This is a genomic window from Micromonospora sp. DT62, assembly GCF_049847285.1.
Classification (GTDB): Bacteria; Actinomycetota; Actinomycetes; order Mycobacteriales; family Micromonosporaceae; genus Micromonospora; species Micromonospora reichwaldensis.
Map to the genome: position 1 here is coordinate 168,186 of NZ_JBNCOB010000009.1, position 54,214 is coordinate 222,399.

Annotated in this window: 47 protein-coding genes, 1 tRNA gene and 3 pseudogenes (1 of these 51 running past the window's edge); 29 read left to right on the top strand and 22 right to left on the bottom strand. The window is 73.0% G+C overall.

The window, feature by feature from the left end; translation table 11 throughout:
* Positions 1 to 1,935: pseudogene (locus ACPXCB_RS15885) on the bottom strand (DEAD/DEAH box helicase) (its annotated part extends 420 nt beyond the left edge of the window); the annotation flags it as partial.
* Positions 1,936 to 2,124: 189 nt separating this feature from the next.
* Here ACPXCB_RS15885 and ACPXCB_RS15890 point away from each other — a divergent pair.
* From ACPXCB_RS15890 to ACPXCB_RS15920, 7 genes are all read left to right on the top strand, one after another.
* On the top strand, positions 2,125 to 2,481 hold the full coding sequence (locus tag ACPXCB_RS15890) for an STAS domain-containing protein (RefSeq protein WP_151453426.1): 357 nt from the start codon (positions 2,125 to 2,127) through the stop codon (positions 2,479 to 2,481).
* On the top strand, positions 2,481 to 2,915 hold the full coding sequence (locus ACPXCB_RS15895; protein WP_425876102.1) for an ATP-binding protein: 435 nt from the start codon (positions 2,481 to 2,483) through the stop codon (positions 2,913 to 2,915). The genes ACPXCB_RS15890 and ACPXCB_RS15895 overlap by 1 nt, the downstream gene beginning before the upstream one ends.
* Positions 2,916 to 3,260: 345 nt before the next feature.
* On the top strand, positions 3,261 to 5,615 hold the full coding sequence (locus tag ACPXCB_RS15900) for a sodium-translocating pyrophosphatase (protein WP_425876104.1): 2,355 nt from the start codon (positions 3,261 to 3,263) through the stop codon (positions 5,613 to 5,615).
* Positions 5,616 to 5,728: 113 nt separating this feature from the next.
* Positions 5,729 to 6,271 carry a hypothetical protein gene (locus ACPXCB_RS15905; protein ID WP_425876106.1) on the top strand — a complete coding sequence of 181 codons (543 nt, stop codon included), beginning with the start codon at positions 5,729 to 5,731 and terminating at the stop codon, positions 6,269 to 6,271.
* Positions 6,262 to 6,972: a hypothetical protein gene (locus tag ACPXCB_RS15910; RefSeq protein ID WP_425876108.1), complete on the top strand. Its 711-nt coding sequence runs from the start codon at positions 6,262 to 6,264 to the stop codon at positions 6,970 to 6,972. Before ACPXCB_RS15905 ends, ACPXCB_RS15910 begins: the two co-directional genes overlap by 10 nt.
* Positions 6,973 to 7,314: 342 nt before the next feature.
* Complete coding sequence (gene topA, locus ACPXCB_RS15915) at positions 7,315 to 10,155, top strand: type I DNA topoisomerase (protein ID WP_425876110.1); 2,841 nt, start codon at positions 7,315 to 7,317, stop codon at positions 10,153 to 10,155.
* Between the two features lie 132 nt (positions 10,156 to 10,287).
* Positions 10,288 to 11,250 carry an endonuclease domain-containing protein gene (locus ACPXCB_RS15920; protein WP_425876112.1) on the top strand — a complete coding sequence of 321 codons (963 nt, stop codon included), beginning with the start codon at positions 10,288 to 10,290 and terminating at the stop codon, positions 11,248 to 11,250.
* A 113-nt stretch (positions 11,251 to 11,363) separates the two neighbouring features.
* Here the strand turns inward: ACPXCB_RS15920 and ACPXCB_RS15925 are convergent, their stop codons facing one another.
* Positions 11,364 to 12,680, bottom strand: a complete 1,317-nt coding sequence (locus ACPXCB_RS15925) for a D-arabinono-1,4-lactone oxidase (protein ID WP_425876114.1) — start codon at positions 12,678 to 12,680, stop codon at positions 11,364 to 11,366.
* Between the two features lie 222 nt (positions 12,681 to 12,902).
* Here ACPXCB_RS15925 and ACPXCB_RS15930 point away from each other — a divergent pair, with 222 nt between their 5' ends.
* A complete protein-coding gene (locus ACPXCB_RS15930; RefSeq protein WP_425876116.1) occupies positions 12,903 to 13,475 on the top strand; it encodes a TetR/AcrR family transcriptional regulator in 573 nt (190 codons plus the stop codon).
* A 24-nt stretch (positions 13,476 to 13,499) separates the two neighbouring features.
* On the opposite strand, the gene ACPXCB_RS15935 is transcribed toward ACPXCB_RS15930, so the two are convergent.
* On the bottom strand, positions 13,500 to 14,708 hold the full coding sequence (locus tag ACPXCB_RS15935) for an amino acid deaminase/aldolase (RefSeq protein WP_425876118.1): 1,209 nt from the start codon (positions 14,706 to 14,708) through the stop codon (positions 13,500 to 13,502).
* Between the two features lie 334 nt (positions 14,709 to 15,042).
* Between ACPXCB_RS15935 and tmk the strand changes: the two genes are divergently transcribed.
* The 6 genes from tmk to ACPXCB_RS15965 all read left to right on the top strand — a co-directional run bounded on the left by tmk (position 15,043) and on the right by ACPXCB_RS15965 (position 20,798).
* Positions 15,043 to 17,106 (top strand): dTMP kinase, encoded by a 2,064-nt coding sequence (tmk, locus tag ACPXCB_RS15940; protein ID WP_425876189.1) that lies wholly within the window; start codon positions 15,043 to 15,045, stop codon positions 17,104 to 17,106.
* Positions 17,106 to 18,374, top strand: coding sequence for a DNA polymerase III subunit delta' (locus tag ACPXCB_RS15945; protein WP_425876120.1), 1,269 nt, complete (start codon positions 17,106 to 17,108; stop codon positions 18,372 to 18,374). The genes tmk and ACPXCB_RS15945 overlap by 1 nt, the downstream gene beginning before the upstream one ends.
* 181 nt (positions 18,375 to 18,555) lie before the next feature.
* A complete protein-coding gene (locus ACPXCB_RS15950; RefSeq protein WP_121397041.1) occupies positions 18,556 to 18,885 on the top strand; it encodes a YbaB/EbfC family nucleoid-associated protein in 330 nt (109 codons plus the stop codon).
* Between the two features lies 1 nt (position 18,886).
* On the top strand, positions 18,887 to 19,192 hold the full coding sequence (locus ACPXCB_RS15955; RefSeq protein ID WP_425876122.1) for a hypothetical protein: 306 nt from the start codon (positions 18,887 to 18,889) through the stop codon (positions 19,190 to 19,192).
* On the top strand, positions 19,192 to 19,878 hold the full coding sequence (locus ACPXCB_RS15960; RefSeq protein WP_425876123.1) for a hypothetical protein: 687 nt from the start codon (positions 19,192 to 19,194) through the stop codon (positions 19,876 to 19,878). The genes ACPXCB_RS15955 and ACPXCB_RS15960 overlap by 1 nt, the downstream gene beginning before the upstream one ends.
* A gap of 80 nt (positions 19,879 to 19,958) precedes the next feature.
* Entirely contained in the window at positions 19,959 to 20,798 is an 840-nt protein-coding gene (locus tag ACPXCB_RS15965; RefSeq protein WP_151453437.1) for a PSP1 domain-containing protein, read from the top strand.
* Positions 20,799 to 20,844: 46 nt separating this feature from the next.
* Here the strand turns inward: ACPXCB_RS15965 and ACPXCB_RS15970 are convergent, their stop codons facing one another.
* Positions 20,845 to 22,578: a metallophosphoesterase family protein gene (locus ACPXCB_RS15970; protein ID WP_425876191.1), complete on the bottom strand. Its 1,734-nt coding sequence runs from the start codon at positions 22,576 to 22,578 to the stop codon at positions 20,845 to 20,847.
* A 149-nt stretch (positions 22,579 to 22,727) separates the two neighbouring features.
* Here ACPXCB_RS15970 and ACPXCB_RS15975 point away from each other — a divergent pair.
* A tRNA-Thr gene (locus ACPXCB_RS15975) sits at positions 22,728 to 22,801 on the top strand.
* Positions 22,802 to 22,988: 187 nt separating this feature from the next.
* On the opposite strand, the gene ACPXCB_RS15980 is transcribed toward ACPXCB_RS15975, so the two are convergent.
* Positions 22,989 to 24,452: a multicopper oxidase family protein gene (locus tag ACPXCB_RS15980; RefSeq protein WP_425876125.1), complete on the bottom strand. Its 1,464-nt coding sequence runs from the start codon at positions 24,450 to 24,452 to the stop codon at positions 22,989 to 22,991.
* A 349-nt stretch (positions 24,453 to 24,801) separates the two neighbouring features.
* Between ACPXCB_RS15980 and ACPXCB_RS15985 the strand changes: the two genes are divergently transcribed.
* A complete protein-coding gene (locus ACPXCB_RS15985; RefSeq protein WP_425876127.1) occupies positions 24,802 to 25,206 on the top strand; it encodes a VOC family protein in 405 nt (134 codons plus the stop codon).
* Positions 25,207 to 25,561: 355 nt separating this feature from the next.
* Here the strand turns inward: ACPXCB_RS15985 and ACPXCB_RS15990 are convergent.
* The 4 genes and pseudogenes from ACPXCB_RS15990 to ACPXCB_RS16005 all read right to left on the bottom strand — a co-directional run.
* Positions 25,562 to 26,011: pseudogene (locus ACPXCB_RS15990) on the bottom strand (SRPBCC family protein); the annotation flags it as partial.
* Between the two features lie 148 nt (positions 26,012 to 26,159).
* A complete protein-coding gene (locus ACPXCB_RS15995; protein WP_425876129.1) occupies positions 26,160 to 27,452 on the bottom strand; it encodes an MFS transporter in 1,293 nt (430 codons plus the stop codon).
* The gene (locus ACPXCB_RS16000; RefSeq protein ID WP_425876131.1) at positions 27,449 to 28,234 is read right to left on the bottom strand and encodes a helix-turn-helix domain-containing protein; all 786 of its coding nucleotides are present in this window, start codon (positions 28,232 to 28,234) and stop codon (positions 27,449 to 27,451) included. The genes ACPXCB_RS15995 and ACPXCB_RS16000 overlap by 4 nt, the downstream gene beginning before the upstream one ends.
* A 596-nt stretch (positions 28,235 to 28,830) precedes the next feature.
* Positions 28,831 to 29,448: a pyridoxamine 5'-phosphate oxidase family protein gene (locus tag ACPXCB_RS16005; RefSeq protein ID WP_425876132.1), complete on the bottom strand. Its 618-nt coding sequence runs from the start codon at positions 29,446 to 29,448 to the stop codon at positions 28,831 to 28,833.
* A gap of 167 nt (positions 29,449 to 29,615) precedes the next feature.
* Between ACPXCB_RS16005 and ACPXCB_RS16010 the strand changes: the two genes are divergently transcribed.
* From ACPXCB_RS16010 to ACPXCB_RS16020, 3 genes are read left to right on the top strand one after another with little or no spacing between them, the layout of a single operon-like run.
* Positions 29,616 to 30,122, top strand: a complete 507-nt coding sequence (locus ACPXCB_RS16010) for a DUF2231 domain-containing protein (RefSeq protein ID WP_425876134.1) — start codon at positions 29,616 to 29,618, stop codon at positions 30,120 to 30,122.
* 37 nt (positions 30,123 to 30,159) lie between these two features.
* Complete coding sequence (locus ACPXCB_RS16015; RefSeq protein ID WP_425876136.1) at positions 30,160 to 30,708, top strand: Hsp20/alpha crystallin family protein; 549 nt, start codon at positions 30,160 to 30,162, stop codon at positions 30,706 to 30,708.
* An 8-nt stretch (positions 30,709 to 30,716) separates the two neighbouring features.
* Positions 30,717 to 31,838, top strand: a complete 1,122-nt coding sequence (locus ACPXCB_RS16020) for a glycosyltransferase family 9 protein (protein WP_425876138.1) — start codon at positions 30,717 to 30,719, stop codon at positions 31,836 to 31,838.
* A 146-nt stretch (positions 31,839 to 31,984) separates the two neighbouring features.
* Here the strand turns inward: ACPXCB_RS16020 and ACPXCB_RS16025 are convergent, their stop codons facing one another.
* Positions 31,985 to 32,152, bottom strand: a complete 168-nt coding sequence (locus ACPXCB_RS16025) for a hypothetical protein (protein ID WP_393168852.1) — start codon at positions 32,150 to 32,152, stop codon at positions 31,985 to 31,987.
* 264 nt (positions 32,153 to 32,416) lie between these two features.
* Here ACPXCB_RS16025 and ACPXCB_RS16030 point away from each other — a divergent pair, with 264 nt between their 5' ends.
* Both ACPXCB_RS16030 and ACPXCB_RS16035 read left to right on the top strand, forming a co-directional pair.
* Positions 32,417 to 33,316 carry an RNA polymerase sigma factor gene (locus ACPXCB_RS16030; RefSeq protein WP_425876140.1) on the top strand — a complete coding sequence of 300 codons (900 nt, stop codon included), beginning with the start codon at positions 32,417 to 32,419 and terminating at the stop codon, positions 33,314 to 33,316.
* Positions 33,309 to 34,628 carry a hypothetical protein gene (locus tag ACPXCB_RS16035; protein ID WP_425876142.1) on the top strand — a complete coding sequence of 440 codons (1,320 nt, stop codon included), beginning with the start codon at positions 33,309 to 33,311 and terminating at the stop codon, positions 34,626 to 34,628. Before ACPXCB_RS16030 ends, ACPXCB_RS16035 begins: the two co-directional genes overlap by 8 nt.
* Positions 34,629 to 34,695: 67 nt before the next feature.
* On the opposite strand, the gene ACPXCB_RS16040 is transcribed toward ACPXCB_RS16035, so the two are convergent.
* A complete protein-coding gene (locus ACPXCB_RS16040; protein ID WP_425876144.1) occupies positions 34,696 to 35,574 on the bottom strand; it encodes a glycosyltransferase family 2 protein in 879 nt (292 codons plus the stop codon).
* Positions 35,571 to 37,367 (bottom strand): D-glycero-beta-D-manno-heptose 1-phosphate adenylyltransferase, encoded by a 1,797-nt coding sequence (rfaE2, locus tag ACPXCB_RS16045; protein ID WP_425876193.1) that lies wholly within the window; start codon positions 37,365 to 37,367, stop codon positions 35,571 to 35,573. The genes ACPXCB_RS16040 and rfaE2 overlap by 4 nt, the downstream gene beginning before the upstream one ends.
* 115 nt (positions 37,368 to 37,482) lie before the next feature.
* Between rfaE2 and ACPXCB_RS16050 the strand changes: the two genes are divergently transcribed.
* Entirely contained in the window at positions 37,483 to 38,043 is a 561-nt protein-coding gene (locus tag ACPXCB_RS16050; protein ID WP_421456966.1) for a type 1 glutamine amidotransferase domain-containing protein, read from the top strand.
* Positions 38,044 to 38,151: 108 nt separating this feature from the next.
* Complete coding sequence (locus ACPXCB_RS16055) at positions 38,152 to 39,819, top strand: MDR family MFS transporter (protein WP_425876146.1); 1,668 nt, start codon at positions 38,152 to 38,154, stop codon at positions 39,817 to 39,819.
* A 101-nt stretch (positions 39,820 to 39,920) separates the two neighbouring features.
* Here ACPXCB_RS16055 and ACPXCB_RS16060 read toward each other — a convergent pair whose 3' ends face one another.
* Positions 39,921 to 40,412, bottom strand: a complete 492-nt coding sequence (locus tag ACPXCB_RS16060; RefSeq protein ID WP_425876148.1) for an NUDIX domain-containing protein — start codon at positions 40,410 to 40,412, stop codon at positions 39,921 to 39,923.
* 83 nt (positions 40,413 to 40,495) lie between these two features.
* Here ACPXCB_RS16060 and ACPXCB_RS16065 point away from each other — a divergent pair, with 83 nt between their 5' ends.
* Complete coding sequence (locus ACPXCB_RS16065; RefSeq protein ID WP_425876150.1) at positions 40,496 to 42,145, top strand: fatty acid--CoA ligase; 1,650 nt, start codon at positions 40,496 to 40,498, stop codon at positions 42,143 to 42,145.
* Between the two features lie 200 nt (positions 42,146 to 42,345).
* Here ACPXCB_RS16065 and ACPXCB_RS16070 read toward each other — a convergent pair whose 3' ends face one another.
* The 8 genes and pseudogenes from ACPXCB_RS16070 to ACPXCB_RS16105 all read right to left on the bottom strand — a co-directional run bounded on the left by ACPXCB_RS16070 (position 42,346) and on the right by ACPXCB_RS16105 (position 48,579).
* Positions 42,346 to 43,362 (bottom strand): NADPH:quinone reductase, encoded by a 1,017-nt coding sequence (locus tag ACPXCB_RS16070; RefSeq protein WP_425876152.1) that lies wholly within the window; start codon positions 43,360 to 43,362, stop codon positions 42,346 to 42,348.
* A gap of 119 nt (positions 43,363 to 43,481) precedes the next feature.
* On the bottom strand, positions 43,482 to 44,135 hold the full coding sequence (locus ACPXCB_RS16075; RefSeq protein ID WP_425876154.1) for an HAD family hydrolase: 654 nt from the start codon (positions 44,133 to 44,135) through the stop codon (positions 43,482 to 43,484).
* 46 nt (positions 44,136 to 44,181) lie between these two features.
* Positions 44,182 to 45,036, bottom strand: coding sequence for an SCO6745 family protein (locus tag ACPXCB_RS16080; protein WP_425876195.1), 855 nt, complete (start codon positions 45,034 to 45,036; stop codon positions 44,182 to 44,184).
* Between the two features lie 194 nt (positions 45,037 to 45,230).
* A pseudogene (locus ACPXCB_RS16085) lies at positions 45,231 to 45,918 on the bottom strand (FKBP-type peptidyl-prolyl cis-trans isomerase).
* A gap of 88 nt (positions 45,919 to 46,006) precedes the next feature.
* Complete coding sequence (locus ACPXCB_RS16090; protein WP_425876155.1) at positions 46,007 to 46,651, bottom strand: DUF4241 domain-containing protein; 645 nt, start codon at positions 46,649 to 46,651, stop codon at positions 46,007 to 46,009.
* Positions 46,652 to 46,733: 82 nt separating this feature from the next.
* The gene (trxA, locus tag ACPXCB_RS16095; protein WP_425876157.1) at positions 46,734 to 47,081 is read right to left on the bottom strand and encodes a thioredoxin; all 348 of its coding nucleotides are present in this window, start codon (positions 47,079 to 47,081) and stop codon (positions 46,734 to 46,736) included.
* Complete coding sequence (locus ACPXCB_RS16100) at positions 47,051 to 47,443, bottom strand: MerR family transcriptional regulator (RefSeq protein WP_425876159.1); 393 nt, start codon at positions 47,441 to 47,443, stop codon at positions 47,051 to 47,053. The genes trxA and ACPXCB_RS16100 overlap by 31 nt, the downstream gene beginning before the upstream one ends.
* Positions 47,444 to 47,535: 92 nt before the next feature.
* A complete protein-coding gene (locus tag ACPXCB_RS16105) occupies positions 47,536 to 48,579 on the bottom strand; it encodes a Ku protein (RefSeq protein WP_425876161.1) in 1,044 nt (347 codons plus the stop codon).
* 86 nt (positions 48,580 to 48,665) lie between these two features.
* Between ACPXCB_RS16105 and ligD (ACPXCB_RS16110) the strand changes: the two genes are divergently transcribed.
* Both ligD (ACPXCB_RS16110) and ligD (ACPXCB_RS16115) read left to right on the top strand, forming a co-directional pair.
* Complete coding sequence (gene ligD, locus ACPXCB_RS16110) at positions 48,666 to 49,607, top strand: non-homologous end-joining DNA ligase (protein WP_425876197.1); 942 nt, start codon at positions 48,666 to 48,668, stop codon at positions 49,605 to 49,607.
* On the top strand, positions 49,597 to 50,511 hold the full coding sequence (gene ligD / locus ACPXCB_RS16115) for a non-homologous end-joining DNA ligase (RefSeq protein WP_425876163.1): 915 nt from the start codon (positions 49,597 to 49,599) through the stop codon (positions 50,509 to 50,511). The genes ligD (ACPXCB_RS16110) and ligD (ACPXCB_RS16115) overlap by 11 nt, the downstream gene beginning before the upstream one ends.
* Positions 50,512 to 50,551: 40 nt before the next feature.
* Here ligD (ACPXCB_RS16115) and ACPXCB_RS16120 read toward each other — a convergent pair whose 3' ends face one another.
* Positions 50,552 to 51,706 (bottom strand): hypothetical protein, encoded by a 1,155-nt coding sequence (locus tag ACPXCB_RS16120; RefSeq protein ID WP_425876165.1) that lies wholly within the window; start codon positions 51,704 to 51,706, stop codon positions 50,552 to 50,554.
* A gap of 181 nt (positions 51,707 to 51,887) precedes the next feature.
* Between ACPXCB_RS16120 and ACPXCB_RS16125 the strand changes: the two genes are divergently transcribed.
* The 3 genes from ACPXCB_RS16125 (at position 51,888) to ACPXCB_RS16135 (ending at position 54,129) form a co-directional block, all read left to right on the top strand.
* Positions 51,888 to 52,652: a TIGR03089 family protein gene (locus ACPXCB_RS16125; protein WP_425876167.1), complete on the top strand. Its 765-nt coding sequence runs from the start codon at positions 51,888 to 51,890 to the stop codon at positions 52,650 to 52,652.
* A gap of 27 nt (positions 52,653 to 52,679) precedes the next feature.
* Positions 52,680 to 52,919 carry a hypothetical protein gene (locus ACPXCB_RS16130; protein ID WP_425876169.1) on the top strand — a complete coding sequence of 80 codons (240 nt, stop codon included), beginning with the start codon at positions 52,680 to 52,682 and terminating at the stop codon, positions 52,917 to 52,919.
* Between the two features lie 250 nt (positions 52,920 to 53,169).
* Positions 53,170 to 54,129, top strand: a complete 960-nt coding sequence (locus ACPXCB_RS16135; RefSeq protein WP_425876171.1) for a zinc metalloprotease — start codon at positions 53,170 to 53,172, stop codon at positions 54,127 to 54,129.
* The last annotated feature ends 85 nt before the right edge of the window (positions 54,130 to 54,214 follow it).

Consider the following 54,214-nt stretch of genomic DNA (forward strand, 5'->3'; position numbering starts at 1 on the left):
GGTGAACCAGACCGCGACGGTACGCAGTTCCCGGGCCGGCAGGTCCAGCGGGCGGGTGTCGATGACCTCGCCGGTGGCGATCCGTCGCCGCTGGTACGACACCACCTGGCTGGTCACGTCGACCTCGCCGAGGAAGAGCCCGACGGGGCCGGCGTCCACGTACGAGCGGACCGACACCACCGACAGCGAGGTGACGTCGCGGGCGTGGGTGGACCAGTCCGGCTCCTCGGGGTGCACCAGCGCGCACCCGTCGGCCAGGTCGAGCGAGTCGACCACGTAGGAGACGCCTTGGTGCAGGTAGACCGCGCCGGGGTGGAGCAGGAAGTGCGACGAGCCGCCGTCGACGGTGCCGAGCAGCCGCCCGGTCGCCGCCTCGACCACGCAGACCGGCGCGCCGCCCTCGCCGCGCAGGTCGACCTCCGGCCGCTCCCGGTGCCGCCAGTACCAGCCGGTCGGCCGCTGCCGCAGCGCTCCCGCCGCCACCAGTTGGTCCACCGCCTCCTTCGCCCCGTCGCCGAAGAGTGCCAGGTCGTCGGGGGTCAGCGGCGCCTCGACCGCCGCGCAGGCGAGCTGCGGGGCCAGCACGTACGGGTTGGCCGGGTCGAGCACGGTCGCCTCCACCGGCCGCCCGAACAGCGCCTCGGGGTGGTGCACGAGATAGGTGTCGAGCGGGTCGTCCCGGGCGACCAGCACGGCGAGCGCCTCCTGCCCGGAGCGCCCCGCCCGGCCGGCCTGCTGCCACAGCGAGGCGCGGGTGCCCGGGTAGCCGCAGATCAGCACCGCGTCGAGGCCGACCAGGTCGACGCCCAGCTCCAGCGCGTTGGTCGAGGCCAGGCCGAGCAGGTCGCCGTGCAGCAGCGCGCGTTCCAGTTCGCGTCGCTCCTCGCGCAGGTAGCCGGCCCGGTAGGCGGCCACCCGGTCGCCGAGCCCGGGCACCGACTCGTCGAGGGACCGGCGGGCGTTCGCCGCGACCACCTCGGCGCCGCGCCGGGAGCGTACGAAGGCCAGCGTGCGTACCCCCTCGGCGACCGTGTCGGCGAGCAGGTCGGCCGTCTCCCGCAGCGCCGACCGGCGGACCTGGATGAGGTCCGCCTGCTGGTCGGCGGCGGAGTCCCGTGGCAGCAGCGGCGGCTCCCAGAGCGCGAACGTCACCCCGCCGCGGGGCGAGGTGTCCTCGGTCACGGCGGTCACGGGCACCCCGGTGAGCCGCCCCGCCGCCGTCGCCGGGTCGCCGGACGTGGCCGAGGCCAGTACGAAGACGGGTGTGCTCCGGAACCGGGCGCACTGCCGCCGCAGCCGGCGCAGCACGTGCGCGACGTGCGAGCCGAAGACCCCCCGGTAGGTGTGGCACTCGTCGATCACCACGTACGTGAGCCGGCGCAGGAAACCGGACCACTGGGCGTGCCCGGGCAGGATGCCGTGGTGCAGCATGTCGGGGTTGGTCAGCACGAACCGGGAGTGCTTGCGGATCCACTCCCGTTCGGCGCGCGGGGTGTCCCCGTCGTAGCAGGCGGGGCGTACCCCCTCCAGCTCCAGCGCGGCGACGGCGCGCAACTGGTCGGCGGCGAGCGCCTTCGTCGGCGCCAGGTAGAGCACGGTGGCCCTGGGGTCGGCGAGCAGGGTGGCCAGCGCGGGAAGCTGGTAGGCCAGGGACTTGCCGGACGCGGTGCCCGTGGCCACCACGACGTGCCGGCCGTCGTACGCCAGGGTGGCCGCCTCCGCCTGGTGCCGCCAGGGCGCGACCACGCCGCGTCGGGCGAACGCCGCGCGCAGTTCCTCCGGTGCCCAGTCCGGCCACGGGGCGGGCTCGCCGGCCCGTGCCGGCACCCGCTCGACGTGGGTGACCGGGTCGGCGCCGGTGCGGGCGCGCAGCCGGCCCAGCAGGTCGGCGGGCGCCGGGTGCGCCGGGCCGGAGCGGTCGGACGACGGCTTCAGGTCGTGGCGCGGCGCCGTGTGCGCCGAGCTGAAGCCGTCGGTGGTCACGTCCTGCACTCTCGCACTGGTGTTCGGAGATGGAAAGCGGGGGGCCGGGGTAAGGGGAGGCTCCGCCGGTGAGCAGAGCCGGTCTCCGGCGGGGATGGTTAGATGCCCAGGAGAGTTTACGGCTCTTGCGAGGGAGGACCGATGGAGCTGTCGCTGGCGACCCGCACCGTGGGCGAGCACACGGTGCTCGAGGTCGGCGGTGAGGTGGACGTCTACACCGCACCCCGGCTACGGGAGCGGCTCCTCGAGCTGATCGACGGTGGAGCCCGTCACGTCGTGGTCGACCTGGGCCGGGTGGACTTCCTCGACTCCACCGGGCTGGGCGTGCTGGTCGGCGCGCTCAAGCGGCTGCGCGCGGCTGGCGGCTCGTTCGCCCTGGTCTGCGACAAGGAGCCGCTGCTCAAGATCTTCCGGATCACCGCCCTCGACCAGGTCTTCCCGCTGCATCCCACGGTCGACGCGGCGGTCGGCACCGACCCGGCCGGCACCGGCGTCTGATGGCCACGGTCAAGCTCTCCTTCTCGCCGGCCCCGGTGCACGTGCGCACCGCGCGCCTGGTCGGGGTGGCGGTCGCCCGGCGGGCCGGGGTCCGCGAGGAGCTGCTGGACGAGGTACGGCTGGCCATCGGCGAGGCGTGCACCCGCGCGGTCGCCCTGCACCGCCAGTACGGCGTGTCCGAGCCCGTGCTCGTCGAGATGTCCGACACGGGCGCGTACGCGGTGCGCGTCGTCGACCGCGCGCCGATCGAGGCCGGTCTCGGCCTGGCGGCGCTCAACGCCGACCAGCTCGCCAACGAGTCGCTCGACGAGGACGACCTCACCACCGGCGTGGGCTTCGCGCTGCTGGCCGGTTTCGTCGAGGACCTCCAGGTGCGCCCGGTCGAGGAGGGCGTCGGCACCGAGGTGCGGATGGTCTGGCCCGTCGGCCGGTGAGCTGATCTTCCACCGCCCTCGCCGAGGGCGTCGTACGCCGTGAGAGGCCGTGTCCCGCCGGGGCGCGGCCTCCTTGGCATGGATGGGCTCCTATATCAGATTTTTCCTCATAACACAGCGACGGAGATCATCGCGGCGCGGTGCCCCCTCGGTGTGACCTCCAACACTGTGGAGGGCTAGAGTACGCGAGTTGTCAGCAAGTGATCCATCCCGCGGCCAGCGGGAACGGTTGTTCATCGCTGGTCCGACCGGGGTGGAATGGCGCGCGCTTGCGACTCCGCATCCAGGCGCCGGGTCGGTGCGTCTCCACCGGCCGGCGCGAGCGTTCGGTACAGGAGGACACAGATGTCCGACACCTTGGCCGCCGAGGGCGGCGGGATCTCCCTCACCGGAAACAACGTCACGTACGTCGTCATCGCCGCGGTCATCGCGCTGGTGGCGCTCGCCTTCGCCGGCGCGCTGACGAAGGCCGTGCTGGCCGCCGGCAAGGGCACCAACAAAATGCAGGAGATCTCCGGCGCGGTCCAGGAGGGCGCCTCGGCCTACCTGCTCCGGCAGTTCCGGACCCTGGCGATCTTCGTGGTCATCGCCGTGGTGCTGCTCTTCCTGCTGCCGGTGCACGGCACCGACGGCAGCGAAGTGGCGGTGAAGATCGGCCGGTCCGTCTTCTTCGTCGTGGGCGCGCTGTTCAGCGCGTTCATCGGCGGCGCCGGCATGTGGCTGGCCACCCGGGCCAACCTGCGGGTCGCCGCCGCCGCCCGGGAGCGCGAAGGCGGCCGGGAGGCCGCGATGAAGATCGCCTTCCGCACCGGTGGCGTGGTCGGCTTCCTCACTGTCGGCCTCGGCCTCTTCGGCGCCGCGCTGGTCGTGCTGTTCTACCGCAGCGACGCGCCGACCGTGCTGGAGGGCTTCGGCTTCGGCGCCGCGCTGCTCGCCATGTTCATGCGGGTCGGCGGCGGCATCTTCACCAAGGCCGCCGACGTCGGCGCCGACCTGGTCGGCAAGGTCGAGCAGGGCATCCCCGAGGACGACCCGCGCAACGCCGCCACCATCGCCGACAACGTGGGCGACAACGTGGGCGACTGCGCCGGCATGGCCGCCGACCTCTTCGAGTCGTACGCGGTCACCCTGGTGGCCGCGCTGATCCTCGGCCGCGCCGCCTTCGGCGAGCAGGGCCTGGTCTTCCCGCTGATCGTCTCCACCATCGGCGTGCTCATCGCGATCGTCGGCGTCTTCATCACCCGGCTGCGCGCCTCCGACCGCAACGCCCTGACCGCGATCAACCGGGCCTTCTACATCTCGGCGGTGCTCTCCGCGGTGCTCGTGGCGATCGCCACGTACGCGTACCTGCCGGCCACCTTCGCCGAGCTGGAGGGCGGGCTGACCGACGTCAGTGAGAACCCGCGGGTGGTCGCCATCGGCGCGGTCGTCATCGGCATCGTGCTGGCGGCGGCGATCCAGGCGCTGACCGGCTACTTCACCGAGACCACCCGGCGCCCGGTGCAGGACATCGGCAAGAGCTCGCAGACGGGCGCCGCCACCGTCATCCTCGCCGGCATCAGCATCGGCCTGGAGTCGGCGGTCTACTCGGCGCTGCTGATCGGCGCCGGCGTGTTCGGCGCGTTCCTGCTCGGCGGCAGCTCCATCACGCTCTCGCTGTTCGCCGTGGCGATGGCCGGCACCGGCCTGCTCACCACGGTCGGCGTGATCGTCGCGATGGACACCTTCGGCCCGATCTCCGACAACGCCCAGGGCGTGGCGGAGATGTCCGGCGACATCGACGAGCACGGCGCCCGGACGCTCACCGAGCTGGACGCGGTCGGCAACACCACCAAGGCGATCACCAAGGGCATCGCGATCGCCACGGCGGTGCTCGCCGCGACGGCGCTGTTCGGCTCGTACACCGACACGCTGCGCAGCGCGTACGCGGACGCCGGGGTGGGCGACGTCGGCACCGAGATCCTCAACTCGCTGAACGTGGCGAACCCGCGCAACCTGGTCGGCCTGATCATCGGCGCGGCGGTGGTGTTCCTCTTCTCCGGCCTGGCCATCAACGCGGTCTCCCGCTCGGCGGGCGCGGTCGTGATGGAGGTACGCCGGCAGTTCCGCGAGCTGCCCGGCATCATGGACGGCACCCAGCGCCCCGAGTACGGCAAGGTCGTCGACATCTGCACCCGGGACGCGCAGCGCGAGCTGGTGACCCCCGGTCTGCTCGCCATCCTCGCGCCGATCGCGGTGGGCTTCGGCCTCGGGCCGGGCGCGCTGGCGGCGTACCTGGCCGGTGCGATCGGCGCCGGCACGCTGATGGCGGTCTTCCTGTCTAACTCCGGCGGCGCCTGGGACAACGCCAAGAAGCTCGTCGAGGACGGCGCGTACGGCGGCAAGGGCTCCGAGTCGCACGCCGCCACGGTCATCGGCGACACCGTCGGCGACCCGTTCAAGGACACCGCCGGCCCGGCGATCAACCCGCTGATCAAGGTGATGAACCTGGTCTCGCTGCTGATCGCGCCGGCCGTGGTGGCCTGGAGCGTGGGCGACGAGCGGAACACCGCCCTGCGGGTGGGGATCGCCCTGGTGGCGACGCTGATCATCGCCGCGGCGGTGGTGTTCAGCAAGCGCAAGGGCGTGGCCATGTCCGACGCCGATTCCGGCACGGGCGCGGGCAGCCCGGACCAGCGGCCGGAGACGGTCAACGCCTGATCCGTCCGGCATCCCGGTCCCCGGTCGGCCCGCGCGGCCGGCCGGGGACCGCCCGTGCCACCCGGCAAACCTGTCCGGTGCCCGGACTCGACAGAGGCCGTACGCTGCAACGCATGCGCACGTGCCGGGCGGCAGCCGCCGGAAAGCTCACGGTGGTTCTGGCCACGCTCGTTCTCGTGCTGGCCGGATGCGGCGGCGGCCCCAACTCCCGGGCGTGGGCGGCGTCGGTCTGCTCCGCGCTCACCCCGTGGCGGGCCGAGATCAGCAAGCTGACCAGCAGCACCGACCAGCAGATGACCGCCCAGACCACCCCGGCGCAGGCGAAGGAGAACCTGGTGCGGCTCTTCGGCGGCGCGGAGCAGGCCAGCGAGACCGCCCGACGCAAGGTCGAGGAGGCCGGCGTCCCCGACGCCGAGCGCGGCGAGGAGGTCTCGGCGGGCTTCCAGGCCTCGCTGGCGAAGGTGCGCGACGCGTACGGCAGGGCCCGCGACACCATCGACGGGCTGGGCACCGGCCAGCCCACCGTCTTCTACGACGGCGTCCGGGCCGCCGTGGACACCCTGAACAAGGAGTACGACGCCAGCGCGCTCGACACCAGCCAGCTCAACTCCGAGGAGTTGAAACGCGCCTTCGACGAGGTGCCGGAGTGTCGCTGAGCGGGACTGGTGACCCGTCGGGCGGCGAAGCGCTGCCGGTGCTCTTCCCGGCCCCCACGGACCGGGTCGCGCCGGTCGCCCGCCGACCCGTACCGCCCCCGCCGGCCGACGCCGACGAGTCCGCCCGGCAGCTGACCTTCTTCGGCGCGGAGGCGGCGGACCCGTCCATCGCCGATCTCGCCGGGCTGCTGGCCGGCCCGGGCGAGGCGGTCCGGATGGGCGGCACGGCCCGGCTCTCGATCGTGGTCGACGCGGCCTGGCGGGTGCACGTCCTCGTCGCCGAGCTGGCGCTGCGCGGGGTGGCGGCCACCTGGGAGGCGACCGTCGACGGGCGGCACGCGGTGCGCACCTCGTACGCCCGCACGCTGAAGCCGCTCGCGGCGGCCTGGCTGCGCGGTACGGGCAAGCGACCGCCCGCCGGCTTCCACCTCAACGGGCGGCGGCTGCGGCTCTGGCTCGCCACGGCGGGAGCCGCCGAACCGTCCGGCTTCCTGCTCCGGCTCGGCGCCGCCGACGAGGAGTGCTGGGCACCGGTCGGCGGGGCGCTCGACGCGGTCGGCCTGGCCGCGGCGCTGCTCGGGCCCGGCGAGGGCGGGCCGGCGTACCGGATCACCGGCCGGCGGCGGCTCGCCCACCTGGCCGAGCTGGTGGGCGACCCGCCGCCCGCCGCCCCCGCGACCGACTGGCCGGCCCGCTCCTGACCGCCCGTCGGCGCCCGCCTCGCCGAGCCGGTCGGGCCTGTCCGATGGGGGACAACAAGTGCGCAATTTCGCGGAAAACAGCCGGGTGGCGCCTCGACCGAGGGTCCGCCATCGTCACAGTGTCCTGCCCGGCGGCACACGCACGGTGTACGGTGGCGCCGTCCGGCACGCCCCGCCGCCGGCGGAGAAAGAGCCGCCCCGCCGGGACGGTTTGCCGCCCGCGAAACCCGAAACGCCGGCGGCGCGTTACGTTGGACATCCGGGCCGCCGGGGGTCGGCGGGCCGAGAGTGGCCCGAACCGGGCGCCGGTGGCTGCGAGCAGGAGTGAGGTCGGGGAGAGACGTGCCGAGCAACGCTGGAACCACCCGTCTGGTCATCGTCGAGTCACCGGCGAAGGCCAAGACGATCTCGGGCTATCTCGGCCCGGGGTACGTCGTGGAGGCCAGCTTCGGCCACGTCCGGGACCTCCCGCGCAACGCCGCAGACGTGCCGGCCAAGTACAAGGGCGAGTCGTGGGCCCGGCTCGGGGTGGACGTCGACAACGGCTTCCACGCCCTCTACGTGGTCTCCGCCGACCGCAAGCAGCAGATCAGCAAGCTGGTGAAGCTGGCCAAGGAGGTCGACGAGATCTTCCTGGCGACGGATGAGGACCGCGAGGGCGAGGCGATCGCCTGGCACCTGGTGGAGACGCTCAAGCCCAAGGTGCCGGTCAAGCGGATGGTCTTCCACGAGATCACCAAGCCGGCCATCCAGGCGGCGGTGGCCAACCCCCGCGAGATCGACCGGGACCTGGTCGACGCCCAGGAGGCCCGGCGCATCCTCGACCGCCTCTACGGCTACGAGGTCTCGCCCGTGCTGTGGAAGAAGGTCATGCCGAAGCTCTCGGCGGGCCGGGTGCAGTCCGTGGCGACCCGGATCGTGGTCGAGCGCGAGCGGCAGCGGATGGCCTTCCGCACGGCGGAGTACTGGGACATCCTGGCCACCCTCGCCGTGGCGGACGCCGGCGAGGGTCCGCGCAACTTCAACGCCACCCTGGTCGCGCTGAACGGCGACCGGATCGCCACCGGCAAGGACTTCGAGCCGACCACCGGCCGGGTGAAGGCCGGAGCCGGCGTCGTCCACCTCGACTCCGGTGGCGCCCGGGGCCTCGCGGCCCGCCTGGAGGGTCGGCCGTTCACCGTCACCCGGGTCGAGGAGAAGCCCTACCGCCGCCGCCCGTACGCGCCGTTCATCACGTCCACCCTCCAGCAGGAGGCGGCCCGCAAGCTGCGGTTCTCGTCCCAGCAGACGATGCGCACCGCGCAGCGGCTCTACGAGAACGGCTACATCACCTACATGCGTACCGACTCGGTGAACCTGTCGGAGACCGCCATCACGGCGGCCCGCCGGCAGATCGTCGAGCTGTACGGCGAGCGCAGCGTGCCGCCGGAGCCGCGCCGCTACACCGGCAAGGTGAAGAACGCGCAGGAGGCGCACGAGGCGATCCGCCCGGCGGGGGACAACTTCCGCACCCCGGGCGACGTGGCCAAGGAGCTCTCCGCCGAGGAGTTCAAGCTCTACGAGCTGATCTGGCGGCGCACCATCGCCTCGCAGATGACCGACGCCGTCGGCTCCAGCGTCTCGGTGCGCATCCGCGCCGTCTCCTCCGCCCAGGAGGAGGCCGACTTCGGCGCCACCGGCAAGACCATCACCGACCCGGGCTTCCTGCGGGCGTACGTCGAGTCCAGCGACGACGAGAACGCCGAGGCCGAGGACGCCGAGCGTCGCCTGCCCAACCTGGTCAAGGGCCAGCCGCTCACCGCCGACGAGCTGGCCGCGCAGGGCCACCACACCCAGCCGCCGTCGCGCTACACCGAGGCGTCGCTGGTGAAGGCCCTCGAGGAGCTGGGCATCGGCCGCCCGTCGACGTACGCGTCGATCATGCAGACGATCCAGGACCGCGGTTACGTGACCAAGCGCGGCCAGGCGATGATCCCGACCTTCCTGGCCTTCGCCGTGATCGGCCTGCTGGAGCGGCACTACCCGCGCCTGATCGACTACGACTTCACCGCCAGCATGGAGAACGAGCTGGACGAGATCGCCGGCGGTGACCACGCCGCCGTCGACTTCCTCACCGCGTTCTACTTCGGCAGCGCCAACGGCGCCGGCGACCAGGACATCGCCCGCTCGGGCGGGCTGAAGAAGCTGGTCACCGAGAACCTCAACGAGATCGACGCGCGCAGCGTCAACTCGATCCCGCTCTTCACCGACGACGAGGGCCGCGAGGTCGTCGTGCGGGTGGGCCGCTACGGGCCGTACCTCCAGCGGGCGGTGCCGGGCGAGCAGCAGGCGCCGGCCGCCGAGGGTGAGGAGGGCGGCGGTCAGGGCGACCGGGCCCCGATCCCCGAGGGGCTGGCGCCGGACGAGCTGACCCCGGAGAAGGTGCACGAGCTGTTCCTCGGCGGCGGGGGCGAGCGCAAGCTCGGCGACGACCCGGCCACCGGTGAGCCGATCCTGCTCAAGTCGGGCCGCTTCGGCCCGTACGTGGCCAGTGGCGAGCGCAAGTCGTCGCTGCTGCGCTCGCAGTCGCCGGACTCGCTGACCTTCGACGAGGCGCTGAAGCTGCTGAGCCTGCCCCGGCTGATCGGGGCGGCCCCGGACGGCACCGAGGTCTTCGCCAACAACGGCCGCTACGGCCCGTACGTCAAGCAGGGCGACGAGTTCCGCTCGCTGGACTCCGAAGAGAAGATGTTCACCGTCACGCTCGACGAGGCGCTGGCCCTGCTGGCCGCCCCGAAGGCCCGCCAGCGTCGGGCGGCCGCGCCGCCGCTGCGGGAGATGGGCGTCGACCCGCTGACCGAGAAGCCGCTGGTCATCAAGGACGGCCGGTTCGGCCCGTACGTCACCGACGGCGAGACGAACGCGTCGCTGCGGCGCGGCCAGACCCCGGAGGCGCTGAGCATCGAGGAGGCCTCCGAGATGCTCGCCGAGAAGCGGGCGAAGGGACCGGCGCCGAAGAAGACCGCCGCGAAGAAGGCACCTGCGAAGAAGGCGCCCGCCAAGAAGGCCACGGCGGCGAAGAAGACGGCTGCGGCGACCAAGTCGACGGCGGCGAAGAAGACCACGACGGCCAAGGCCACCACCGCCAGGAAGACCCCGGCGAAGAAGGCGGCCCCGAGAAAGGCCACCACCAGCCCCGACTGACCACCAGCCGGCAAGGGCATCGCAGGAGATCTTGGCAGGTCCCGGCCCCTCGAAGGGCCGCCGCCTGCCAAGATCTTTTGCGTTGTCCACAGGGGCGGCGCGCGGCGGTGTCGCGTGGGCAGGGTGGAGGGCGTGAGACCACGCTTCACGCAATCCCCGGCGGCGCTGGGCCGGGCGGTGCCCGGCGACGACGCCGACGAGTTGACCTGGCTGCTCTTCCGCCAGGACGAGGTGATCAGCCTCGACCAGGCGCTGCGACACCTGTCCCACAAGGCGATCCGGCACCGGGTGACCAGCAGACGGTGGCGACACGTCCACCGTGCCGTCTTCGTGGCCCACAACGGGCCGATCGGTCCCGCCCAGCTTCGATGGATCGCGGTGCTGGCCGCCGGGCCGGGCGCGATGCTCGGTGGGCTCACCGCCGCCCAGGCGGGAGGTCTGCGCGGCTTTTCCGACCTGGCGATCCATCTCCTGCTGCCGGCTGGCCGCCGGCGAGAGCTGCCGCAACGAGTGGTGGCGCACCGGACGACCCACCTGCCGGAGCGGGACGTGCTCGCGGTCGGGCAGCCACGTCGGACGATGCCCGCCCGGTCGGTCGTGGACGCGGCGCAGTGGGCGCGTACCGACGCGGAGGCCCGGGCGATCGTCGCGGCAGGCTTCCAGCAACGGATCGTGTGCGAGGAGGAGCTGCGCGAGGTCCTCGACCGGATGCCACGGCTGCGTCGCCGGAAACTGATCCTGAGCGTCGCCACGGATGCGGGCGGCGGGGCGCACTCCCTGGCCGAGTTGGACTTCCTGACTCTGACGCGCCGCGCCGGGCTGCCCGAACCCACTCGACAGAAGATCAGGTGCGACGCCACGGGACGGCGCCGCTACCTCGACGCGTACTTCGAGGAGTGGAGGGTGCACGTCGAGATCGACGGCGGCCAGCATCTCGACCCACGTGCCGCCTGGGCCGACATGCGCCGTCAGAACGCCCTGTGGGTCGAAGGGGATCGCGTCCTTCGATTCCCGTCCTGGGCCCTCCGCGCCCACCCGGCCGAGGTCGTCGCCCAACTCCGTACGGCACTGGGTAGAGCGGGCTGGCCGGGCTGACGCCCACAGCCAGATCTTGGCAGATCCCGGCCCCTCCGGGGGCCGCTCCTTGCCAAGATCTCGCCGGCGGCCGCGCGCGGCGGGCGGTGCGCGTCAGGGCGGGTGGCGGTGTGTCAGCCGAGGGTTCGGGTCAGGTGGGGGTTGGTGAAGAGGTGGTGCGGGTCCAGGCGGGCGCGCAGCGCCTGGAAGTCCGCCCAGCGGGGGTAGGCCGTCGCGAGCGACTCCGCGTCGCGCCAGTGCAGCTTGCCCCAGTGGGGCCGGCCGCCGAGGCTCGCGGCGACCTGCTCGAAGGCCCGGAAGTACGGCTCGTACGGCATGCCGACGTACTGGTGGACGGCCACGTACGCCGACTCGCGCCCGTAGCCGTGGGAGAGCCAGATGTCGTCGGCGGCGGTGAAGCGCACCTCGACCGGGAAGAGCACCTTGAACGGCAGCCCGTCGACGATCCGCCGCAGCGCGTCGAGCGCCTCGCCGAGGGCGTCGCGCGGCAGCGCGTACTCCATCTCCATGAAGCGGACCCGGCGCGGGGTGCAGAAGACCTGGTCGGAGCGGCCGGTGTAGCGGCGTTCGGTGAGCGCGCGGGCGGAGACGGCGCTGATGCCGGGGGCGAGCGCCGGCACGGCGCGGCCGAGCCGGCAGGCCCCGGCGAAGACGGTGTTGGACAGGAACTCGTCGTCCAGCCAGCCGCGCCACCGGGGCAGTGGCCGGTCGTCGTCGGCCACCCGGTCGTTGGCCTTGACCTGCACGCGGGTGGTGTACGGGAACCAGTAGAACTCGACGTGGTCGTGCCGGTCGATCAGCGCGGGCAGCTCGTCGAGCACGGCTGCCAGCGGCGCCGGTCGCTCGTGGGCGCGCAGCACGAAGGCGTCCACGCAGCGCAGGGTCACCTCGACGAGCACCCCGAGCGCGCCCAGCGACACCCGGGCGGCGGCGAAGACGTCGGGGTGCTCGTCGGCGGAGCAGCGCAGCACCTCGCCGGTGCCGGTGACGAGGGTGAGCGCCTCGACGAACGTCGACAGGCAGCCGTACGCGGCGCCGGTGCCGTGGGTGCCGGTGGAGATCGCGCCGGCGATCGTCTGTGCGTCGATGTCGCCCAGGTTGGGTAGGGCCAGGCCGTGTGCGGTGAGCAGTTCGTTGAGTGCGCGCAGGGTGATCCCGGCCGGTACGGTGACCAGTCGGCGGGCGGCGTCGACGCGTACCCCGGTGTCCAGGTGGGTCAGTTCCATGCGTCGTCCGTCGGTGACCGCGACGCCGGTGAAGGAGTGGCCGCTGCCCACCGCCCGGATCCGGTCCCCGGCGGTCGCGGCGGCGCGGACGGCCTCGGTGACGTCGGCGAGGGAGGCGGGGCGCAGGATGGTGGTGGGGGTGGCGCGTTGGTTGCCGGCCCAGTTGGACCAGGCTGCCAGGGTGGGCGGTGTGGTACCGGCCATGCGCACTCCTCGACATGAATGTGAACTGACTTCATATCAGCAACGTTGTCGCAGGTAAATACCGCAATCGAGGTTTGCTCGTTGTACCGGTAGTCACGAACCCGTGACGTGCAGATATGTTCATCCGTCGAAGGGGGGTGGCGAGTGTCCACACCAGCCGCCACAGCCGGGCCGCTGCGCCGCGTACCGGTGCAGGGTCGAAGTGTCGCACGGGTCCAGCGGATGCTGGACGCCTGTGCCGAACTCGTCGACGAGGTGGGGTACGAGGGTCTGACCACGACCCTGCTCGCCGAGCGTGCCGAGGTGGCGATCGGGTCGGTCTACCAGTTCTTCCCGGACAAGCGGGCGATCGTGCAGGCGCTGACCCTGCGCACGATGGAGTCCTACCTCCAGCGGCTCGACGAGCGGTTCGCCTCCGACGACCTGACCCACTGGTGGGACGGGGTCGACGCGGGCATCGACGAGTACATCACGATGCACCGCACCGTTCCGGGCTTCCGTACCCTGCACTTCGGCGACGTGGTCGACCTGCACCTGCTCGACGAGCAGCGGGACAACAACGGCGTGATCGCGGACCAGTTGGGCCGCGTACTCGCCGAGCGCTTCGGGCTCGACGTGCCCGACCTCCGGTTCCACCTGGAGATCGCCGTGGAGGCGGCCGACGCGCTGATCAAGTTGGCGTTCCGCCGGCTGCCCGAGGGCGACGACCGGGTCCTGGTCGAGGCGAAGGCGCTGATCCGGGAGTACCTGCACCGCCAGGTCGACGCCCAGGTCGACGCCAACCAGACCGGCTGACCGGGGGCGCGCCGGGCGCGTGGATCAGAGGAAGGCGTGGCCCTCGCCCCGGTAGGTGGGCACGGTGGCCACGACCGCATCCCCCTCGACCAGGTGCAACTCGTTGACGTGCTCGCACAGCTCGCCGGCCTTCGCGTGCCGGAACCAGACCCGGTCGCCGACCCGCAGCGCGCCGGCCGCCGCGCCGGCCAGGGGGGTCTGCACCTCGCCGGCCCCCTCGGTGCCGATCAGCTTGAGGCCCGCCGGCAGCCACGGCCGGGGCAGCCGGCTGTCCTCGGCCGGGCCGGAGGCGATCCAGCCGCCGCCGAGCACGGTGGCCAGGCCGGGCCCCGGGCGGCGGACCACCGCGCAGGCGAAGGCCGCCGCCGGGGTGGGGCGCCAGGCACGGTAGGCGTCGAACAGCGTCGGCCCGTACAGGCCCGATCCCGCGGTGACCTCGGTGACCGCGGGATCGGCGCTGGTCGCGGCCACGCTGCCGGTGCCGCCGCCGTTGACGAACTCCAGGTCGGCGTGTTCGCGTACGGCGGCCACCGCCGCGCCCCGGCGGGCCAGCAACTCGCGGTACGACCCGCGCTGGGCCAGCCGGATCGCGGAGCCGAGCACCGCCCGCCCGGGCGGCGCGTCGCCGAGGCCGGCGATCTGCGCCTCGTACGCCATCAGCCCGACCAGCCGGAAGCCGGCGCGGTCGGCGACGGTGGCGGCGAGCGTGCTGGCGGCCCGGGCACTGTGCACCGGCGAGCGGCGCACCCCGACGTGCACCCGCCCGCCCAGCGGTCGCCAGGAGGCGTCCAGGTCGAGGCAGACCCGCAGCTCGGGGCGGCGCCCGGGCGGGCACACGGCGTCGACGAGGTCGAGCTGGTCGGTGTTGTCGATCATCAGCGTGACGGCGGCGGCGAGCCCCGGGTCGGCGGCGAGCGCGGCGAGTGCCCCCCGGTCGGCCGTGGGGTACGCCACCAGCGCGTCGTCGGTCACGCCGGCGCGGACCAGCCAGAGCGCCTCGGGCAGGGTGAAGGCCATCACGCCCCGCCAGCCGGGACGCCCCAGCGCCCGGCCGATCAGGTCCCGGGCGCGAACCGACTTGCTGGCGATCCGGACCGGCTTGCCGGCGGCCCGTTCTGCCAGCGCGGCGGTGTTGCCGTCGAAGGCCGCGAGGTCCACGACGGCGTACGGCGGGTCGAGGTGCGCGGTCGCCCGGTCGAGGCGGTCACGAAGTTTGTCGCTTTCGATGGCCACGTGTGCACGCTAACTGTCTGGGAGCCAATGCGAAATACCCTCGCGTCTGTCCGGGCTGCGGGCGGTGGCCGCGGCGGCCTAGGCTCGACGAACAGGAGAATGTCGCGGCGGGGTGGGTCCCCGCCGGGTCTAGAGTGTTCCACCGGGACTGCCCAGCGATGGGCCGGCACGTGGAGGTACGGCCATCGAAAGCCAGTTCAACGGCGAGTCGCCCGGCGTGTCGTCGTCCTCGTCCAAGCCCGGCGGCGCCACCGAGAAGCCCGGCCCGGACCACTCCGGCTACGCCGCCATCCGCTCGGTGCTGCGGATCACCCCGTTCCGCCGGCTCTGGATCGTGCTCGGCGCGGCCTCCTTCGGCGACTGGTTCGGCCTGCTCGCCACCAGCGTCTTCGCCGCCTCCCAGGTGGAGGGCAGCACCGCCCAGGGCGCCGCGTTCGGTGGCGTGATCGCCATCCGGCTGCTGCCGGCGCTGGTGCTCGGCCCGGTCGCCGGCGTGTTCGCCGACCGGTTCGACCGGCGCTGGACCATGGTCATCTGCGACGTGCTGCGCTTCCTGCTCTTCGCCTCGATCCCGCTGGTCGCGCTGCTCGGGGCGAGCGGGCCGGTCGTGGTCGGCTGGGCGGCGATCGCCACCTTCCTGATCGAGTCGATCACGCTGCTGTGGATCCCGGCCAAGGAGGCCGCGGTCCCCAACCTGATCCCGCGCGCCCGGCTGGAGGCCGCCAACCAGCTCACGCTGATCACCACGTACGGCCTCACCCCCATCCTCGCCGCGCTGATCCTCGCCGCGCTCGACGGCATCGTGCGGGCGGCCACCGGGGGCTCGACGCCGGACTGGGCCGCGCCGGCCGACCTGGCGCTCTGGTTCAACGCGTTCTCCCGGCTGGCCACCGCGCTGGTGGTGGCGTACGGCATCAAGGAGATCAGCCAGGGGCAGTCCGCCGAGACGGACCGCACCGAGCAGAGCATGATGCGCCAGTTCAAGGAGGGCTGGCGCTACATCGGGCAGACCCCGCTGGTCCGCGGCCTGGTGCTCGGCATCTTCGGCGCGTTCGCCGGCGGCGGCATCGTGATCGGCACCGCCAAGTTCTTCGCCACCTCGCTCGGCGCCGGTGACGCCGCCTTCTACCTGCTCTTCGGCGCCATCTTCGTCGGCCTCGCGCTCGGCATCGGGCTCGGCCCGATGATCGTCAAGGAGATGTCCCGGCGGCGCTGGTTCGGCATGAGCATCGTGCTGGCCAGCGCGTCGGTGATGGCCCTGGCGTTCGCCATCCACCTCTCCATGGCGATGGTCGGCGCGGTCCTGGTCGGCGCGGGCGCCGGAATGGCGTTCCTCTCCGGCACCACCCTGCTCGGCGGCGAGATCGCCGACGAGGTGCGCGGCCGGGTCTTCGCGGTGGTGCAGATCGGCACCCGACTGGTGCTGATCCTCGCGATCGGCCTCAGCAGCCTGCTCGCCGGCGTCGGCGGCTCGCGCCGGCTGGAGCTGGCCGACCTGGGCGTGTCGATCTCGTCCACCCGACTGCTGCTGCTCGCCGCCGGCGCCGCCGGCATCTTCGCCGGGATCAGCGCGTTCGGGCAGATGGACGACAAGAAGGGCGTTCCCGTCCTGGCCGACCTCTGGGGCTCGATCCGGGGCCGCCCGCTGATGCCGGCCGAGCCGTTCGTCTCCGCCGGTCTCTTCGTGGTCTTCGAGGGCGGCGAGGGCGCCGGCAAGTCCACCCAGCTCGCCGCGCTCGCCGAGCGGCTGCGCGGGCAGGGGCGCGACGTGGTGGTGACCCGCGAGCCGGGTGCCACCGCCGTCGGCGAGCGGATCCGGTCGCTGCTGCTCGGCGCGCCCGGCTCCGACGTGCCGTCGCCGCGCGCCGAGGCGCTGCTCTACGCCGCCGACCGGGCGCACCACGTGGCCACCGTCGTCCGGCCGGCGCTCGTCCGGGGCGCGGTCGTGATCAGCGACCGGTACGTCGACTCGTCCCTGGCGTACCAGGGGGCGGGGCGGACGCTCCCCGTCGACGAGGTCTCCTGGCTCTCGTCGTGGGCCACCGGCGGGCTCAAGCCCGACCTGGTGGTGCTGCTCGACGTCGAACCGCACACCGGCCTGGCCCGGGTGGCGGCGCGCGCCGAGGCGGCCGACCACCTGGAGGCCGAGTCCGTCGCCTTCCACGAGCGGGTCCGCTACGCCTTCCTCGACCTCGCCGCCGCCGACCCGAAGCGCTACCTGGTGCTCGACGCGTCCCGCCCGGTCGAGGAGATCACCGGGCAGGTGACCCGGCGGGTCGAGGAGATGTTCGGCAGCCCCGGCGGCATCGTGCACCCGCGCCCCGCGCAGGGACCGGACACCTCGGTGCAGCCGGAGTTATCCGAATCGGAGCTGGTACCGATGGAGCGCCGGACCTGATGCCCGACGTCTTCGCCGACCTGGTCGGGCAGGACGAGGCGGTCGACACGCTGCGCCGGGCCGCCGCCGGGGCGTCCGCCGTGCTGCGCGCCGCCGCCCCGCCCACGACCGACGCCGCCGGGGACGAGTTCGACGCGCTCGCCGACGAGTCCGACGGCGGTCAGCCGCCCGCCGTCGACGCGGGGGCGGGGATGACGCACGCCTGGATCTTCACCGGACCACCCGGGTCGGGCCGGTCGGTGGCGGCGCGGGCCTTCGCCGCTGCCCTCCAGTGCGCGTACGGCACCGGCTGCGGCGGGTGCCCCGGCTGCCACACCACGATGACCGGCACCCACGCCGACGTCCGGATGGTGGTGCCGGACGGGCTCTCCATCGGCGTCAACGAGATGCGGGCGCTGGTGCTGCGCGCCGCCAGCACCCCGTCGGGCGGGCGCTGGCAGGTGGTGGTCATCTCCGACGCGGACCGGCTCACCGAGGCGGCCGGCAACGCGCTGCTCAAGGCCATCGAGGAGCCGCCGCCGCGGACGGTCTTCCTGCTCTGCGCCCCGTCGACCCACCCGGACGACATCTCGGTGACCATCCGGTCGCGCTGCCGGGTCGTACCGCTGGTGCAGCCTGCACCGGAGGCGGTGGCCGAGGTGCTGGCCCGCCGGGACGGCGTCGCGCCCGACGTGGCGCGCTGGGCCGCGGCGGCGGCGCAGGGGCACGTGGGACGGGCCCGCCGGCTGGCCCGCGACCCGGAGGCGCGCACGCGCCGGGAGGCGGTGCTCGCGGTGCCGCGCCGGCTGACCGGCGTGGGTGCCGCCTTCGACGCGGCGTCAGCGTTGATCGAGGCGGCCGAGGCGGAGGCCGAGGCGTCGGTGGCGGAGACCGCCGTGGCCGAGCGGGCGGCGCTGGAGACCGCGCTCGGCGCTGGTGGCACCGGGCGGGGCGCGGCCGGCGCCATCCGGGGCGCCGCCGGGCAGCTGAAGGACCTGGAGAAGCGGCAGAAGTCCCGGGCCACCCGGGCGCAGCGGGACGCGCTGGACCGGGCGCTGGTCGACCTGGCCGGTTTCTACCGCGACGCGCTCACCATGGCGCTGCGCGCCCCCGTCGCGCCGGTGCACACCGACACCGCCGCGCTGGCCGGGGCGGGCGCGCAGAAGTGGGACGCCGAGGGGGCGCTGCGCCGCCTGGAAGCGGTGCTGGAGTGCCGGGCGGCGATCGAGGCGAACGTCAAGCCCCGGATCGCCGTCGAGGCGATGATGCTCTCGCTCTGGAAGGGCTGAGCCCGCAGACCGGGCCGCCCGAGCCGGGGCTTCGGCGACCGATTCGCCCCCGGAGTCCCGGCGGCCGGACCGGTTGTCCACAGGCATCGACAGGCGCAATTGCTGTGCGGTACGGTCCGGTGTGCCGCCGTGACGGCGGCGGCACGCACAGTGATTTTCCTGTTCCGGGAGGGGTCCGCCGATGCCGCGGGGGGAGATCGACGAGGCCTGGATCGAGGAGGCGGTGCGGCGCTACCGCCGGATCGAGTCCCTCCAGACCGAGTTCGACCAGGCGGTGTCGACCGTCGAGGTCACCGTGCGATCGCCCGACGGGCTGGTCGAGGTGGTGGTCACCGCGGGCGGGCGGATCACCGACGTGCGCTTCCTGGGCCCGCTGCACACCCGAAACCCCCGCGACGTCGCCGGCTCGGTGCAGGCGGCGGTCACCGCGGCGGCCGACGCCGCCCAGTGGGCCCGGGAGAAGCTGCACAACGAGACCTTCGCCGCTTACCGGCCGCTGGCGGGAGCCTGAGATGGAGAGCCTGCGCGCCCTCGCCGCCCGGCTCGACGAGGCGAGCGAGACCATGACCGCCGTGTCCCGCACGGTCACCGCCGGCGACCCGCCGCAGGCTGCGTTCGGCGTCGACGCCCCCGGCCGGCCCGGGGAGATCGGGCGGGCCCTGCACCGGCAGTGGACCGCCGCCACCGGCGACCGGGCGAGGGAGGCGCACGTCGCCGCCCAGCGGCTGGCCGCCGCAGCGGAGGCGGTGCGGGCCACCGCAGACCACTACGCGGACGTCGACCGCGCCGCGCGCCACCGGCTGACCGGGGAGGCGTGATGGACGCGCTGGACCGGCTCGCCGAGCCCGGCCTCGACCTGCTCCGCCGGGTCGACACGCTGCTCGTCGCGGGGGCCCCCGAGGGGCACCGCGTGTGGCCGCTGCTGCGCCGCATGCAGGTGCTCCCCGGCGAGGCCGTCCGCAACTTCCTCGACCTGCATCCGGCACCGCTGGCCGCCGCCGGCCACACCGCGCGCCGCCTGATGCGGGGCTACGACGACGCCTGCGCCGCGCTGACCGACCCGGTGCTCTGGTCCGGTCCGGCCGCGTCGTCGTACGGGCAGGCCCGGGCGGCCCTGCTGCGCCACCTCGACGAGGGGCCGGAGAGCCTGGTCGGCCGGCTGGAGTCGACGGCCGGCTACGCCGACGCGCTCGCCGACTGGGTGGAGGGCAGCCGGCTCGCACTGGCCCGGGCGCTCGCCGACGTCCTCCGGTGTGCCGAGGCGGTGACCGTGGTCGCCGCGACGTCGACGCCGGGCGGCGCACCGGGGCACCGGGCAGCTGCGGGCCCGGGCGGGAACGAGGCCGCCGAGATCGCCGCGCGGGTGCTGGCGGTGCTCTGCGTCGCGTACGACGGGGCCGAGACCCTGCTGCGCCAGTGGGCGCCGAGCCTCGCCGAGTCCCGCTGGCGGGCGCCGGTAGTCGACCTCCCCCGCTACGACACCCCCACCCGCGTCGGCTGGTGACGACCCCGGGTGCACGCGCGGTAGCCGGATGGCGACTGCCGGCCCGGCCGCCCCGGCCCGCGCGTCGTAGGGTGTGAGGCATGGGCATGCTCTGCGCGGTCAGCTTCCAGCGGTACGGGCGCCTCTACTACCTGGACCCGGGTGAGCTGCGTCCCCAGGTCGGCGACAAGGTGCTGGTGCCCACCGACGACGGGCCCGAGGTGGCCGAGTGCGTCTGGGCGGCGCAGTGGGTCACGGAGGAGACCGAGGGCTTCCCCCGGCTGGCCGGCCTGGCCGGCGAGGAGGACCTGCGTCGCGACGAGACGGTGCGCCGCCGCAAGGCCGAGGCCAAGGTCGCGGCGAAGCGGCTGATCCGGGAGCACGCCCTGCCGATGAAGGTGGTGGCGATCGACCACGTGCTGGGCGCCGCCGAGGGTGGTGGCGAGCGGAGCACCATCTACTTCACGGCCCCGCACCGGGTGGACTTCCGCGCCCTGGTCCGGGACCTCGGCGCCACCCTGCACTGCCGGGTCGAGCTGCGGCAGCTCTCCGCCCGGGACTCGGCGCGGGTGCAGGGCGGCATCGGCTCCTGCGGCCGGGACCTCTGCTGCGCCACCTTCCTCAACGACTTCGAGCCGGTCACCATCCGGATGGCGAAGGACCAGGACCTGCCGCTCAACCCGCTGCGCATCTCCGGGGCGTGCGGCCGGCTCATGTGCTGCCTCAAGTACGAGCATCCCCTGTACCAGAGGTTCCAGGAGTCGGCCCCGGCGATCGGCACGCGGGTGTCGACGCCGGAGGGCGACGGCCGGGTCGTCGGCCACAGCGTTCCCCGGGACTCCGTCACGGTACGTCTCGACGCCGACGGCTCCCGCTGCTCCTGCTCCCGCGCCTCGGTCTGCGGCCCCCGCCAGGCCCACGACCAGCACTACACCTCCTAGCCCACCCTTCCTCCACACCCCGCCTGCCCTGCCCCCGGGGCAGGGGTCAGGTGAGGGTGGTGGGGGGCTCGGCCAGGCGGGGCCGCAGCGGCTGCTTCGGAGCCAGCCAGGAGGACTCGGGGGACTGGTCCGGGTTGACCTGCCAGTCGCGGGACACCCGGTCGACGGCGATCGGGTAGATCGTCAGCGTCCCGTCGGGGTCGATGCGCAGCCGCAGGAACGCCTTGGCGTCCTCGATGCCCTGCCCGGCGAAGAGCTCGTTGAGGTTCACCCCGAACGCGCCCGCCACCAGCAGGTACGCGGCCACCAACTGGCTCGCCACCAGCCCGCTCACCGGGCCGTAGAGCACCGCCGCGGCGACGGCCGGCAGCGGCCACGGCCAGTCGTAGAAGGGCAGCGCCAGCCACGCCCAGGTGCCGGCGGCGGCCAGCCCGATCTGGGCCAGACCGTGGCCCACGCCGAGGATCCAGTGCCGGGCGTGCCGCTTGCCGCCGGAGCTGGGCGGCTTGGCGAAGAACGCCGCCGCGAGCATCGTGACGATCAGCATCGCCATCAGCGGCACGCTGAACAGCCGCTGGTCCGTCCCGCTCGGGTTGGTCACGACGCCGGCCATCGCCAGCATCAGCAGCGTGTGCAGGGTGCCCAGCAGGGTGGTGAAGCCCGGGTTGCGCCGCGGCAGGCGGGGGAAGATCCCCCACGCGTACCGCCGGGAGCGGGCCTGCTCCGGGTAGCGGCCGGCCAGCTCGTACGGGTGGGAGGCACTGGCCCGCCGGGCGAGGGTGTCGCGCGGCGGCACCTCGATGCGCTCCGGGAGTTGGTGCGTCGGGTAGAGGTACGCGCCGCCGCCCCCGCAGGTGATCAGCTGCCGGTCCGGGCCGGCGTAGCGGGCGTAGTGGTGCAGGTCGCCGGAGATCAGCAGCCGCACCTGGGCCCCGGTGGGCGCGACGATCGTACGGATGAAGTAGTCGATCGAGTCGTACGCCGTGGGATGGTCGACGGCCTTGACCCACGTCGGCGCCGGCACGGCCAGGATCACCCGGCTCTGCGGGCCCAGCCGCTCGGCGACCCGGTCGAAGTAGGTGAGCTGCGGATCGTCCAGGTACGAGCCGGACTGGTCGTCGAGGCCGAGCAGCCACCAGCCGGCGGGCAGCTCGACGGCGAAGTACGAGCGGGACTGCCCGGTCTCCCAGCCGCCGAAGTGCCGGTCCCGGGACCGGACGAAGAGCCGCAGGAAGGCGGTCAGGCCGTCGTACCAGTCGTGGTTGCCGGGCACCGCGAAGAGCGTGGGCCGCTCGGGCGGGGTGACCGGCAGCGCGGCCTGGTAGGGCCCCTTGCACCGGTCCTCGTACGCCTCGAAGGCCGCCGACGGGTAGACCTGGTCGCCGCCCATCACCAGGGTCTGCGCGCGGGGCAGCCGGTGCCCGTCCACCTCCAGCTCGGGCTGGGCGATCAGGTACGCCACCGAGTAGGTGGCGTTGAATCCGTCGCCCAGGTCGGCCACGTAGTCCAGCCAGAGCCCGCCGTCCGGCCCGACCTGCCGCGCGATGCGCGCGTCGAGGGAGTTCTGCAGCTCGCGCTTGTCCAGGTACGCCCCGAAGAGCATCGCCAGCAGCGTACGGATGCCGGTGCTGACCAGCAGGAACGGCGCGAGCCACGGCACCGGCTTGCGCGGGGTGAAGCCCAGCTCCCGGGGATCGGTGCCGCGTGGCCGGCGCGTGGCCCGGCCGCCGGCCGCCTCGCTCGTGTGGGCACTCTCCGCCGCGCCGTCCTGCGGATCCACGTCGGGGGCGCGATCGTCGTTCACCCGCCGCAGCGTAGTCCCGGCCGGCAGCGGTCGCTGTCCGGCGGACGACGGGTTCGGGGTCGGGTGTCCGGATGGGGAACCCACTCGGTCGATGGGCGGGTCGTGCCGTACACTTGGCGATCGTTGCCGCCTTAGCTCAGTCGGCTAGAGCGACGCACTCGTAATGCGTAGGTCGACGGTTCGATTCCGTCAGGCGGCTCGGTGAAGAAGCCCAGGTCAACGGCCTGGGCTTCGCCGTTTCTCCAGGTCGGTCATTCCCGTCGAGGTCCCGTCCGCACATGGCCCGCACCCCGTGCCACGCCAGGCTGCCCGCGCGACGGCCCGGCCCCGGGCACCGAAGGCCCGGGGCCGGGTCCTGGCCCGTGTGACTCTCCCAGCGGATCGGATCAGACGATCTTGAGATTGGCCATCATGCCCATCGCGCTGTGGTCGACCATGTGGCAGTGGTACGGGTAGACCCCGCGCCAGGTGTCGAAGGTGGCCTGGAGCCGCACGCTCTGCCCGGGCCAGACGATCACGGTGTCCTTCAGGCCGGACTCGGTGGGATCGGCCGGTGCGCCGTTGCGGCCGAGCACCCGGAACTGCACCAGGTGCATGTGGAAGTTGTGGGGCATGAAGGCGTTGGCGTTGGTCACCGTCCACTCCTCGGTGCTGCCCCAGGCGATGGTGGTGTCGATCCGCGCCGGATCGAAGACCTTGCCGTCGATGTACGCCTGGTGCCCACCGGAGCCCGGCTCGTCCATCCGCAGCTCGATGTTGCGGCGCACGGTCGGCGTGGGCAGCGGAGGCAGGGTGCGCAGCCGCTGCGGTACCGAGGTGCGGTCCGGCCCCTTCGCCCGTACGACGTCGAAGCGCATCACCTGGCCTACCTGCTCGGCCGGGCCCGGCCCCATCAGGTTCTGCAGCACCACCGAGGTGCCCGGCTGGTAGCGGGCGAAATCGATCACCACGTCGAGCCGTTCGCCGGGCGAGAACAGCAGGTGCTGCATGGTGACCGGCGCCTCCAGCAGGCCGCCGTCGGAACCGATCACCGTGATATCCCCGCCGTCGGCGAGCCGCAGCAGGAAGAACCGCAGGTTGCTTGAGTTGACCAGACGGAAGCGGTAGCGGCGGGCCTGCACCTCGAAGCGCGGCCACGGCCGCCCGTTGACCAGCAGGGTGGTCCGGTTGTCGGCGTCGTCCATGGTCCAGACCAGCTGGGCGTTGGCGTCCAGGTGCGCGTCGCGTAGCACCAGCGGGACGTCGAACCGGCCGCGGGGCAACGGAAGCGCCGCCTCGGTGCGGTCGGTCAGCAGATAAAGGCTGGACAGGCCCCGGTAGAGGTGCTCGGCCTCCATGTGGTGGGTGTGGTCGTGCATCCAGAGCGTGGCGTGCGGCTGCCGGTTCGGGTAGTTGTAGACCCGCTCGCCGCCGGGCGGAATCGTGGCGTCGCCCGAGCCGTCGTCGCCGGGGGCGGTGGCGCCGCCGTGCAGGTGCACCGCCGTGGGCATGTCCAGCCGGTTGCGCTGGCGTACCACCACCCGCCGACCAGACGTAGCGCGGATCGTTGGGCCGGGCAATTCGCCGTTGTAGGTGTACACCTCGGTGCGGGTACCCGGCACGATCTCCAAGCGCCTGCGGTGCATGGTGACCGAGTAGTAGTCGGTGGTGGCGGTCCGCAGCACCGGGCGCAGGGTCTGCGGCATGCTCAACGGGACGGTGAACGGGGTCACGGGCGGGGGCGTCGGGGAGGCGACCCCTGCCGCGGCGGGGGCTGCCCCCAACCGTCCGGCGAGGCTGGCCAGGCCGCTGGTCGCCCCGATGATGCCCGACGCCGCGCCGAGGCGCAGCAGTTGACGACGAGTGGACAAGACAGTCCCTTCCCAGAAGGTTCGCGAGAGTTCCCGCAGACGCCGGTGGCTGGTGGGCCGGACGGTCATCGCAGGCACGATGATGCCGGCAATCCCATAGGGAGGAGACCCCTATCGGCCGTACACCTGGAGACGCCCTGCGGGTCGACTGCCCCTATGGATGGCAGGGCGGGTGGGTGTGACGGCCGCTGACCCTGTCGCACCTGATCCGACCGTGCGGTGGCGCGCCCCTGCCGGCGGCGGCTGCGGCGAACGGGGCCGGGAACTGCGGGCACGTCGGCGACCGACGGCTTCCTGTCGGTCGTGGTCGCTATCCTCCCGGCGTCGTCAACCCTCCGGAGGCAGCCTCATGCAGTACGCACCCGTCGTCGTCGCCCTGCCGATCGCCGACCGCCCCACCTCGTACCGCTTCTACTCGGAGGGGCTCGGCCTGGAGGCCGTCGGCGAGTTGGCCGAGGACGGCATCCCCGAGCCCCTGCAGTACGCCGTCAACGACGGCCTCCGCGTCATGCTGGTGCCCACCGGCGGCTTCGGCTGGGTCATCGGCGACCACGAGGTGGCCCCGCGCGGGCAGAGCGAGTGCCTCGTCAGCCTCCCGGCCGCGACGCCGGCCGAGGTCGACGAACTCGTCGGGCGGGCCCGGGCCGCCGGCGCGCAGGTCGTCGTCGAGCCGGCTGCGCAGCCGTGGGGCTACACGGGCACGTTCGCCGACCCGGACGGTCACCTCTGGACGGTGCAGGCCGACGCGCGCTGACGCCACCGACCGGACCGGGACGAGCGGACGGCCCGGTTCGCGGGGAACCGGGCCGTCCGCCGACAGGGGCAGGCGTGCGGGGGGATCAGAGGGTGCGGTGCGGGTAGCCGGCGGTGCCGGGCTCCGGAACGACCTCGACCTCGGTCACCACGTACTCCGTGTCGGTCGTCGTGGTGGCCGGCCGGTCGTCGGCGTCGGAGCGGCGCTTCGCGGCCGCGGCGGCTCCGGCGGCAGCGGCGGCCCCGGCCACGGCGGCGCCCGCCGCCACGGCCTTGCCGGACACGCCGGCGCTGCCGCTGTCGCCCTGGGTGGCGGCGGCGTGCTCGACGCCCGGGGTGCCGACACCGAGGCCGCTGTCGACGGTGCCGCGCCAGGCGCCGGTCTCGACGCCGCGCTCCTCGATGTACGTCTTGAACTTCCGCAGGTCGGATTCGGCCTGCCGCTCGATGATGTTGAGCTTGTCGCCGGCCTTCTCGAGCAGGCCCTCGGGCTCGTACTCGAGGTGCAGGCTGACCATGGTGCGGTCGGCGTCGACGGGCTGGAAGTAGACCGCGCCGGCGTTGGTCACACCCTCGGTGGCCGCCCAGGCCACCTTCCGGTCGGGCACCTGCTCCAGCACCCTGGCGTCCCACTCGCGCTGGACGCCACCGATCTCGGCGACCCAGTGCATCCGCCTGTCGTCGAGCTGGCGTACCTCACGGACGCCCCCCATGAAGCGGGGGAACTCCTCGAACTGCGTCCACTGGTTGTACGCGGTGCTGACCGGAACCTGTACTTCGATGGACTTCTCGACCTTCGTGGTCATGGGCGATCCTCCTCGTCAGGTCGAACCTTCTCGTTCGGCAAGTTGAGCCGTCATCGTCAACGAAACTCCTACCCCGATCGAGGGCACTAAACCGCCGGACCTGCCGACACACCACATCGGAGGGCTGCCGATCGCCCGTCGGGGCCGGTCAGTCGGCCTGTTCGGGAAGCCCGCGCAGGCGGCGTACCGGGGAGAAGGCGACCCACAGCACCCCGGCGAGCGCGCCCGCCGTCGCGATCCACAACGCCGGCCGTACGCCGAGGGCGCTGCCGAGCGCGCCGCCGAGCAGCGCGCCGATCGGCCGGATGCCGTAGTTGATGGTGCGCCGGGCCCCGGCGATCCGCGCCAGCAGCGCCTCCGGGGTCAGCGCGGTCTGCACCGAGCCGACCGTGATGTCGAGCAGCATCACCCCGGCGGCGGAGAGGAACTCGGCGGCGAAGAGCATCCCGACCATCAGCGGTGTCGGCCCACCGGCGAGGGGGATGAGCACCAGGGGGGCGGGGAAGAGGACGAACCCGGCCAGCAGCGTCGGGCCGACGCCGAAGCGGCGGACCAACCGGCCGGTGAGCGCCGCCCCGATCAGGCCGCCCACCGCGCCCGCGCCCAGCACGGCGCCCAGCAGGCCGGGAGCGAGGCCCAGCTCCTGCGTGGCGTAGAGCACGAAGAGGGCGATGAACATGAAGTTGAACAGGTTGATCGTGGTGGTGCCGAGCACGGTCGCGCGCATCATCGGCGTCCGCGCGATGAACCGCAGCCCGGCGCCGAGGGCCAGTCCGCCGCCGCGCGCGGGCGCCGGCTCCGTCGGCCGGATCCGCACCAGGAAGTACGCGGACACGACGTACGACAGCGCGTCGGCGACCAGGGCGATCGGCGCGGTGAGCACCTGCACGAGGACGCCGCCGACGCTCGGCCCTGCCACCAGGGACATCGCCCGGCTGCCGTTGATGAGGGTGTTCGCCTCGACGTAGTCGGCGCGCCCGACGACGGAGACGAAGAGCGGCCCCCGGGCGACCTCGAAGATCACGGCGAGCGTGCCGACCGCGAAGGCCGCCAGGTAGAGCTGCGGCATCGTCAGCAGGTCCAGCACGTACGCCACCGGCACGGCGGTGAGCAGCAGCGCCCGCCCGAGGTCCGTCAGGATCATGAGCCGGCGCTTGTGCGGGTACCGGTCGACCCAGGCGCTGGCGAGCAGCGAGAAGAGCAGGTTCGGGGCGAGCGCGGCGGCGGTCAGGTAGCCCATCTCGGCGGGGGTCGCCTCGAAGACCAGCACGGCCAGCAGCGGCAGGGCCAGGGTGGAGATCTCGTCGCCGAAGTACGACACGGTCTGCGCCGACCAGTACCGACGGAACACGCGCTCGCGCAGCAGCCGGGGCAGCGGGCCGCGCCGGGCGGGACCGCCGGGCGGGGCGGCAACCGGGATGCCGGTCACCTGACCGCTCACCGGTCGCCCTTCTGCTCACCGAGGTCGCGGGCAGCCGGACCGGCGGCCGGAGGTTCCCCGTCACCGCCGCTGACGGCGCTGGCGGTGGCCGCATCGGCATGCTCGGTGGTCGGGCTGGCTCCGGGGGCGGTCGTATTGGCGTTGGCGTTGGCGGTGGCCGTGTTGGCGTTGGTGGTGGCGGTCGGGCCGGTGGCGTCGGCTAGGGCATCGGTGGGTGGCGGGTCGGCGAGCAGGGCCAGGCGGATGAGGTTGACCTTCCGGCTGCCGGCCGGACGCTTCGCCGGGTCGGCGATCCGGTCGTCGTACTCGGTGAAGAGGGCGTCGATCCGTGCTCTGAGCGCGGCCATCTCGTCGACGGTGACGTAGACCGGCCGGTCGGCGAAGCCGGTGACTGCCCGCCAGGCCGTGGACTCGTCGGCGCGCCGGGCCAGGAACTCCTCGGCCTTGCGGACGTAGAGGGCGAGCTGGACGGCGCTCAGTTCGTCGACGGCCGCGCGGGTCTGTGGGTCGTCCGAGACGTCGTCCCAGGAGGTGTTGAGGGCGGTGGCCCGCCAGGGCCGTTCGCGGGCGTCGGCACCGGGTGCCCGCTCGGCGAGCCCGTACTTGGCGAGCTGCCGGAGGTGGAACGAGCAGTTCGGCACGCTCTCGCCGAGCCGCTCGGCAGCCTGGGTCGCGGTCATCGGGCCCTGCTGGCGCAGCAGACCGATCAGCGCCATCCGCAGCGGGTGCGCGTACCCGCGCAGGGCCTTGGGGTCGGAGAGTTTCACCTCGGGCAGCGACATATCCTAAAGCTATCTTTATAAAGAACCCTTTAGCAATACCCGTAGCTCACCACCCACCCCGTCGGAGGCCGCCCAACACCGCATCAGCCGCAGGTGATCAGGACGCCATGGACGTCAAAAGCGCCCGGTAACGTCCATGGCGTCCTGATCACCAAGGGCTCACTGGGGAGGGTGCCCTGGCAGGTGGCGCGGTGGGGCCAACGGCGTGCCACATCTCCAGGCGTCCTGATCACCAGAGGGCTCAACTGGGAGAGGGTGCCGCGCCCGCCGCTGATCCAGGTGCCGGCGCCACCGCCGCTCGGACGGCAGGCGGCAGATCTACACGGAGGATGGTGGCGCCGTGGGCTCCGGCTTGCCACACCTGCGGCGGGTGGCCGCGCGGTGTGCCACCCGCGCGGGCCGTCAGGAACGCGGCCCGGGAGACATGGCCCAGCGCGGGGGAGGGCTCAGGAGCCTGACGGCGAGGCGGCAGGTGCGGGCGGGGAGGGCTCAGAGGGCTGGTGGCGAGGCGGCAGGTGCGGGCGGGGAGGGCTCAGAGGGCTGGTGGCGAGGCGGCAGGTGCGAGCGGGGGAGGCTCAGGAGTTGGCGGGGAGGCGTCAGGTGTAGATGGTGGTGGCGTAGTTCGGGCCGAAGTGGCGTTCCAGGTCGGCCAGGCTCTCGGCCGGGTTCTCGACCTCCTTGATCAGCCGGGCCCGGGACGGCAGTGCGTCCGGCTGCCAGCTCTCCGGTTGCCACAGCTCGGAGCGCAGGAACGCCTTGGCGCAGTGGTAGAAGATCTGCTCGATTTCCACCACCACGGCGAGGATCGGGCGGTGCCCCTTGACCACCATGTCGTCGAACCACGGCGCGTCGCGGACCAGTCGGGCCCGGCCGTTGATCCGTAGCGTGTCCGTACGCCCGGGGATCAGGAAGATCAATCCGACGTGCGGGTTGTCCAGGATGTTGCGGTAGCCGTCGGCGCGCCGGTTGCCCGGCCGCTCCGGGATGGCGACGGTCCGCTCGTCCAGCACCAGCGCGAAGCCGGGCGGGTCGCCCTTCGGCGAGACGTCGCAGCTGCCGTCCGCGCCTGCCGTCGCCACCAGGCAGAACGGCGACGCGGCCAGCCAGTCCCGGTCCCGCGCGTGCAGGACGGGCCGCTCCTTGGTCACCGCGCGCGGCATCGGGGCCCCCAGCAGCTCGCGCAGTTCCTCGTGCGAGGTGATCTCCACCGTCACGTGATCCTCCCCCGTCCGTTGACTCCGGTGGCGGGGTGTCCGCCACGAGTCAGCCTAGAGCGCGACCAGCGCGACGTTTGTCCCTCCAGGGCGGGGGTACCGCGTCATCCGACCCGGTCGGAGAGACCGACCCGACCCGCCCGGAGAGACCGAGCAGTGGAGGCCCGATGGAGAGCCGGCTCAAGGTGCTGGGTCATCCCGTCCACCCGATGCTGGTCATGTTCCCGGTCGGCCTGCTGGTCACTGCGGTTCTGTTCGACCTGGTGGACACCGTCGGCGGGCCGGACTTCCTCGGCGAGGTCGCGTACTGGAACATCACCGTCGGCCTGATCGGCGGCCTGCTGGCCGCGGCGGCCGGGACGTTCGACCTGCTGGCCATCCCGTCGGCCACCCGCGCGAAGCGGGTGGCGCTGACCCACGCCGCCGCCAACGTGGCGGTGATCCTGCTCTTCGCCGCGATCTGGGTGGTCCGGCTCAACGCCGACTCCCGGGCCGCCGGGGGCGCGCTGATCGCCATCGAGGTGGTCGCGCTGGCCATCCTCGGCCTGAGCGCCTGGCTGGGCGGGGAACTGGTCGACCGGCTCGGCGTCGGCGTGGACCGGGAGGCCGGGCTGGACGCGCCCAGCTCACTGCGATCGCCGGCGGCCACCCAGCGGATCGGAGAGGTGCAATGAGCGAACGCAGCGAGCGGGTCGTCAGCGGAGGGCCGGCATGAGCGAGCAGAGCGGCGGGACCGGCCGAGGTTGGCGCGGCCGGCAGCAGGGCTGGGATCCGATGGGCGAACTCCAGTCCCTGCGTTCGGAGCTGCGCCGGTTGGTCGGCGGCCGGACCGGGCCGCCGGACGTCGAGATGGCCGAGACCGCCGACGGCTGGGAGGTCGTGGTGCGGCTGCCCGGGGTGGCGCCGGAGGAGGTGGCCGTCGAACTGGACGACCGCGAGCTCTGCGTCCGGGCCCGCTCCGAGGCCGAGGTCAACGCCGACCACGGCATCCCCGGTGGCTTCGAGACCAGGGGCTTCGAGTACCGGGTCGACCTGCCGTCCCGGGTGGACCCCGACAGCATCGACGCGGTCATGGACCACGGCCTGCTCCGGGTGCGGCTGCCCCGGGCCGCCCGGCCCGCGCCGCGCACCATCACCGTCGGCCGCACCGGGCCCCGACCCGCCGGCCCCGACGGGGGTACGCCGAGCGTCCTCGACCCGGCCGCGGACCGGGAGATGCACCACCCGGACATCGCCGTCGGCGAGACCGACCGGCCGTAACGAGCCGCGTGGGCACCCCGAACCTGCTCGGCCCGGCCACCGGCCGCGTGCCCGACGTCGCGCGGATCGCCGTGCTGCGCGCCAACGCGCTCGGGGACTTCATCTTCGTCCTGCCGGCGCTGGACGCGCTGCGGGCCGCGTACCCGGAAGCGGAGATCGTGCTGCTCGGCGCGCCGTGGCACGCGAAGTTCTGGCGCGACCGGCCCGGGCCGGTGGACCGCGTGCTGGTCGTGCCGCCCGCGCCGGGGCTCCGGGGCCCCGATCCGGGCGAGCCGGAGTCGGCGCTTGGCGACTTCCTGGCCGCGGCCCGCGAGGAACGCTTCGACCTGGCGTTGCAGCTGCACGGCGGCGGGGCCAACTCCAACCCGTTCGTCGGCTCCCTCGGCGCGCGGGTCACCGCCGGGCTGCGCGCCGAGGACGCGCCACCGCTGGACCGCTGGATCCGGTACGTCTACTACCAGCAGGAGGTGATCCGTTACCTGGAGGTGGCCGGCCTGGTCGGCGCGGGCGCCACCACGATCGTCCCGGCGCTGGCCGTGACCGACGCCGACCGGGCCGAGGCGGCCGAGGTGCTCGGCCCGGCGGAGCGGCCGAGAGTGGCGCTGCACCCCGGCGCCACGGACACCCGCCGCCGGTGGCCCGCCGAACGCTTCGCCGAGGTGGCCCGCGAGCTGGTCGGCGACGGGTACGAGGTGCTGGTCACGGGCACGCCCGCCGAGCAGGACGTGGTGGACCGGGTGGTCGCGGCGGCCGGGGTGCCGGTCCGGCCGCAGGTGGGCACGCTCAGCCTCGGCGGCCTGGCCGGCTGCTACGCCGGCTGCCAGTTGGTGGTCTCCAACGACACCGGGCCACTGCACCTGGCCGCCGCCGTGGGCACCTCGACCGTCGGCATCTACTGGGTCGGCAACCTGATCACGGTGGCGAACCTGCTGCGCGGCCGGCACCGGCCGATCAGCTCGTGGACGGTGCTCTGCCCGGTCTGCGGGGTGGACTGCACCCCGGGCATCTACCCGCACCGCCCCGGCGACGGCGAGTGCCCACACCGGGACTCCTTCGTCACCGACGTGCCGGTGGTCGAGGTCCTGGAGGCGGCCCGCGAGCTGCTCCGCCCGGAGCCCGGCGCCCCCTGAGCGGCCGGTAGACCTGACGCGCTCAGGGCGGAAGAGCAGGGCAGATGGGGCCGACAGGCGGTCAGCGAGGACCAAAAAGGAGTCCTCTCGCGGCGAGAGGACTCCTTTGGCTCGAACGGCGTGGTGGGCCTGTTGATCGTCAGGGATCACTTCTGCCCGTAGGCGAAGTGGGCGATGGCCAGCAGCAGTGCCACGGTGCCGGCGAACGCGCTACCGCCCGTGAGGATGGCGGCCGGCACGTTACTGCCGGCAGCGAACGCGAGCAGGCCGGCGATGCAGCCAACCAGGCTCGCGGTGAGCAGCATGAGCAGCACCCAGATCCAGCGTGGTGTATGCGGCGCTCCGGCGGGAGCAGGTGTCGGGCCGTGGGGAGCGGTGGTGTTCGACATGAGACTCTCCGGCTGCGTCGGCGGTGAAAGATGTTCTGCATGGGTAATATGCGCAGCACCGGACTTCCCCCCTGAATGATCTTATGGGGAGGTTCACAAAGGATCTTACGGAGACGCCGAGGGGCAGCGGTGTTGCCGTGACATAGGACTTGACTGAAGATCACCAGACCCGTGGGGAGGCTCTCGCCTGTGGATATTCAAGGGAGCAGTGATCTGGAACGCTCTGAGAGCGGAGCGACAACACTTCCCCCTACGGAGACGCCTGCCAGCCCTGGTGAATCGCCATCTGACATACAACTGCGGGTAGAGGCGGCAAACCTCGCTGAGGCTTCCGAGTTCGACCCCACTTCCAACTATGTGAAGGAAATTCAGGATGGCAGGATCCGGGCTCTCACTCCGCTGGTCCACACTGCTGCCCCGAAGGCCCCTAAGCAGGGTGACGGCGACGCGCGCGAAGGTGATCGGTTGCTGGTGGCACGGCTGGCGAAGAACAACTTCGCCGGACCAGAGTACGACCTGGTGGCTGAGCGGCTGGTCATCGCTGGTCATCGCTACTGTAGGTCTTGGATCAAGAGCGGCAAGATGTCTCGTAAATGCCGAGAGGTAGGTCGGCCGGTGGGTGTGCTGCCGGAGGGCGTCGATCGGCAGGATGTCGACGACCTCGCGACGGATACCGCCGTGGAGGGGGCTGCGCTGTTCCGCCGCGTCGCACTGATCGGCGGCCGTTGGCGTCCGGATGGTGGCGCGTCCCTCCTCACCTACTACATCGGTGCGTGCATCCAGGTCTACCCGGGGATCTATCGCAAGTGGCATCGTGAATACCGTCGGCGGCATCCGGTCGAGGTGCGGGAGGAACTGCCTGAAGCGGGACACGGCGGGGTGGAGGACTACATCGTCCTGACCGCCGCGCTCACCGCAGAACTGGATGAAGCCACCTGGGTTGCCCTGAAGATGAGGGCGGAAGGTGCCTCGCACGCAGATATCGCCGAGATGTTGGGACGCACTCCGAAGGCGGTTGAGAACCTGCTACGACGGGGTAGACCGCGGGCGATGGAGATCATCGAGCGGTCGGGAGGACACCATGTCTGATTCCACCCCGCCGGATCTGGAACTCATTGCTCAGTTGATCGACGACTCCTCGCTCGGCTGCAGGGAGGCGTTCGAGGCGCAGAACGACGTCCCGCTCGACTCGGCCATGCGGCTGCGTGGGTTGACCCGTCAGGACGTACCAGACCGGCAATGGGACAGCTTGCCTGAATCTTCGACTGTGTTGGTGAGCCTCATCAGTGTTGTCCCGAACCTCGATGGCTCCCTGCCCGTCGACAATCCGCTTCCCGCCGATCGTGAACTCCTCGCCGTCAGTCGCGATGGGCAGTGTCTCGAACTCAAGCCCCCGAGGTATTGCCTGCCGGGAGGTGCCCACCGCCAAGAGTGGAACATCTTGGTTGCAGAGACTGGCCAGGCATACCGGTGCAAGCTAGAGTGGTTGGTGCCAGTGCCGCTCGAAAATCGAGGGAGTGTGGCGATAGAAGCAGCGATCTGGTGGGAACTTGCCGAGCCTGAAAAGGCCGCCCGACATCAGTTGAGTTCACTCTCTTCCGACCTGATCCCTATTGCTGCGCGTCGCCTCGGATACGCCGGGAGCGAGATTCCGGACAGCATCGGCAAGCAGATTCTTTTCGAGAATGCTCTCAGTCAGGTGCTGCGGGAGCATGGAATTTCGGCAGAATGCGCAGTCCGCGTAGTCCGGCGCGACCAGTGCGGGCAGCAGCAAGAGCCTGCCGGGCAGCAACCAGAATCAGCGTTGCCGAGTGAGCCGACCTTGTCGAAGGTGAGGTCGGACGATGGGCCTGTGCCCGGTGCGCAGGCGCGAGCGGTGTCACCAAAGGAAGCAGCTGAACTGCCGAGAGACGCCGAGTACATCGTCAACTTGATGGAGTTGCTGCACCGGGAAGGGGGCATCAACTATCTGCCTGAATACGTATCGTTGCTGGCGAGGGGCATCCGATTGCGAAGGGAAGCAGTGGGCCGGCTGCCAGGAGAGCTTGACGTGAGAGGCGCAGCCTATGTGCTTACTCTGGTGGACGAGGCGCTGCGAATTGCGGGAATGCAGGTCGACGACGCTCGAGACAGGATCGTCCAATGGGTGAGCAGCGTTAGTTTCGACCGAACTTTGGAGACAACGGTCGAAGCCTGTGCGGGATGCCGTGCCGGGCAAAGGGGCTTGCCTGCCCTGGTGGGCATGGTGGTGCGAATGCTGCTGGGGGTGGAAAGCGAGGTGCCCTACAGGCGGACGCCCTTCCCCCGATCCCGGACAGCAGACGGACTGCCGCTTCCCCTGATGGGAGACATGGAGGCGCGACGGCAGGGGCGCTACGAATACGACGGGCAGTTTGCGTAATAGTACGGCGCGCAATACGAACCGGGTGTAAGCATTCCCTCTGCCAAAGGAGCCCCTGCGCCGCCGCTCAGGCCGGCTGCGCCGTCTCCTCCTCGGCGAGCACGACCTCCCACGCCTCCACCTCCCGGTCGGTGACCGTGGTCGGCGACTCCAGGTGGTACGCGCCGCTGGGCAGGACGCCGGCGCCGCCGAAGCGCGCCAGCACGGCGAGTTGGGCGGCGACGTCCTCGCCCTGGTGCTTCTCGTGCACCCGCCGCCAGAAGTCGAACCCGCCGGAGTCGACCAGCTTCGCCCGGTCGTAGAGCACGCAGCCGCCGATCCAGGACACCTTGTACGCCCGCCAGCCACCCGACGGCAGGTCCAGCTGCCCCGTGACGTGCAGCAGGTTCGCCGCCGAATGGATCGACGCCCGGTCCCACTGCGGCGTGCCCGGCCGGATCCGTTCCGGGGCGGGCCGCCCGGTCCACTCCTCGTAGTGCCGGTGCGTCTCCGGCCGGACGTCGTCGGCGTACGACAGCCCGTGCACCGCGTTGCCGACGAAGCCGCAGCCCAGCTCCCCGATGGCGGTGACCAGCCGGCGCAGCGTGCCCGGCTCCAGCCAGACGTCGTCGTCGAGGCAGAGCACGTACCGGGCGGCGGACGCAGCCAGCAGGTACGCCCGGTGCTCGGCCAGCCCGCGCCGGGGCAGCCGGCGGGTCAGCAGCACGGGGTGCCCCCGGTGGCGCAGCGCCCGGACCATGGTGGCCGCCGCCGGATGCCGGTACGCGGCGTCGCCGTCGGACTGGTCGCTGACCACCACCCCGAATCCGGGTACGCCCTCCTGGGCGGCCAGCCCGGAGAGGGTGACCGCCAGTTCGGCGGGGCGGTTGCGGGTCGGGATCAGCACGTCGAGCAGCCGATCCGCGCGGAACCCGCCGGCCGTGCCGAGGTCGAGCGGGCGGTTCACGACGGCTCGGGCGTCAGGGAGGTGTCCTCCTCCTGCGGCTCCTGGCCGTGCGCCCGGATCCGGTCGATGATCGCCGAGGTGGACCGGTCGGGGACGTACCCGAGGGTGCGGACCTGCCCGCCGAGGCGGCGTACCAGTGGCGCCTCGGGCACCATCTCCGGCGGGTAGTCGCCGCCCTTGACGTACACGTCGGGGCGGACCGCCTCGATCAGATCCGTCGGGGAGTCCTCCTCGAAGACCACCACGTGGTCGACGCACGCCAGCGCGGCGAGCAGGGCGATCCGGTCCTCGACCGGGTTCACCGGCCGGTCCGGGCCCTTCAGCCGGCGTACGCTGCCGTCGGAGTTGACCGCCACCACCAGCAGGTCGCCGAGCGCGCGGGCCTGCTCCAGGTAGCGCACGTGGCCCCGGTGCAGCACGTCGAAGCAGCCGTTGGTGAAGACGATCGCGCGGCCCGCCCGGCGGTGTTCCTCGACGATCGCGGCCAGCTCGTCGGTGCCGACCAACGCCCGGTGGCCCGCCCCGTCGACCGGTGCGTCCAGCGCGACGAGCAGGTCCTCCCGGCGGCACACGCAGGTGCCGGTGTCCGAGACGGTGATGGTCGCGGCGAGCTGGGCGAGCTGGGCGGCGGTGGGCAGCGGCGCGTCGGCGGCCAGCGCCAGCGTCATCGCCGCCAGGTACGCGTCGCCCGCCCCGACCGCGTGGCTGGCCGGCACGGGGGTGCTGTGGCTGCGCCGGGGCTCGCCGTCCGCCCCGCCGACCACCGCGCCGTCGGTGTCCAGGGTCACCGCCACCACGTCCGCGCCGGTGTGCGCGCGCAGCTCGGCGAGGCGGGACTCGGCCAGCACGGCCCGGTCGACGCCCTCGCCGGCCGTGGCGTTGACGGTGACGCCGGTGCCGGTCACGGTGAGCCCGTTCCCGGTCATCGCCACCCGGCCCTCGCCGGCCGTCGGCTCGCCGGTCGGGTTCGTCGGGCCGGGGCGGTGGGCGGCGTGGTGCGGCGCGACCCCGCCGGGGGAGACGCCCACCGTCAGTTCGGAGGGGCCGTCGGCCGGGTCGCCGTCCGGGTGGTCCAGGTGCAGCCCGGCACCGGGCGCCGGGCGGGCGCCGGCGGCCCGGGCGAGCAGCCGGGTCGCCTCGGCGAAGCTGGGGGTCACCACCGTCGGGGCCAGGCCACGCCAGTCCGCCAGGTCGTGGGCGTCCAGCGCGACCGTCGCGTACCGCTCCCGGTGGGTCACCAGCCAGGCGCGCACGGGCGCGGGCAGCGCGCCCAGGCCGTAGTCGCAGACCACCAGGGTGGGCGCCTCGCCACCCGCCGCGCGCAGCTCCTCGGTGGCGCAGTCCAGCGCGGTGAGCAGGCGGGCCACCCCGTCGGCGTCGAGCACGTCGTCGGGGTCGCCGGAGTCCTCCCGGAGCAGGATCTGGTTGCCCGCCAGCATCCGCCGCTTCACCGGCGTCGGCCGTGCGGGCTGGTTGACCGTACGGTCCCACACGCCGGCCCGGTCCAGACAGTCGTGCAGTTCGTCGCCGGCGACGTCCGCGCCGACCGGCGCCACCAGCACCGCCCGACCTCCGAGTGCGGCGACGTTGACGGCGGTGTTCGCCGCCCCGCCGGCTGCGGAGATCCGCCGGCGGAGGGTGAGGACCGGGGCTGGCGCCTCCCGGCAGAGCCGGTCGGACTCGGCGAAGCGCCACTCGTCGAGCATGGCGTCCCCGACGACCAGGACGGGACGACCCAGCCAGCCCTCCACCACCGCGGTGAGCCGGCGCTGTTCCGCTGCTCCTCCTGCCATGCCGTCCCGGGTCCCCCGGGGCATCCGGGCCAAACCTGCCGCCGTCGGGGAGGGGTTTCGGGCACCGGGCCCCGGGAAGGGACGGACGGTACCCCCGGAGAGGAGAGAGACCGAGATGGCAGCGACGACACTTCAGGGCAAGCGGATCGCGTTCCTGGCCGCCGACGGCGTCGAGGAGGTCGAGTACGTCCAGCCCCGCGAGGCGGTGGAGCAGGCCGGCGCCACGGTGGAGCTGGTCTCGCTCAAGCCCGGCACCATCCAGTCCTTCAACCACCTGGACCAGTCGAAGACGTACGACGTGGACGTGACCGCGGCCGACGCGGACGCGGCCGGCTACGACGCGCTGGTGCTGCCGGGCGGGGTGGCGAACCCGGACTTCCTGCGGGCCGACGCGGACGCGGTGCGCTTCGTCAGGGCGTTCTTCGACGCCGGCAAGCCGGTCGGGGTGATCTGCCACGGGCCGTGGACGCTCATCGAGGCGGACGTGGTGCGGGGCCGCCGGCTCACCTCCTGGCCCAGCCTGCGCACAGACCTGGCCAATGCCGGCGCGGACTGGGTCGACGAGCAGGTCGTCACGGACGGCGGCCTGGTCAGCAGCCGCAAGCCGGACGATCTGCCGGCCTTCTGCGCCAAGATCGTCGAAGAGTTCGCCGAGGGCCCGCACTCGTCCCGCTGACCGATCGTTGGTCGTGAGGTCGGTGGCCGGAGCGCCACCGGCCCCATGATCGACGAGGTGCCCTACGCTCCGCACGCATGTTTCGGGTGAGCGGGGAAAGGAGGCGGGATGACCACGGAAGCCCCGGCGCTCGGCGGGCGACAGATCCGGCTGCTGATGTTCGGCCTGATGACCGGCATGTTGTTGGCCGCGCTCGACCAGACCATCGTCGGCACCGCGCTGCCGACCATCGTCGGCGAGTTGGGCGGGATCAACCACTACTCGTGGGTGGTGACCGCGTACCTGCTGGCATCCACGGCCTCGACGCCGCTCTACGGCAAGATGGCCGACCTGTACGGGCGACGCCCCGTCTTCCTCTTCTCCATCGGCACGTTCCTGCTCGGCTCGCTGCTGGCCGGCCTGTCGCAGGACATGACCCAGCTCATCGTCACCCGGGGGGTCCAGGGCCTCGGCGCCGGCGGCCTGATGACGCTCGCGTTCACCATCATCTCGGACGTGGTGTCGCCCCGGGAGCGAGGCCGCTACCAGGGCCTGTTCGGGGCGGTCTTCGGCCTCTCGTCGGTCGCCGGGCCGCTGGTCGGCGGCTACTTCGCTGAGACCGACTGGCGGTGGATCTTCTACATCAACGTGCCGCTGGGGATCCTGGCGATCATCGTGTGCTCCCGGGTGCTGCGGCTGATCCCGTTCACCAGGCGTGACCACTCGATCGACTGGCTCGGCGCGGCGCTGCTGGTCGCCGGGGTGAGCTGCCTGCTGCTCGCGCTGAGCTGGGGCGGCAACGAGTACGCCTGGGGCTCCGGGGTGATCATCGGCCTCTTCGTCGCGGGCGCGGTGCTCGGCGTGCTCTTCGTGCTCCAGGAGGCCCGGGTGGCCGAGCCGATCCTGCCGCTGCGGCTGTTCCGCAGCGCCACGTTCGCGCTGGCCAACTCGGCCGGCTTCGTGCTCGGCCTGGTGATGTTCGGCTCGATCATCTTCATCCCGCTCTACCTCCAGATCGTCCGGGGCGCCTCGCCCACCCGCAGCGGCCTGCTGATGCTGCCGATGATGGCCGGCATCATCGTCACCTCGGTGCTGACCGGCCGGGCGATGAGCCGGATCGGCCGGTACAAGTGGTTCCCGGTGTCCGGCGCGGCGGTGCTGCTGGTCGGCATGCTGTTGTTCACCCGGCTGGAGGTGGACACCTCGCTCTGGGCGGCCTTCGGCTTCATGGTCGTGATCGGGATCGGGCTGGGGCTCTGCATGCAGTCGCTGATCCTGGCCGTGCAGAACTCCGTGTCGATGCGGGACCTGGGCGCCGGCACCTCGTCGGCGACGTTCTTCCGGTCGCTGGGCGGCTCGTTCGGCGTCGCCATCCTCGGCGCGGTGCTGTCGTCGCGGCTCACCTCGGAACTCGCGGACCGGCTGCCGGGCGCGATCGCCGTACTGCCGCCGGAGCAGCAGGCCGCCGTCGCGGCGAGCGGCGGGGCGGACGTGTCGGTCAACGATCCGGCGACCATCCTGGCGCTCCCCGCCCCGGTGCGCGCGGCCGTCCAGGCGGCGTTCGTCGAGTCGCTGCACCTGGTCTTCCTGACCACCGGCCTGATCGCGATCGTGGCGGTGCTGGTCACGTTGGCGCTGCCGAACGAGAAGCTGCGTGGTGCGGGCCCGGGCGGCGCCACGGGCGGCACGGACGGCCTCGGCGGCGAGGGCCCGGCACCCGGCGGCAAGCCGCTGGACAGGGAGTCGAAGCAGGAGGCCGCCGCCGAGATGGAGGCGAAGAGCCAGACGATGCTCTGACCGGCCCGACCTCGACCGCGACCCCGGCCCCGATCTCGGCCTCGGCTCCGGCCCCGACCTGGGGCTCCGGGTCGGGACCGGTCGGGGCCGGGTCGGCCGGCCTACTTGAGGATCAGCCGGTTGGTCTGCTCGAAGACGTCCAGGTCGGCGACGGTCTCGGCGACGCTCGCGGAGAGCGGGGCCGGCAGTTGCGCCCGGTGGAAGAAGCCCGCGTCGGTCGTCTCGTCGGTGACCCGGGTCAGTTCCCCGTCCCACTCGTCGACGCGGAACGCGGTCGTGAAGATCTGGTACGTGTGGCCGTACATGTTGGTGTGGGTGCGGTCCGGGCCCGTGTAGAGGGCGAAGGCGCTGACCCGCAGTGCGCGCAGCCCGGTCTCCTCGCGTACCTCCCGGACGGCGCAGTCGGCGATCGACTCGCCCAGTTCCATCGCCCCGGCGGGCAGGGCCCACTGCCCGTTGTCGGAGCGCTGGATCAGCAGGAGGCGCCCCGCCCTGTCGCGGACCACGGCGCGGGCGCCGACGAACATCAGCGTCCGGTCACCGGCGAGCGCGCGTAGCTGTCCCACGTACGAATCGGCCCAGGAGATGCTCACCCGGACAATTTACGGTGCCGTTACGGTCTCGACCGGCATTCCAGGGTTCCCAACCTGTGACCGCCGACACTACTTTGTTACCCATGCGTAGCACGATGATGGACGCCCCCCTCCAGGTCTCCCGGATCCTCGGCCACGGCGCCACCGTGCACGGCACGGCGGAGGTCGTCACCTGGACGGGCGGCGAGCCGCGTCGGATGACGTACGCCGAGGTCGGGCGTATGGCGGCCCGGCTGGCCCACGCGCTGCGCGACGAGTGCGGTGTCACCGGCGACGAGCGGGTCGCCACCTTCATGTGGAACAACGCCGAGCACCTGGTGGCGTACTTCGCGGTGCCCAGCATGGGCGCGGTGCTGCACACCCTCAACCTCCGGCTCTTCCCGGACCAGGTCGCCTACATCGCCAACCACGCCGAGGACCGGGTGGTGCTGGTCGACTCGACGCTCATCCCGCTGCTGGCCCGGGTGATCGGCGAGATGGGCACCGTGCGGCACGTGGTGGTCGTCGGCGGCGGCGACCCGGCCCCGCTCACGGCGGCGGCCGGCGACCGGATCGCCGTGCACCACTGGGACGCGCTGCTGGCCGACCGCCCGGACGTCTTCGACTGGCCCGAGGTGGACGAGCGCGACGCCGCCGCCCTCTGCTACACCTCGGGGACCACCGGCAACCCGAAGGGCGTGGCCTACTCGCACCGCTCGATCTACCTGCACTCCCTCCAGGTCTGCATGCCGGAGGCGTTCGGCCTCGGGCCCACCGACCGCGAGCTGCCCATCGTGCCGATGTTCCACGCGATGGCCTGGGGCCTGCCGTACGCGGCGTTCCTCTCCGGGGCGTCGTTGATCATGCCGGACCGGTTCCTCCAGGCCGCGCCGATCGCCGACATGATCGCCGCAGAGCGGCCCACCCTGGCCGGCGCCGTGCCGACCATCTGGACCGACCTGCTGGCCCACCTGGACGCCCACGACGTGGACAGTTCCTCGCTGCGGGAGGTGATCGTCGGCGGTTCGGCCTGCCCGCCAGCGCTGATGCACGCGTTCGCCGAGCGGCACGGCATCGACGTCATCCACGCCTGGGGGATGACGGAGATGTCCCCGCTGGGCTCGGTCTCCCGGCCGCCGGCCGGCGCGACCGGCGAGGAGGCCTGGCGCTACCGCTACACGCAGGGGCGCGTGCCGGCCGGGGTCGAGGCCCGCATCGTCGGCCCGCTGGGCGAGTCGCTGCCCGCCGACGGGACGTCGGTCGGCGAGTTGGAGGTCCGCGGGCCGTGGGTGACCGCCCGGTACGTCGGCGACGACGTGCCGGACGAGGAGAAGTTCCGCGACGGCTGGCTGCGTACCGGCGACGTCGGCACCCTCTCGCCGGACGGGTACATCACGCTCACCGACCGGGCCAAGGACGTCATCAAGTCCGGCGGTGAGTGGATCTCCTCGGTCGAGCTGGAGAACGCCCTGATGGCCCACCCGGCGGTGCTGGAGGCCTGCGTGGTGGGGGTGCCCGACGAGCGCTGGGGTGAGCGGCCGCTGGCCACCGTCGTGCTCCGCGAGGGGGCGTCGGCGACGGTCGAGGAGCTGCGGGAGTTCCTGGCCGGGTCGGTGGCCCGCTGGCAGCTGCCGGAGCGTTGGGCCGTCATCGACGCGGTGCCGAAGACCAGCGTCGGCAAGTTCGACAAGAAGGTCGTCCGTTCCCGGTACGCCGGGGGCGAACTGAGTGTCCGGGAGCTGACCGCCCCGTAATGTTCTCAGGCGCACCGTCGCCTGTTGGGGTAGGGAACACTCCTGAATTCCCTCCCCAGGGGCGGCCCCGGCGTTCGCACCGCGCCGGGGCCGCCCGCTCCATGCGGGGTACCCGCACCGTCATTGTTGCGAAACTTGTTCGCCTCTGTGCCCACTACGGGGAAATCCGCCCAGCTCAGAAGGCTTTCGGCCTCCGGCCGTTACTCTTCCCCGCTCGTGGTGATCAGCACCTTCCCGACCACCGAGTTCTCCACCGCCTGGTGGGCCGCGACGGCCGCCGAGAGCGGGTGACGGTGCAGCGGCAGGCCCGCCTCCTCGCCCACCCGGATCCCGCCCTGCGCCGCCGCGGCGGCCACGTCCACCACCGCCTGGGCCTTGGCCGCCTTCGGCTCGGTGTAGACGAGGACGAACTGGAACCGCGCGTTCGGCGCCATCAACGGCCGGATCGGCAGGGTCACCTCGTCCCCGCCGTCGTCGGCGTAGACGCAGACCGCCCCGCCGCGCCGGAGCAGTTGGACGTCGGCGGCGGCGTTGCGCGCCGCGGAGACCTCGACGATCGTGTGCACCCCGTCGGGCGCGATCTTGCGGACCTCCTCGACCACGTCCTGCTTCCGGTAGTCGACCACGAAGGACGCGCCGGCCGCCGCCGCCAGCTGCGCCTTCTCCGGGCTGCTGACGGTGGCGACCACGCAGGCGTCCGCCCAGCGGGCGAGCTGGATGGCCGCGTTGCCCACCGCGCCCGCCCCGCCCTGCACGAGCACCGTGTGGTCGCTGAGCGCGCCCGCGTGCAGCCGGTCCGGCGTGTACTCGCCGGCGGTGAGGCAGCGGTGCGCGGTGAGGAAGGGGATGCCCAGGCTGGCGCCCAGCTCGAAGGAGGCGTCGCCGAGGGGCACCGCCTGCCGTACCGGCACCACCGTGTACTCGGCGGCGGTGCCCCACGGCCGCTGCCACGCGGCCTCCCACAGCCAGACCCGCTCGCCGATCAGGTCCCGGTCGACGCCCTCGCCCACCGCCTCGATCACCCCCGCGCCGTCCTGCCCGGGGGTCTGCCAGTCGCCCGGCATCGGCCCCTGTGAGCGGGTCTTCCAGTCCGTCGGGTTCACCCCGGAGAACGCCACCCGCACCAGGACCTCGCCGGGTCCGGGCTCCGGCACCGGCCGGTCGACCAGTTGCAGCACCGAGGCGTCGCCGGTGCGCTCGTACACGATCGCCTTCATCCCCGTCTCCTCACCCGGCGGCCCCGGCCGGGGCGCCGTGGCTGCGGTACCCGGCGGATCCGCGCTCATGCCCGCGACGGGCCCGCCGGTGATCAGGGCGCCCGGGGCCTGGTGGGGCTCTACCCGAGCTGGTCCACGGTCTGCGGGGTCAGCTCCCCGACCGTGCCCAGGACCAGCGTCGCGAGGCGCTCGGCGTCCGGGTCCAGCGGGTACGCGCCGTGCGGCACCGCCACCACCGTCATCCGGGCGGCGGCGGCCGAGCGGACGCCGTTGGACGAGTCCTCCACGGCCACGCAGCGGGCCGGGTCGACGCCCAGCCGCTCGGCGACCGCCAGGTAGACGTCGGGCGCCGGCTTGCCCCGCTCGGTCTCCTCGGTCGACAGCGTGGCGCCGAACGCCCCGGTCAGGTCCGTCGCGGCCAGCGCCGCCGCGATCAGCCGGGTCGGCGACGAGCTGGCCAGCCCCAGCGGCCACCGTTCGGCCAGCCGGCGCACGACCCGGTCGGCCCCGTCGATCAGCGGTACGCGCTCCGCGTACCGCCGGGTCATCTCCTCGATCACCTCGGTGGCGACCTGCTCGGGGCTGCGGTCGACGCCCAGCTCACCGCTCAGGTAGTGGGCCCACTCGCCGGTGCTCATGCCCATCAGCCGGCGCTGCGTGTCGGGCTGCCAGGTGCCGCCGTGCGCCGCGACGTACGCCCGCCGGACCTCCTCCCACACCGGCTCGGAGTCCACGATCACGCCGTCCAGGTCGAAGACCACCGCATCCGCCACGAACCCATCCTGCCCCATCGGCGGCGTCCGGGCCGGTCGGCGGGGGTCAGCTCCGCAGCGCGGGCAGGCCGATCGGGTTGCCCTCCGGGATGACGGTGTGGGCGGCGCGGGCGATCGGTTCGAGCAACTCCCGCAGCCGCTCGGTGCGCTCCGGGCCCAGCGTCCGCCACGGGCGGGCGGCGGCGGCGTCGGTGGCGTCCTCGATCGCCTGGAACCGGGCGAGACCCTCCTCGGTCGGCTTCCCGTCCGGGGTGAGCCAGCCCCGCTCGGCCAGCCGGGCGCGGGCGGCGGCCCACTGCTCCTCCGACCAGCCGCGCCCCAGCAGGTTCAGCGGCGAGATGTCGACCGCGACCCGCCAGGCCAGCGTCTCCACCGGGTCGAGGTCGGCCGCGACCAGCGCGGCGATGTGCCCGTCGCCGCGCTGCTCGCGCAGGGTGGTGGCGGCCTGCCAGAGCCGGGCCAGCGGGTACTCGCCGCGCGGCAGGGCGGCGTTGGCGGCACCCAGCACCCGGCCGGCGGGCTCCGCCTCGGCGGCGGCCGCCTCCAGCAGCTCGGCCGCCTCGACGAGGTGCGACTCCGGCAGCTCGTAGGTCAGCTCGGCCAGCGCCTGCACCGCGCCCGTGAGCCGCGCCCGCAGCGCCTCCTCCGGGGTGGCCAGCCGCCAGACGGCCGGCAGCGCCCGCGCCACCGTGTGCGGGGCGAAGTTGAAGAACGCCGCCGTCACCGGGGCGGGCTCGGCGGCCCCCAGCGGCGCGGCCCGGCCGGCGAAGTAGCCGCGCCAGAAGCCCCGCAGCCCGACCGCCTCGAAGGCGGCCCGGGCGCGGGGGTGGAAGTAGGTGATCGCGTGGACCGGCTCGTAGTGGGTCCACAACACCCGGGCGGTCCGCCCCGCGTCGTCCAGCGCCGTCACGTGCACCTCCGCGTCCGGTCGTCACCCCGGACGGTCGGACCGCCCGGGGTGACGCTGAACCTACTGCCCGTGGCCGAGGGGCCGAAAGCCCTCTGTGGGCTACTGCATCAACGACGGGCGACATCCCGGGCGAACCGGGCCGCTATCGCGGGGCAACGGCCCGGTCACGGAGGTCGACCGACGGGTCACTGGGCCGCGAGCACGTCCACGACGAAGCGCAGCGGGCCGGCGGGACGGCCGCCGGGCGGGTTCGTGCCGTACGCCAGCTCGGCCGGGAGGTCGAGCTGCACGCGGCTGCCGACGGTCACCCCGACGAGGCCCTGGTCCCAGCCCGGGATGACCTGGCCGACGCCGATGGCGAAGGTCGCCGGCTCGTTGCGGCTCCACGACGAGTCGAACTCCTTCCCGTCCTTGTAGAAGACGCCGACGTAGTTCGTGGTGATCGTCTGACCCTTCTTCACCGCCGGGCCGGTGCCCTTGATCAGCGGGGTCACGACGAGCTTCTTCAGCTCGCCCTCGCCGGCGGTGACCTTCGGCTTGGTGCCCAGGGCCGGGTCGGCCCCATCCGGGAGCTGCGGGGCGGGGGGCGTGTCGGCGGCGGGGGCGCTGGCGGACGGGCCGGCCGAGGGGGCGCTGGCCGTCTGGTCCTTGTCGCCGTCGCTGTTGCGCCCGATCGTCACGAAGACGGTGATCAGCACCGCGACGACGGCGACCCCTGCGAGCCCGCCGGCCCAGGCCTGCCGGCGGCGCTTCGCCTCGGCCGCCTTCTGGGCGGCCAACTGGGCGGCCAGCCGCCGCTCCGACTTCTGGGACCGGTTCTGCGTACGCTCGCTCACGGCGTCGACTCCCTGCTGCGAAGGTGGTGGCCGGCATCGGAGTGCCGGGGGGAAAGCCGACGCACACGGTACCCGCCCGGCCGCCCAGCGCGCCGCCTCGACCGTGGCCGCTCCCGCCGCACCGGTCACGCCGGCCCCGGCACCACCATGAAGTCGGTCACGAACGAGGTGACCCGGCCGTCGGCGGTCCGCCCGATCCAGGTGCCGTAGCAGCCGTCGCCCCAGCCGGACCAGACCGTCACCACGTTGGCCCCGGTCGCCTCGTCGAGCACCGCGGCGACGTGCCCCGGCACCGGCCCGTCCGCGGGCTCGTCCGCGACGAAGACGGCCGTCACCGCGTCCTCGTCCCACGCCTCCAGGGCGGCCAGCGCGGTGGGATCGGCCAGGGTGCCGATTCCGGTGTCCACCCCGTAGCCGAACCAGCCGTCGGACTTGAGGGCCGCGACGTCCTGGTCGCCGACCAGCGCCATCTCCCAGCGGGCCGCCGGCTCGTCGTGGACCACCAGTTCGAGGGCGGCCACCCGCCGGTCCGCCTCGGTGTCCTCGCCCCGCACCACCGCGACCCAGGCCCGCGCCGGGTAGCGGCCGGGCGCCACCCCGACCGTGAACGGTTCGTCCTCGGGGCAGGCGACCGGGTCGCAGCCGACCACCCGCCCCGTCGGCAGCACGACGTCGCCCAGCGGGTGCACCTCCATGACGTACGTGGCGTGCTCGTCGGTGAAGCGGGCGCCGGGTGTCAGCAGCCGGTCCAGGTCGGGGGTGTACGGCATGGGGTTCCTCTCGCGGCGGGGGCCGGCGGAGCGTACCCGCGGCGATCCGCACCCGCGAGACCGCACCGCGCCGGCCGGCGGTTCAGCCCTCGAGATGCCGTGCCAACGCCTGGCGCAGGTGGTGCTTCGGGCGGGAGCCGACGATCGAGCCGACCACCTGCCCGTGGCGGAAGACCAGGAGGGTGGGCAGGGACATCACGCCGTAGGTGCGGGTGGCCGTCGGGTTGGCGTCGGTGTCGATCGTGGCCACGACCAGCCGCCCGGCGAACTCCTCGGCGAGCTCGGCGAGGCTGCGGGAGATGGCCCGGCACGGCGGGCACCAGTCCGCCCAGAAGTCGACCACCACCGGCCGGTCGGCGGCGAGCACCACGGTGGCGAAGGTGTCGTCGGTGACGGCGGTCAGCGAGCCGTTCGGCGCAGTCTCGAGCATGTTTCCTCCCGGTGGGTGATGGCGTGGGCGAGTTGGTCGCGCAACTCCTGGCGGACCGCGTGCAGCCGGTCGATGCCGGCGTCGACCTCGGCCAGCTTGCGCCGCAGCACGGCCACCGAGTCGGGGCAGACGTGACCGGAGGCGTTGCCGGCCCGCAGGCAGGCGACGAACGGGCGGATGTCGTCCAGGCCGAAGCCCACCGCCAGCAGCGCCCGGATCTCGCGTACGACGGGCAGCTCCGCCTCGTCGTAGACCCGGTACCCGTTGGCCGAGCGGCCCGCCCGGACCAGGCCGTGCGTCTCGTAGTAACGCAGGGCCCGGGTGCTCGTGCCGGCGCGCTCCGCCAGCTCACCGATCAGCATCCGACCTCCCTCGTCCGACCCGACCGACGCTAGACCTTGCCGTCGGCGTCAAGGCAACCCCGGCCGGGAGGCGTACGCGTACGACGGGAGGGTCAGGCCGTCTTGCGGGCCGCCTTCTTCGCGGCGGCCTTCTTGGCGGCGGGCTTCTTCTCGCCCTCGGCGGCCTTCTTCGGAGCGGCCTTCTTGGCGGCGGCCTTCTTCGGCGCGGCCTTCTTCGGCGCGGCCTTCTTCTCGGCGGTCTTCTCGGCGGTCTTCTTGGCCGGCGCCTTCGCCGCCTTCTTCTCGGCGGCCTTCTTCTGCGCCGAGCGGGCGGCCGAGATCGGAGTCGGCTCCCCGCCGCCGCCGGCCGGCGCCTCGCCCCGGGCGGACCGGGCCCGCTCGACGGACGCCTTCAGCGCCGCCATCAGGTCCACCGCCGCGGCCGGGGCCTCCTCGACCTCCTCCGGCTGGACCACCTCGCGACCCTCCACCTTGGCGTCGATGACCTCCTGCAAGGCCGCCCGGTAGTCGTCGGTGAAGGCGTCCGGCTCGAACTCGCCGGCCATCGAGTCGATCAGCGAGCTGGCCATCGCCAGCTCCGGCGGGCGGACCTTCAGGTCCTCGTCGAGGAAGCCGAAGTCGGGCTTCCGGATCTCGTCCGGCCAGAGCATGGTGTTGAGCAGCAGCACGCCCTCGCGGACCCGCAGCGTGGCGAGCTGCTCCCGCTGGCGCAGCGCCACCTTGACGATCGCCACCCGCTCCGAGTCGGCGAGCGCGTCGCGCAGCAGCACGTACGGCTTGGTGGCGGTGCCCTCCGGCTCCAGGAAGTACGCCTTGTTGTAGAGGATCGGGTCGACCTGCTCGGCGGGGACGAACTCCAGCACGTCGATCGCGCGCGAGCTGGACAGCGGCAGCTCGGCGAAGTCCTCGTCGGTGAGGATCACCATCTCGCCGCCGCCAATGTCGTAGCCCTTGGCGATGTCGTCGTAGGTGACCTCCTCGCCGCAGACCTGGCAGGTGCGCTTGTAGCGGATGCGCCCGCCGTCCTCCCGGTGCACCTGGTGGAACCGGATGTCCTTCTCCTCGGTGGCCGAGTAGAGCTTGACCCCGATGGAGACGAGCCCGAACGAGACGGCTCCCTTCCAGATGGCCCGCATCCCCGTGCTCCTCTCGCCGGTACAGCCCAGGATCGCAAATCATCGAAGGCCACGCGAGCGCTTCGGTGCGCAAGTACAGTCGGGACGTGCCCGGCGCGCCGCTCAAGCCGATGCTCGCGATGACCGGGCAGCTCCCGGCGGGTGCCGGCTGGGCGTACGAGTTCAAGTGGGACGGCGTCCGCGCGCTCGCCGACATCTCCGGCGGCCGGCAGCACCTGTACGCCCGCAGCGGCGTGGAGATCACCGCCGCGTACCCCGAGCTGGCCACCCTGCCCGAGCAGGCGGGCGACGCGCTGCTCGACGGCGAGGTGGTGCTGCTCGGCGAGTCCGGCCAGCCCTCGTTCACGGCCCTGGCGGAGCGGATGCACGTCCGCGACCGGAACAAGGCCGCCCGGCTGGCGGCGGTCGCCCCGGTGACGTACATGATCTTCGACCTGCTCCGGCTCGACGGCGAGGACCTGACCGGCCGGTCGTACGCCCGCCGGCGGGAGGCCCTGGACGGCCTGGCGCTCGGCGGCGCCCGGTGGGCGGTGTCGCCGCTCTTCGGCGACGGCCCGGCCACCTACGAGGCGGCCGGCGAGCACGGCCTGGAGGGGGTGATGGCCAAGCGGGTCGACTCGGTCTACCGGCCGGGCGTGCGCTCGCCGGACTGGGTGAAGGTCAAGCTGGAGGTCACCGGCGACTTCGTGGTCGGCGGCTGGCGGCCCGGGGCGCGCCGGATCGGCGGCCTGCTGGTCGGGGTGCCGCGCCCGGACGGGCGGCTCACCTACCGGGGGCGCGTCGGCGGCGGCATCGGCGCGGCCATCGAGCGGGAGCTGCTCCGCGAGCTGGAGCCGCTGCGCGCCGGCGCGTCGCCGTTCGCCGGGGACGTGCCGCGCGAGGATGCCCGGGGCGCGATCTGGGTAACACCCCTGGTCGTGGTGGAGGTGAAGTACGGCCAGCGCACCCCGGACGGGCGACTGCGGTTCCCCCGGGTGCTCCGGCTGCGGCCGGACAAACCCGCCGAGGAGGTCGACGATGCCGGCTGAGCGGTTCAAGGTGGACGTCGAGGGGCGCGCGCTGGAGCTGTCCAACCTGGACAAGGTGCTCTACCCCGAGGCCGGGTTCACCAAGGGCGAGGTGATCGACTACTACACCCGGATCGCCCCGGTGCTCCTGCCGCACCTGGCCGACCGGGCGCTCACCCGGATCCGCTTCCCCAACGGGGTCACCGGCGGCTCCTTCTTCGAGAAGAACGCCCCGGCCGCCACCCCCGGCTGGGTACGCACCGAGACGCTGCCCGCGCCCGGGTCCAGCAAGGGCCGGGACACCATCGACTACGTGGTCGCCGACGACCTGCCCACCCTGGTCTGGCTGGCCAACCTCGCCGCCCTGGAGCTGCACACGCCGCAGTGGAAGGTCGGCGAGCACCCCGACATGATGGTCGTCGACCTCGATCCCGGACCGCCGGCGGCGTTGCGCCAGTGCTGCCAGGTGGCGCTGCTGCTGCGCGACCGGCTCGCCGACGACGGGATCTCCTCGTATCCCAAGACATCGGGGAAGAAGGGCATGCAGCTCTGCTGCCCGATCGCCGGCAGCCAGTCCTCCGACCTCGTCTCCGACTACGCCAAGCGGATCGCGCAGGAGCTGGAGCGGGCGCATCCGAAGCTGGTCGTGTCGAAGATGGCGAAGAACCTGCGGCCGGGCAAGGTCTTCATCGACTGGAGCCAGAACAACGCCGCCAAGACGACCGTGTCGCCGTACTCGCTGCGGGCGCAGTCCGTGCCGTCGGTCTCCACCCCGCTGACCTGGGACGAGGTCGAGGCGGGGGCGGCGGGGAAGCGGCCGGCGACGAAGCCGTACACGGCGGGGGAGGTGCTGAAGCGGGTGGAGAAGCAGGGCGACCTGCTGGCCCCGCTCCTCGACGGCGGCCCCGAACTGCCGGCCGCGTGACCGGCCCGGCCGGCAGGGAAAGGCCGGTCGGGCAGTCGGGTCAGGCGGCCGGCCAGGTGGTGTACGAGATCCGCGCGTTCAGGTTGGCCGGCACGCCCAGCCAGGTGTAGCAGTTGACCGAGACCAGGGTGTCGGCCCCGGACGGAGACCAGCCGGCCAGTACGCAGTAGCCGCGCGGCGGACGCTGGAGGCTGGTCACGAACGAGTTCACGAAGGCGGTGCCGTAGCCGGTCCCGGTGCCGGCGAAGCGCGCCTGGTAGCGGCCGGTGCCGAGCACCGTGCCCGTCGCGCCGCCGAAGCCGGGGATCGTCGAGTTGTAGCTCTCGCCGCCGATCCAGCTGCCGCTGACGTTCTCGCCGTAGAACACGCCACTGGCGAAGCGCGGCCCGAACGCCCGGCCCAGCAGGTCCACCCGGGAGCCGTAGGTGACCACGAAGCGGGCGTCCACGGGGTTGCCGGCGGCGTTCGCGCAGTGCACCACCCACACGTCCGGCGGATCGAGCTGGCAGTGCACGGCGGTGCCGCCCAGCGCGGTCACGTGCGCCATCGGGAAGGTCGCCCCGCCCTCGCTGGGCGGGTTCGGGTTCATCAGGAAGCGGTACCGGCCCTTGTCGAGGCGCTCGTAGGAGACCGTCCCGCCGGTCGAGTCGTACCGGTACGCGGCGGGCAGCGTGCGTACGCCGGTCGGCTGCGCCTGGTCGGTGACGAACCATGCCAGCCGACCCTGGCCGACCTGCCGGACGTTGGTGAAGGTGGCCACGAAGCGGCTGTCCGCCGGGCTGCCGGTCGCGGCGAAGCAGCGCACCTGGATCAGCATGTCGGGTGGGCCGAGCAGGGCGCGATACCAGCTGGCCACCGTGCAGAACACCGGCCCGCCGCCGTACGCCACCGCGTGCGCCACCCCGCCGCTGGTGGCCGCCCCCTCCAGCACCACCGTGTACGCCCCCGTACCGGTGCGTCGCACGACGACGTCGCCGTCGCCGGTGTGGGCGCTGTAGCCCCCGATGATGCGGTACTCGGCAGCGGTGGGGGAGTGCGCCCACACCGTGGCCGTCACCGTGGGATCGGGCAGCGGGTCCGCCGTGGCGGGCGCCGGCCCGGCCAGCGTCGCCCCGCCGATCAGCACCGCCAGCGCCACGACGCCGCGCAGCATCCCGCCTCGCCGGACCCGGGGTACGAGTTCGTCTGTCTGCATCTCGCAGCCTTTCTGGGCGTCGGCGGACCGTCCGCGCCACGAGTGTGGCAACACCGGTCAATGTCCGTCCCCGGTGCGGCGGTCACGCGTCGTGGCCGCAGCGTTCGGGTCGGGCGCGTCGGTGTCCCGTCGGCCGATCCCGGGTTCAGTAGGCTGACCGCAGCCTGCGGAGGAGTGCGACATGAACACGACCGATGCCCTCGTCCGGGAGCCGCTGGCCGGGGGGCGGGCCGCGGAGGTGGACCGGCCGCTGCTCACCTACCTCGACGACGCGACCGGTGAGCGGGTCGACCTGACCGCCACGGAACTGGGCGGCTGGGCGGCGCGGGCCGCCGGGCTGCTGCGCGAGGGCTGCGGGCTGGGCGTCGGCGATCGCGCGGCGGTGCTGCTCCCGGCCCACTGGCAGACCGCCGCCGTGCTGCTGGGCGCCTGGTCGACCGGGGTGGCGGTGTCGTTCCAGCCCCGGGCGACGGCCGGGCTGCCACAGCTCGGGCCGGGTGCCGACGAGCCGTACGACGCGCTCTTCGTCAGCGCCGAGCGGCTCGACGACTGGCTGGAGGACGTGCCCGAGGCGCGGCACCGCTACGTGCTCTCCCTCGGCGCCAACCCGCCGAGGGAGGTGCCCCTGGGCTACCTGGAGTGGCTGGCCGAGGTGGAACGGCACGCCGGAGCGCTGCCCGCGTCCGCCCCGCTGACCAGCGCCGACGCGGCCAGCCCCGACGGCACGAGCTACCGCGAGTGGGGCAGCGTCGCGCTGGCCGTCGCGGAGCGGCTCGACCTGCGGGCGGGCGACCGGCTGCTGGTCGACGTCGCCGAGCACGAGCAGCCCGTGTACTGGCTGCTGGCGCCGCTGGCCGTCGGCGCGTCGGTGGTGCTCTGCGCCAACCTGGATCCGGCCCGGCTCGACGCCCGGATCGCCGCCGAGCAGATCACCCGGGTGCTGTAGCTGGCCGGGATCTACACCGAGGCGAGCATGTCGCTGGACGGCTACATCGCCGGCCCGGGCGCGCCGTTCACCTTCGTCACCGAGGGCGTGGAGGCCGCCGTCGCGCGGGCCCGCGAGCTGGCCGGCGAGCGCTGGGTAGCGGTGAACGGCGGCAGCATCGCCCGCCAGTGCCTGGCGGCCGGGCTGCTCGACGAGATCCGGGTTGATCCGACGGTCGTCGAGGGCGACCGGGTCACCCACCTCTACTACCGGGTCCGCCGACGGTAGCCGTCCGAAAGGACGAAACGGGCCTCGCCGGTACGCCCCGAGGAGGCGCGGCGCGGCCCGCGGAACGCCCCGCGGGCCTTCGATCAGCGCTCCCCGGCCCCCTGGCGTTACAGGGAAAACGAGCTCTTTCCGCAGGTCTGTCGCATGCGCGATCGACGTGGTCTCATACCGGGGAGACGACGTCATCGACCTGGTCATGACAACCCCGCGTCGAATTCGCACCGCCTCCATCCTCCTGAAAGGTGCACCGATGCACAGGAGACCCATCTTCCGACTCGCGGTTCTCACCGCCACCGCCGCGACGCTCCTGGCGTCCGGTGGCGCCTACGGCGCGGTGTCGGCGGCGCCCGTGCCCGTCTCCCCGGGCGCGGCCGAGTGCGAGCCGGACGCCCACGGGCACGGCGCGGCCCGGCTCGCCGAGGGCGCCACGGCCAAGGAGCCGGAGCTCTACGCCAAGAACGAGGCGAAGGCCTACGGCGTCATCAAGGACGCCCCGCGCCTGGCCAACGGCAGCATCACCGTGCCGACGGTCTTCCACATGATCTCCGACCACCCCCTCAGCGCGGCCGAGACGACCAGGTGGAACACCCTGATCGCGGCGCAGATGAAGGTGCTCAACGACTCGTTCGCGGGCCGCACCGCCGCCGACGCCTCCGACACGCCGTTCCGGTTCGACCTCGTCGACACGACGTGGACGGTGAACAGCAACTGGTACACCGTCGTGCCGGGCAAGAACGAGCGCGACATGAAGAAGGCGCTGTACACCGGTGACTCCGAGACCCTCAACGTGTACGCGGCCAACATCGGCGGCGGCCTGCTCGGCTGGGCGTACTTCCCGAAGGGCTACAACAACGGCCGCGACTACATCGACGGCGTGGTGATGCTCGACGAGTCGATGCCGGGCGGCACGGCCGGCAAGTACGCCCTCGGCGACACGCTGACGCACGAGGTCGGGCACTGGCTGATGCTGGAGCACACCTTCGCGCACGGCTGCTCCGCCTCCGGCGACTTCGTCGCGGACACCCCGCGGGAGGCGACGCCGCAGTTCAACTGCCCGGTGGGCGCGGACACCTGCACCGCACCCGGGCTGGACCCGATCCACAACTTCATGGACTACACGCAGGACTCCTGCATGAACATGTTCACGCCGGGTCAGGCGGACCGGATGAGCGACGCCTGGGTCGCCTTCCGGGCCGGCGGCGCCGGCTGACGCAGTGCGCGGGTGGCGGGGGGGGGGGGCCCCGCCCCCCCCCCCCCCCCCCCCCCCCCCGGTAACAAAGAAATTTAAAAAAAAA

What these genes read in the sequence shown, in the direction of transcription:
- ACPXCB_RS15890 (WP_151453426.1), top strand. Translation starts at nt 2,125, where the DNA reads ATGGAGCTGTCGCTGGCGACCCGCACCGTGGGCGAGCACACGGTGCTC.
- ACPXCB_RS15895 (WP_425876102.1), top strand. Translation starts at nt 2,481, where the DNA reads ATGGCCACGGTCAAGCTCTCCTTCTCGCCGGCCCCGGTGCACGTGCGC.
- ACPXCB_RS15900 (WP_425876104.1), top strand. Translation starts at nt 3,261, where the DNA reads ATGTCCGACACCTTGGCCGCCGAGGGCGGCGGGATCTCCCTCACCGGA.
- ACPXCB_RS15905 (WP_425876106.1), top strand. Translation starts at nt 5,729, where the DNA reads ATGCGCACGTGCCGGGCGGCAGCCGCCGGAAAGCTCACGGTGGTTCTG.
- ACPXCB_RS15925 (WP_425876114.1), bottom strand. Translation starts at nt 12,680, where the DNA reads ATGGCCGGTACCACACCGCCCACCCTGGCAGCCTGGTCCAACTGGGCC.
- ACPXCB_RS15930 (WP_425876116.1), top strand. Translation starts at nt 12,903, where the DNA reads ATGCTGGACGCCTGTGCCGAACTCGTCGACGAGGTGGGGTACGAGGGT.
- ACPXCB_RS15945 (WP_425876120.1), top strand. Translation starts at nt 17,106, where the DNA reads ATGCCCGACGTCTTCGCCGACCTGGTCGGGCAGGACGAGGCGGTCGAC.
- ACPXCB_RS15950 (WP_121397041.1), top strand. Translation starts at nt 18,556, where the DNA reads ATGCCGCGGGGGGAGATCGACGAGGCCTGGATCGAGGAGGCGGTGCGG.
- ACPXCB_RS15955 (WP_425876122.1), top strand. Translation starts at nt 18,887, where the DNA reads ATGGAGAGCCTGCGCGCCCTCGCCGCCCGGCTCGACGAGGCGAGCGAG.
- ACPXCB_RS15960 (WP_425876123.1), top strand. Translation starts at nt 19,192, where the DNA reads ATGGACGCGCTGGACCGGCTCGCCGAGCCCGGCCTCGACCTGCTCCGC.
- ACPXCB_RS15965 (WP_151453437.1), top strand. Translation starts at nt 19,959, where the DNA reads ATGGGCATGCTCTGCGCGGTCAGCTTCCAGCGGTACGGGCGCCTCTAC.
- ACPXCB_RS15985 (WP_425876127.1), top strand. Translation starts at nt 24,802, where the DNA reads ATGCAGTACGCACCCGTCGTCGTCGCCCTGCCGATCGCCGACCGCCCC.
- ACPXCB_RS16000 (WP_425876131.1), bottom strand. Translation starts at nt 28,234, where the DNA reads ATGTCGCTGCCCGAGGTGAAACTCTCCGACCCCAAGGCCCTGCGCGGG.
- ACPXCB_RS16010 (WP_425876134.1), top strand. Translation starts at nt 29,616, where the DNA reads ATGGAGAGCCGGCTCAAGGTGCTGGGTCATCCCGTCCACCCGATGCTG.
- ACPXCB_RS16015 (WP_425876136.1), top strand. Translation starts at nt 30,160, where the DNA reads ATGAGCGAGCAGAGCGGCGGGACCGGCCGAGGTTGGCGCGGCCGGCAG.
- ACPXCB_RS16035 (WP_425876142.1), top strand. Translation starts at nt 33,309, where the DNA reads ATGTCTGATTCCACCCCGCCGGATCTGGAACTCATTGCTCAGTTGATC.
- rfaE2 (WP_425876193.1), bottom strand. Translation starts at nt 37,367, where the DNA reads ATGGCAGGAGGAGCAGCGGAACAGCGCCGGCTCACCGCGGTGGTGGAG.
- ACPXCB_RS16050 (WP_421456966.1), top strand. Translation starts at nt 37,483, where the DNA reads ATGGCAGCGACGACACTTCAGGGCAAGCGGATCGCGTTCCTGGCCGCC.
- ACPXCB_RS16055 (WP_425876146.1), top strand. Translation starts at nt 38,152, where the DNA reads ATGACCACGGAAGCCCCGGCGCTCGGCGGGCGACAGATCCGGCTGCTG.
- ACPXCB_RS16065 (WP_425876150.1), top strand. Translation starts at nt 40,496, where the DNA reads ATGCGTAGCACGATGATGGACGCCCCCCTCCAGGTCTCCCGGATCCTC.
- ACPXCB_RS16070 (WP_425876152.1), bottom strand. Translation starts at nt 43,362, where the DNA reads ATGAAGGCGATCGTGTACGAGCGCACCGGCGACGCCTCGGTGCTGCAA.
- ACPXCB_RS16090 (WP_425876155.1), bottom strand. Translation starts at nt 46,651, where the DNA reads ATGCCGTACACCCCCGACCTGGACCGGCTGCTGACACCCGGCGCCCGC.
- trxA (WP_425876157.1), bottom strand. Translation starts at nt 47,081, where the DNA reads ATGCTCGAGACTGCGCCGAACGGCTCGCTGACCGCCGTCACCGACGAC.
- ACPXCB_RS16100 (WP_425876159.1), bottom strand. Translation starts at nt 47,443, where the DNA reads ATGCTGATCGGTGAGCTGGCGGAGCGCGCCGGCACGAGCACCCGGGCC.
- ACPXCB_RS16105 (WP_425876161.1), bottom strand. Translation starts at nt 48,579, where the DNA reads ATGCGGGCCATCTGGAAGGGAGCCGTCTCGTTCGGGCTCGTCTCCATC.
- ligD (WP_425876163.1), top strand. Translation starts at nt 49,597, where the DNA reads ATGCCGGCTGAGCGGTTCAAGGTGGACGTCGAGGGGCGCGCGCTGGAG.
- ACPXCB_RS16120 (WP_425876165.1), bottom strand. Translation starts at nt 51,706, where the DNA reads ATGCAGACAGACGAACTCGTACCCCGGGTCCGGCGAGGCGGGATGCTG.
- ACPXCB_RS16125 (WP_425876167.1), top strand. Translation starts at nt 51,888, where the DNA reads ATGAACACGACCGATGCCCTCGTCCGGGAGCCGCTGGCCGGGGGGCGG.
- ACPXCB_RS16130 (WP_425876169.1), top strand. Translation starts at nt 52,680, where the DNA reads ATGTCGCTGGACGGCTACATCGCCGGCCCGGGCGCGCCGTTCACCTTC.
- ACPXCB_RS16135 (WP_425876171.1), top strand. Translation starts at nt 53,170, where the DNA reads ATGCACAGGAGACCCATCTTCCGACTCGCGGTTCTCACCGCCACCGCC.